The following is a 56,981-nucleotide window of genomic DNA, read 5'->3' as shown; positions in this document are numbered from 1 at the left end:
CGCTGGCGCATCGAAGCGCAGCGGGGCGGGACCGTGCGCGTGTTCCACGAACGAACGCCAGGCCCAGTAGGTGTGGGCGAATTGCTCGTCGAGGTTCTGCCGTCGAAGCTCCGCCGCCACGCGGGGCGACATCTCGGGGAGCCGGTGCCGGACGGGACGTGGCGTGGCGCGAGCGGGAATCTCGGCTCGCAACGCCGCCGGGCGCTTACGCCCCATAGCCCTTTCGGTAGTCGGTCATGCGCGACAGCATCCCAACGCGCGGCCGTTCGCCGCTACCCGGCCTTCCCGGGTCGTGCCGCGTCCGCCAGTGCGCGCAGCCGCGCCAACATCCTGGCGAGGTCCTCCCGGTTCTTGGCGCTCTTCACCCATGCCGGTTGCCCGGGGTGGACATCTGACCGCAGCGGGGACGGCCGGAGGATGGCCGATGCTCCATGGCAGGCAGAGGACCATTACGCCCACCATTTCTGGATGACGAGAACCAGGATGACGGCTATCAGTAGCGCGCCGGGCCAGCCGGTGTCGAGCAGGCGCCGCATCACGGCTCGTTCCGTCGCCCGCGCCCAGCGTCGTACTGGTTGAGATGCCCGAGCGTGAGCAGGTGCCCGCGAATCTCGGTCGGCCGATTCCATCGATTGTTGAGCTCGTGCTGCAAGCGTCGTTCGCACGCCAGCTCGTACTCGCGGCGCTGATGTGCAGCGGCGGCAGCAAGGATCGCTGCCCGGCGAGCTCGCCGGCGCACCCACGGCAGCCACCACCATTGTGGTCCTGGCATCGCTGTTCCTCCTGGTCGCAGCGGAGGTGCAGATGTGCTGAGGCGCGGGGAGCCGGGGCGGCGAACTAGACGTAAACTGCGCCGCCCCGGCACTGTCGAGAGCGCATCTACCGGTGTCAGTCAGAGAGCACTCTCAATCCCTAACCCCAGTCACAGTGTGACCAGTGTCAACAGTGTGCTTGCTGTGCACACGGTCCTCATGATCGGATTTACGGGTCAGTCAGGGAGTCTTGCCATGCCCGTACCGATGGGATTCCGCGCGATCGCGGACGACTTGCAGCAGCGCATCAAGGGACGCGAGTACGAGCCGGGCAGTCGGCTGCCCTCATATCCCGAGCTCGCGGCCCTCTACTCGGTGTCCATATCAACCGCGCAGCGGGCGATCAGCCTGCTCGTCGAGCGGGGCGTGGTGGTCACCTCGCCCGGTCGTGGCCTGTTCGTAGCGGACGAGCCGCCCGTGGGCTAGACCCGCCACCGCTTCACCTGCACGCGAAGCGGTGGCGTCGACTGGGGCGACGTGTTGCCCGGCCACTGAGGGGTGCACCCGCACCTTTGCTCTGCTTACCTCCAGGAGACAGCATTCGTCCGGATCGCGGGCAACGACTGTTTCCTCCATGGAGGAAGTAGAACAAAAGGTAGACCACGCAGCAGTCGGACACGAGTCCGCGGCCGAGCGGTGCGAGCGGCTGCCACCGGGCGGCCCCTGAACGGTCCGGAGCTGCGCAACAAGTACGTCGGCGAGACGGAGCGGCACATCCGACGCACCGGAGCACGTCGAGGCGCCGTGGTCAGGCGAGCGTCAGCACTCGATGACGTTGACGGCGAGGCCGCCGCGCGCGGTCTCCTTGTACTTGGTCTTCATGTCGGCGCCGGTCTCGCGCATGGTCTTGATGACCTTGTCGAGCGAGACGTGATGTTCGCCGTCCCCCCGCAACGCGATTCGAGCCCCGGTGATCGCCTTGATCGCGGCGACGGCGTTCCGCTCGATGCACGGGATCTGGACCAGGCCGCCGACCGGGTCGCAGGTGAGGCCGAGGTTGTGCTCCATCCCGATCTCCGCGGCGTTCTCGACCTGCTGCGGCGTGCCGCCGAGCACCTCGGCGAGGCCGGCCGCCGCCATCGAGCAGGCGGATCCCACCTCGCCCTGGCAGCCGACCTCGGCGCCGGAGATCGACGCGTTCTCCTTGAACAGCACGCCGACCGCACCGGCGGTGAGGAGAAATCGGACGACGCCGTCGTCGTCGGCACCGGGGATGAACCGCGCGTAGTAGTGCAGGACGGCCGGGATGATGCCGGCCGCGCCGTTGGTCGGCGCGGTGACGATGCGACCCCCCGCGGCGTTCTCCTCGTTGACGGCCAACGCGTAGAGCACGACCCAGTCCATCGCCGGGAGCGCGTCGTCGCGGTCGGTCCCCTGCTCCAGCGACCGGCGCAGCGCGGCGGCGCGGCGGCGCACCTTGAGCCCGCCCGGCAACACGCCCTCCCGGCCGCAACCGGCCTCGACGCACTCCTGCATCACCTTCCAGATGCCGAGCAGTCCGGCCCGGATCTCCGCCTCCGGCCGCCATGCCTTCTCGTTCTCCAGCATCACCCCGCTGACGGACAGCCCGGTGGCGGCGGTGTGCGCGAGGAGCTGCGCTCCCGTGGTGAACGGATACGGCAACGGCGTGGCGTCCGGCACGATCCGGTCGGCGCCGGCCGCGGATTCGTCCACCACGAAGCCGCCGCCGACGGAGTAGTACGTCCGCTCGGACAGCACCGCTCCGTCGATGGAGAGGGCACGGAAGCACATGCCGTTGGCGTGGTACGGCAGCGACCGACGCCGGTGCAGCGTGAGGTGCGCGTTCTCGGTGAACGTGACCGGGTGCCGGCCGAGCAGCCGCAACTCGCCGGCCGCCCGGATCTGGGACAGCCGGTGTTCGGCCGCGTCCGGATCGACCGACTCCGGCCGGTGGCCTTCGAGCCCGAGCATGACGGCCTTCGGCGTGCCGTGACCGTGCCCGGTCGCGCCGAGAGAGCCGAACAGCTCCGCCTCGACCGTCACCGTGGCGTCGAGCAACGCCCCCTCCACCAGTGACTCGGCGAACGTGGCCGCGGCGCGCATCGGCCCGACGGTGTGCGAGCTCGACGGACCGATGCCGATGGAGAACAGGTCGAAGACGCTGAGGCTCATGGCGTGCCGAGCTTGGCGGTGACCCAGTCGTGGAAGGCCCCGATGTGATGCTCGGACGGGACCAGGACGCCCCCCTTGGCGTACGCGCGGGAGTTCATCGCCGGCTGGCACCGCTCGCACGCGTCGAAGTCCTGCACGTTGACCCGGTGGAACAGCTCGACCGAGCGCGACACGTCCTTGCCGGACGCCACGATCTGCTTGGAGTAGAGCCAGTCGCACTCGACGACCGTGCGGTCCTCGGCGAGCGGGTACATCCGGTGGAAGATGATGTGGTCGGGCACCAGGTTGATGAAGACCTGCGGCTTGATGGTGATGGCGTAGTAGCGCCGGTCCTGGTCCTCGGTGACGCCGGGCAGCTTGTCGAAGCCCTCGCTGCCGTCGACGGTGAAGCCCTTGATCTCGTCACCGAACTCGGCACCGTGCCCGACGTAGTACTGCGCGGCGTAGCCGTCGGCGAACTCCGGCAACACCTCGGTGAGCTCCGGATGGATCGTCGCGCAGTGGTAGCACTCCATGAAGTTCTCGACGATGAGCTTCCAGTTGGCCTTGACGTCGTACGTGATGCGCCTGCCGACCGCGAGGTCGCCGATCTCGTACGAGTCGATCGCCTCCAGATTTCCGAGCCGCTCCGTCACCGCCGTCTGCACATCGGTTTCGAACGACGGCGGCTCGTCGGCGAGGCACACCCAGGCGTACCCCAGCCACTCCCGCAGGTGCACGGGAACCAGCCCGTACTGGGTGCGGTCGATGTCGGGCATCTTGGTGAGGTTCGGGGCCGCCACCAGCTTTCCGTCCAACCCGTAGGTCCAGGCGTGGTACGGGCACTGGAAGGCGCGCTTGACCTCGCCGCTGTCGTCGGTGCAGAGCTTCGCGCCGCGGTGCCGGCAGATGTTGAGGAAGGCGCGGAGTTCGCCGTCGCGTCCGCGTACGACGAGGACGCTCTCCCGGCCGACCTGCACGGACCGGAAGCTCCCCGGCGTGGCCAGGTCGCTCGCGCGCACCGCACAGAACCACATGTTCTCGAAGATGCGCGCCTGCTCCAGCCCGAAGACGGCCGGATCGGTGTAGTAATGGCCGGGCAGGGTCGGGATGAGGCTGGCGGGCATGTTGGTAGTGGTCACTGTGACACCTCGACGAGGGCTTCAGGCGACGCGGAGAAGTCACGTCGCGGGTTGAAGAGGCTGATGGGGTGTGCGGTGGAGCCGCCGGTCGCCAGATCGGCGAGGATCTCCCCGACGACGGGGACGAACTTGAAGCCGTGGCCGGAGAATCCGCAGGCGACGGTCACCTGTGGATGCTCCGGGTGGGTCGCGATGACGAAGTGCTGGTCCGGTGTGTTGGTGTACATGCAGGTCGCGGCGCGCAGGATGCGCCCCGCGAGCGGAGGCAGGACCCGACCCAGGTGGTCCCGGATGGCCTGGATCTCCTCGGGGTGGACCTGCCGGTCGACGGTGTCGGGGGTGCAGACGCGACCCCGGCGGAAGAACGCGACCTTGGCGCCGCCGTCCGGCCCGTCGATGGCCGGGAAGCCGTAGATCTGGGTGCCGGCGGCGTCCTCGTGGATGTAGATCGGGTGCCGCTCGGGTTGGAAGGCGGCCACCCCGGACTGCGGCTGGAACCAGTACATGACCTGCCGCTCGACGGTGAACGGGACACCGAGGTCGGCGAGGAGCTCCGGGGCCCACGCGCCCGGACAGACCACGAGCCGGTCGGCGGTGTAGAACGCGTCCCCGGTCACGACCCGCACGCCACCGCCGGGCAGCGCCTCCCAGCGCAGCACGGGCTCGTCGTAGCGCAGGTCGGCGCCGTGCCGCGCGGCGAGCTGGAGGTGGGCGGCGACGGTCGCCTCCGGCCGGGCGAAGCCCGCCTTCGCCTCGAAGAGCGCGATCTCGTCGGGGCGCGGGTTGAGGGTCGGGAAGCGGCGCCGGATCTCGCCGGGGTCCAGGATCTCGTGGGGCAGATCCCACTGCCGCGCCGCGCGCAGGCTGCCGGCGACGGTCAGGCTGTCCGACCGGCCGACGAACACCCCGCCGGTGAGCGACACGATGTCCCGTCCGGCGTCGCGTTCGAGCTTCTCCCACAGCTCGTACGAGCGCAGCAGCAGCGGCACGTACGCGGGATCCTCGAAGTAGGACTGCCGGATGATGCGGGAGCCGCCGTGGCTGGAGCCGCGGTTGTGCACCGGCCCGAACCTCTCCAGGCCCAGGACGCGCTGCCCCCGCGCGGCAAGGTGGTATGCCGCGGCGCTCCCCATGCCACCGAGTCCCACGACGATGACGTCATGCGTTCCCATGTCTGCTGCCTCCCCTCGGGCGATCGCGCGGTTAGCGGCGGATGCGCTCCATCTGCGGGTCGAAGAGTGGTTCCGCCGCGACGGTGGCCGGCAGCTGCTCGCCGAAGTACCCGATCGTCACGGGGGTGCCGGGCACGGACACCGCGCTGGGCAGCCAGGCGTACGCGACGGTCCGGCCGATGCTGTAGCCGTAGGACGCGCTGGTGACGTAGCCGACGGCGGTTCCGGCCGCGAACACGGGCTCCTTGCCCATGACCAGCGCGGTCGGGTCGTCGAGGGTCAGGCAGCTGAGCCGCCGCCGCACCGTCTCCTCCGAGCGCCCCTCGATCGCGGCCCGCCCGATGAAGTCGCCCTTGTCCATCCGCACGGCGAAGCCGAGCCCCGCCTCGTACGGGTCGTGCTCGGTGGTCAGGTCGGTCCCCCAGGACCGGTAGCCCTTCTCCAGGCGGAGGCTGTTGAAGGCGCTGCGCCCCGCGGCGATCACGCCCAGCTCCTGGCCGGCGCCCCAGAGCGTGTCCCACAGCTTGAGCCCGGTGTCGGCGGAGGCGTAGATCTCCCAGCCGAGCTCGCCGACGTAGGACAGCCGCAAGGCGGTCACCGGCACCTCCCCGATGTACGCCTTCTTCGCGCGGAAGTACCTGAACCCGGCGTGCGAGAAGTCCTCGCGGGTCAGCGGCGACACGAGGTCGCGGGCGAGCGGGCCCCACAGGCCGATGCAGCAGGTGCCGCCGGTGATGTCGCGGACTCCGACCGAACCGTCGGCCGGCAACTGCTGTCGCATCCAGTCCTCGTCCAGCGGGCCGTTCGCGCCGACCTGGAACAGGTTCTCGCCGAGGCGGGCCACCGTCAGGTCGCTGCGGACGCCGCCGTCGTGGCCGAGCATGAGCGTGTACGTGACCGAGCCGACCGACTTGGCGAGGTTGTTGGTGGTCAGTCGCTGCAGGAAGTCCAGGGCGCCGGGGCCGCTGACCTCCAGGCGCTTGAGCGGCGTCATGTCGTACATCGCGACGCGTTCCCGCGTCACTGCCGACTCCACGGCCGCGACGGGTGACCAGTACCGCGCCGACCAGGCGTCCCGCTCCGGCACGTCCACGGTGTCCAGCAGGCCGGCGTTCGCCTCGTACCAGTAGGGCCGTTCCCAGCCGGCGCCTTCCAGGAAGACGGCGCCGAGCTGCTGCTGGCGCGGGTAGAACGGGCTGGTGCGCAGTGGCCGCGGTCGTTCCATCGGCTGCAGCGGGTGGATGATGTCGTAGACCTCGATGAAGTTCTGGCGGCCGCGCTCGGCGATGTAGTCGGGGGCGAGCTGCACCTCCTCGAAGCGGTGCAGGTCGCACTCGTGCACGTCGACGCGGGGCTGGCCGTCGACGAGCCACTCCGCCATCGCGCGCGCGACGCCCGCGGAGTGCGTCACCCACACGGCCTCGGCGACCCAGAAACCGGACAGCTCCCGGTGCTCCCCCATGATCGGCCCGCCGTCGGGGGTGAAGGAGAAGATGCCGTTGAAGCCCTCCTCGACCTTCGTCTCGGCCAGCTCCGGCAGGAGCGAGACCGTTTCCTGCCACGCGCGCGCGAAGTCCTCTTCGGTGAACGCGAGGACGCTCGGCATGACCGGCGCCTGCGCCGGCGACAGGATCTCGTCGACGTCGACCGGCATCGGACGGTGGCCGTAGTAGCCGATCCCGATGCGGTCTCCGTGCTCCCGGTAGTACAGGTCCTGGTCCTGGTGGCGGAGGATCGGCTTGTTGGCCTCGGACCGGGCGTCGTTGACGCCGATCAGCGAGGCCACCTGTCCCGTCTTCGCGTACTGGTGCGCGAGGGGCAGCAGCGGGATGGTCAGCCCCACCATGCGTCCGATTCCGGGGCCCCAGAAGCCGGCGGCGCAGACCACGATGTCGGCCGCGATGAAGCCCTGATCGGTCTCGACGCCGGTGACGCTTCCGTTCTCCTGGCCGATACCGACCACTGTGTGTCCACCGAGGAACCGGGCGCCGCGTTCCATCGCCCGGCGCGCCTGCGCCTCCACCGCCCGCACCGCGTTGGCCAGCCCGTCGGTGGGGACATGCAGACCGCCGAGCACCGTGCTCGGGTCGAGCAGAGGGTGCAGGGCCGCGCACTCCTCGGGGCCGAGCAGCGTGCCCTCGATCCCCCACGACGTGGCCAGGCCGTGCTTGCGCTTCAGGTCCGTCCACCGGGCCTCGGTGGTGGCGACCTCGAGACCGCCGACCTGCCGGAAGCACCACTGGCCGTCCAGCGTCAGGCCACTGAGCTTGCGCACGGTGTAGCTGGCGAGCTCGGTCATCGTCTTCGAGGCGTTCGTCTGGAACACCAGGCCGGGGGCGTGTGAGCTGGAGCCACCGGTGGCGAAGAGCGGCCCCTGGTCGACGACGGTGACGTCGGTCCAGCCTCGCTCGGTCAACTCGTCCGCGAGGGAACTGCCGACGATGCCGGCACCGATGATCACTACGCGAGGGGGCTTGGTCATGGGGGTTCCTTTCCAAGCGCTTAACCAATCGGTTGTTCCACAACGCGCAACAAAGTGTGGAATACGCAACAGCATGGCTAACGGCTGAGCGCAAGTCAAGAGTCTTCGCGGTACCTCGATGGAGTGCCGCGGCGACACCGTTCACCGTCCACACACACGCCGCCCGCCTCCCGCGCGGGGCGGAAAACGGGCGGCGGTGGTGCAGGTCGTACCGGCGCCGTGTCCGGTGTGGACCACGGTGCCGAAAGGCGGGTCGCCGAAGACGACGAGTGGTCGACGACGGCTTACCGGAAGACCACGGTGCGGTTGCCGTTGAGCAGGACCCGACGCTCGACGATCGCCTGCAGGGCGTGCGACAGCGCCAGGCATTCGACCTCACGGCCGATCGCGGTGAGTTGCGCCGCCGTGCGGGTGTGGTCCACCCGTACGACCTCCTGCTCGATGATCGGGCCCTCGTCGAGGTCCGGCGTCACGAAGTGCGCCGTGGCCCCGATGAGCTTCACTCCCCGCTCGTGCGCCTGGTGGTACGGGCGCGCGCCGGCGAAGCCCGGCAGGAAGGAGTGGTGGATGTTGACCGCCCGCCCGGCCAGAGCGGTACACGCCTGCGGCGACAGGATCTGCATGTACCGGGCCAGGACGACGAGGTCGATCTGCTGCTCCTCGACGATTTCGAGCAGCCGCGCCTCCTGCTGGCGCTTCGTCTCGGGCGTCACCGGGAGATGGTGGAACGGCAGCTTGTGGGAGGCCGCGAGATCGGCGAAGTCCGGGTGGTTGGAGACGATGCCGGTCACCTCGGCGTGCAACGCCCCCGTGCTCCACCGGTAGAGCAGGTCGTTGAGGCAGTGCCCCAGGCGCGAGACCATCAGCAGCAGGCGGGGGCGGTCGTCGGCGGCGTGCAGCCCCCACTCCATGTCCGATCGGGACGCGATCCCGGCGAACCGCGACCGCAGCAGGGCGATGTCGATCTCCCCGCCGAGCCGCTGGAAGTGCACCCGCATGAAGAAGCGGCCGGACTCGCGGTCGCCGAACTGCTGGTTCTCCACGATGTCGCAGTCGTGCGCGACGAGAAATCCGGAGACCTCGTGGACGATGCCCGGGCGTTCGGCGCACGTGAGCGTCAGGATGTACTCCCGCGCGGCGCCGGAGCCCGGCCGCTCCGCGACGACGGTGGTGGCGTTCTGTGGGGACATCACGGTCACATCTGCGCGTAGAGCGGGTGCCGGTGGGTGAGCTCGGCGACGCGCCCACGCAGCTCGGCGCCGCGCGCGTCGTCGTACTCGGGCTGCAGCGCGGCGGCGATCACGTCGGCCACCTCGCGGAAGTCCTCCGCCGCGAAGCCGCGGGTGGCCAGCGCCGGCGTGCCGATGCGCAGGCCGGAGGTGACCATCGGCGGTCGCGGGTCGAACGGGACCGCGTTGCGGTTGACCGTGATGCCGACCTGGTGCAGCCGGTCCTCGGCCTGCCGGCCGTCGAGCGCGGATTGGCGCAGGTCGACGAGGACCAGGTGCACGTCCGTGCCCCCGGTGAGCACGGTGACGCCGGCGGCCGGGTCGGTGGCGACGAGCCGCTCGGCGAGGATGCGTGCACCCTCCAGGGTGCGCACCTGCCGGTCGCGGAAGTCGTCGGACGCGGCCAGCTTGAAGGCGACGGCCTTCGCGGCGATCACGTGCTCGAGCGGACCGCCCTGCTGTCCCGGGAAGACCGCCGAGTTGAGCTTCTTGGCCAGTTCGTCGGAGGCGGACAGGATGACGCCGCCGCGAGGACCACCGAGCGTCTTGTGCGTGGTCGTCGTGACGACATGGGCGTACGGCACCGGATTGGGGTGCAGGCCGGCCGCGACCAGTCCGGCGAAGTGCGCCATGTCCACCATGAGGTACGCGCCGACCTCGTCGGCGATGCGGCGGAAGTGCGCGAAGTCCAGCCGCCGGGGGTACGCCGACCAGCCGGCGATTATCAGCTTCGGCCGGTGCTCCCGCGCGAGCCGCTCGACCTCGTCCATGTCGACGAGGCAGTCGGACTCGCGGACGTGGTAGGCGACGACGTTGTACAGCTTGCCGGAGAAGTTGATGCGCATGCCGTGCGTCAGGTGCCCGCCGTGCGCGAGGTCCAGACCGAGGATCGTGTCCCCCGGCGTGAGCAGCGCCATCATCGCCGCGGCGTTGGCCTGCGCCCCGGAGTGCGGCTGCACGTTGGCGTACCCGGCGCCGAACAGCGCCTTGACCCGGTCGATGGCCAGCTGCTCGGTGACGTCGACGTACTCGCACCCGCCGTAGTAGCGGCGGCCCGGGTAGCCCTCGGCGTACTTGTTCGTCAGGACGGAGCCCTGCGCTTCCATGACCGCGCGCGGGGCGAAGTTTTCCGAGGCGATCATCTCCAGCGTCGACTGCTGGCGGCGCAGTTCCCGGTCGACGGCGAGGGCGACCTCCGGGTCGAGCTCGGCGAGGGGCAGATCCAGCAGCGTGCGGGAATCGACGTGCACCATGGGCAGACTCCTTCGCGACGGCGAAGGTTGCACCATACGATGCGCGTTGCGCGTCACACAACGGCGTCAGCCGAAGTAACCCATCCGGGCGCTGACCTCCTCCGCCACGGCGACGACCCGGGCCGCCACGCCCGGGAAGGATTCCGGCGTGAGGCGGTAGGCGGGACCGGAGACGCTCAGGGCCGCGATGACGGATCCATCGGGCCCGCGTACCGGAGCGGCGACGGCGTTGAGCCCCACCTCGTACTCTTCCGCGGTACAACCCCACCCGGCCTCCGCGATCCGGTCCAACTCCGCCTTCAGCACGGTCGCGTCGGTGATGGTCGCGTCGGTGAAGCGCTCCAGCGGATCGGCGAGGACCGCGCGGTAAAGGCTGGACGGCGCGTACGCCAGCAGCACCTTGCCGCTGGACGTGGCGTGCACCGGCGTCTGCTTCCCGACCCAGTTCTGGCTGGCTACCGACGCCGCGCCGAGCGCCTGGGTGACGTTCACGGCGCGATCGCCGTCGAGGATCGCGACGTTGACGGTCTCACCGAGCTCGCCGGCGAGCCGCTCGCACGCCGGGCGGCTCTGCCGCGTCAGATCGAGCTGCGCGGTAATCGCGCCGGCCAGCCGCACGATTCCGAAGCCGAGCCGGTAGGCGCCGCGCTCCTCCGCCTGCTCGACGAACCCGCGGTTCTCCAGAACCGCGAGGAGGCGGAACGCCGTGGATTTGTGGACCCCCAGCTCCTTGCCGATGTCGGTGACACCCGCATCCCCGCGGCGCGCCAGGATCTCCAGGATGCTCAGCGCGCGGTCGACGGACTGGACGAGCGCCGGCGCTGACTCGGTCACACCGTCAGTTGAGTTGCTCATGGCGGAACAATAAGCGAGCACTTCCGATGCCGCGCGATGGCGTCGTACGGCGCGGCCGCACGCCACCACCGGCGACCGCTTCGGCAACCAGCTCATTTCATGTCTTGACTACGCGGAAACCCACGTGCACGCTGTTGCGTATCTCACGAGCCGTTTCGCAATCCACAACGGAGGGCAGTGGTGTGATACGTCGGATCGCCGTCGTCGGCGCCTCGCTCGCCGGCGTGGCCGCCGCCCGTGCGCTCCGTCAACAGTCCTACGACGGCTCGATCATCGCCATCGGCGCGGAGCGCCACGCGCCCTACGACCGGCCCCCGCTGTCGAAGGCCTTCCTGACCGGCGCATGCACGGAGGCCGATCTCGCGCTCGCCGACCCCGACGAGGCCCTCGACGTCGAGTGGCGACTCGGCACCGCCGCGGTCCGCCTCGACGCCCGCAACCGCAGCATCACTCTCGCCGACGGTGCGGAGATCCCGGTGGACGCCGTCATCCTCGCCACCGGCGCGCGGGCCCGGCGCCTGCCAGGCACCGAAACCGTCAGCGGCGTACACACCCTGCGAACCCTAGACGACGCGGTGGCGCTTCGGCGAGATCTCGCCGCCGCCGAACGGCTGGTCGTGATCGGCGCGGGCTTCCTCGGAGCGGAGGTCGCCTCCAGTGCCCGGTCCCTCGGCCTCGACGTCACCGTCGTCGAGGCCCTGCCCACGCCGCTCGCCGCACCCCTCGGCGTCGAGATGGGATCGGTCTGCGCGGGCCTGCACGCCGACCACGGCGTCCGATTGCTGACCGGCACCGGCGTGGCCCGGCTGGTCGGATCGGAACGGGTGGAGGCGGTCGAGCTCGCCGACGGGACGCGGCTGCCGGCCGACGTCGTGGTCGTCGGCATCGGCGCCCAACCCAATGTGGAGTGGCTGGCCGACTCCGGGCTGGAGATCCACGGCGGCGTCGTCACCGACGCGGCGTGCGCGACCAACCTGCCTGCCGTCGTCGCCACCGGCGACTGCGCGGCGTCCTTCAGCCCCTACGCGGGCGGAATCGTCCGCACCGAGCACTGGACACACGCGCACGAGCAGCCCGCCACCGCCGTCACGACGCTCCTCGCCGGCGCGGCCCACCCCCGGCGGGCACACATCGCCGCCCCCTACTTCTGGTCCGACCAGTACGGCGTGCGCGTGCAGTTCGCCGGGCACCGCGCGGACGGCGACACCGTGCGGCTCGTCGAAGGCGACCCGGCCCAGCGCAGTTTTCTCGCGGTGTACGAACGCGACGGACGCCCCGTCGCCGTGCTCGGCATGAACCAGGCAAAGCTGTTCACCCGGTGGCGGCGTCAACTGCGCGCCCCCGATCCCGTCCCGGTCCACACGCCGTGACCGCAACGACCACCTCGCCCGCCCTCGGCGACGCGTCAGGAGCCCGCATGATGCAACCCGTTTGCCCGCTCAGCGCCATCCCCCGCGGCGAGTCGTTCCGCTGGGCGACGGACCCGCCGGTGGCGATCTTCCACACCGAGGACGGCCAACTGTTCGCGGTCGACGACACGTGCACCCATCAGGACGCGTCGCTGGCCGACGGCTGGCTCGAAGGGTGCGAGGTCGAGTGCCCGCTGCACGCGTCCCGGTTCGACCTGCGGACCGGGCAGGTGGACGCGCCGCCGGCGAAGAAACCGGTGCGCACCCACCGGGTCGAGGTGACCGACGGGATGGTGCGGGTCGCCCTCTCCGACGAGGCGCCGAACCTTCCCCCCGGCCCAGCCACTTTGAGCCACGAGGCGAGGCGAGCCTGACATGACGTCAGAGCAGTACGACTATGTCATCGTCGGCGGCGGATCGGCGGGCAGCGCGCTCGCCAACCGGCTCTCCGCCGACCCCTCCACCCGGGTGCTCGTGCTGGAGGCGGGACGCCGCGACTATCTGTGGGACGTCTTCATCCACATGCCGGCGGCGCTGCCGTTCCCGATCGGGAGCCGCTTCTACGACTGGAAGTACGAGTCCGAGCCGGAGCCGCACATGCGCGGGCGGCGGATCTACCACGCCCGGGGCAAGGTCCTCGGCGGGTCGAGCAGCATCAACGGGATGATCTTCCAGCGCGGCAACCCGATGGACTACGAGCGGTGGGGCGCCGATCCCGGCATGGAGACCTGGGACTACGCCCACTGCCTGCCGTACTTCAACAAGATGGAGAACTGCCTGGCGGCCGACCCCGACGATCCCTTCCGCGGCCACGGCGGCCCGCTGACGCTGGAACGCGGCCCCGCGACCAACCCGCTCTTCGGCGCGATGCTCGAAGCGACGCAGCAGGCCGGATATCCACTCACCGACGACGTCAACGGCGAACGGCAGGAGGGCTTCGCCCGGTTCGACCGCAACATCCACAAGGGACGGCGGCTCTCCGCCGCGCGGGCGTACCTGCACCCCGTGATGAAGCGACCCAACCTCGAGGTACGCACGCGCGCGTTCGTCACCCGGGTCCTGTTCGAGGGCAAGCGGGCGGTCGGCGTCGAGTACACCCGCGGACGCGGCGCGCCCCGCACCGTGCGCGCCGCCGAGGTGATCCTCTGCGGCGGCGCCATCAACTCGCCGCAACTGCTGCAGCTGTCCGGGGTCGGCAACGCCGACGAATTGCGCGCGCTCGGCATCGATCCCGTCCATCACCTCCCCGGCGTGGGCGAGAACCTCCAGGACCACCTCGAGGTCTACGTCCAGCACGCCTGCACACAGCCGGTGTCGATACAGCCGTACATGAAATGGCGGTACCGACCGTGGATCGGCGCGCAGTGGCTGTTCCTGCGCAAGGGCCCGGGCGCCACCAACCACTTCGAGGCGGGCGGCTTCGTCCGCAGCAACGACGTGGTGGAATATCCGAACCTGATGTTCCACTTCCTGCCGATCGCGGTCCGCTACGACGGGTCGTCCCCGGCCGGCGGTCATGGCTACCAGGTGCACGTCGGTCCCATGTACTCCGACGCGCGCGGATCGGTGAAAATCGTCAGCCGCGACCCGAAGGTGCACCCCGCGCTGCGCTTCAACTATCTCTCGACCGAGCAGGACCGGCGCGAATGGGTGGAGGCCATCCGGGTCTCGCGCAACATCCTCAATCAGCCGGCCCTGGACGGCTTCAACGGCGGCGAGATCTCTCCCGGGCCCTCGGTGCAGACCGACGAGGAGATTCTGGACTGGGTGGCGAAGGAGGGCGAAACAGCCCTCCACCCGTCCTGCACCGCGAAGATGGGGACGGACGAGATGTCGGTCGTCGATCCCCTGACCATGCGGGTACACGGCGTGAGCGGGCTGCGGGTGGTCGACGCCTCCGTCATGCCCTACGTCACGAACGGCAACATCTACGCCCCCGTGATGATGGTGGCCGAGAAGGCGGCCGATCTGATCCTGGGCAATACGCCGTTGCCACCGTCGCCCGTTCCGTTCTACCGTCACCGACCCGGCTCGCCGACAGTCCTTGACGCCACTTCGTCGAGAGGAGAAAGTGGTGCCTTGCATTAGCCGGGGCGACGCGGACAACGCAACGGGGAGTCGTTCGTGAAACAGTTGTTCGTCGCAGGTGAGTGGCGCGAGCCGATAGCTGGCGGCCATCGCGAGATCCGGTGCCCCGCCGATGGGAGCCTCGTCGACACCGTCGCCGAGGCGACCCGCGAAGACACGCTCGCCGCGATTGGCGCGGCCCGCGTGGCGTTCGACGAGGGGCCGTGGCCGACGACGCCGGCGCGCCAGCGCGGCGCGCTGCTGTACCGCGTCGCGGAGCTGATTGAACGCGACAAGAACGAGCTCGCCCGGGCGGAATCGCTCGACACCGGTAAGCGGCTGATGGAGAGCGAATACGACATCGACGACGTCGCCGCGTGTTTCCGGTACTACGCGGGCATCGCCGGCACCGACAGCGGACGCGTCATCGACACCGGGCGCGACGACGCGATCAGTCGGGTGGTGCATGAGCCCATCGGGGTGTGCGGGCTCATCACGCCCTGGAACTATCCGCTACTGCAGACCTCGTGGAAGGTCGCCCCGGCGCTCGCCGCGGGCGACACCTTCGTCCTCAAGCCCAGCGAGCTCACCCCCTCCACGGCGATCCTGCTGATGCGGCTCCTCGACGAGGCCGGGCTCCCCGCCGGCGTCGCCAACCTGGTCCTCGGCGCCGGCGCCGAGGTCGGTGCACCGCTCGCCGAGCACCGCGATGTCGACCTGGTCTCGTTTACCGGCGGCCTCGCGACGGGGCGCGGCGTGATGGCCGCGGCCGCCGGAACGGTGAAGCGGGTGGCGCTCGAACTGGGCGGAAAGAACCCGAACATCGTCTTCGCCGACGCCGACTTCGACACCGCCGTGGACTTCGCGCTCACGGCGGTGTTCCTCCACTCTGGACAGGTCTGCTCGGCCGGCGCCCGGCTCGTCGTCGAGGCCTCCATCCACGACGCCTTCGTCGACGCCCTCGTGGCCCGTGCCGGGCGGATCCGCCTCGGCGGCCCGTTCGATCCGCGGGCGGAGACCGGCCCGCTGATCTCCGCCGCGCACCGGGCGAAGATCGAGACGTACGTCGCCGCCGGCATCGCCGAGGGCGCGGAGCTGCGCTGCGGCGGCCGCCGCCCGGACGATCCGCACCTCGCCGACGGCTTCTTCTATCTGCCGACGGTGCTCGACGGCTGCCACCGGGACATGACCGTGGTGCGCGAGGAGTCGTTCGGCCCGGTTCTCACCGTCGAGACCTTCACCGGCGAGGACGACGCGGTACGCATCGCGAACGACACCGACTACGGCCTCGCCGGGGCGGTGTGGACCCGGGACGCCGGAAAGGCCCAGCGGGTGGCGCAGCGGCTGCGGCACGGCACGGTCTGGATCAACGACTACCACCCGTACGTGCCGCAGGCGGAGTGGGGCGGTTTCAAACAGTCCGGGATCGGCCGCGAGCTCGGCCCCAGCGGCCTGGACGAGTACCGCGAGACCAAACACATCTGGCAGAACATCGATCCCCGTCCGCAGCACTGGTTCCACGACTAGCGAGCCGCCGTCTGCGACCGCCGCCTGAGAGAAGAGGTTCGGCTGTGTTCATCCGTACCCACTACCGCCGCCGTCCCGGCGATGCCCTCTCCATCACCGCGCCGCGCGGCGGAGCGGCGGCATGAGCACGGAGGCCGCCGCACCGCCGCGGCAGGAGGCCGGCGGCGGTCCCTCCCCGGTCATCTCCGTCAGGGATCTGTGGAAGGTGTTCGGACCCAACGCCGCGCAGGTGCCACGGTCTGCGGAGCTGGCCGCTCTGTCGCGGCGGGAGCTGATGGACCGCACGCGGTGCACCGCGGCGGTCCGTGACGTCGCGTTCGACGTGGCGCCCGGTGAGGTGTTCGTGGTGATGGGGTTGTCGGGCTCGGGCAAGTCCACGCTGGTGCGGTGCCTGACCCGGCTGGTGGAGCCGACCGCGGGCGAGGTGGTGTTCGAGGGCGAGGACATCCTGCACGCCGACAAGAAGCGGCTGCGCGAACTACGCCGGCGGAAGTTCTCGATGGTCTTCCAGCACTTCGGCCTCCTTCCGTACCGCCGCGTCGTGGATAACGTCGCCTACGGGCTGGAAATCCGGGGCACCGCTCGCGCCGAGCGCGCCCGTCGGGCGATGGAGGTGATCGAGCTCGTCGGCCTCGGCGGCTATGAGAACTCCTATCCCGACCAGCTCTCCGGCGGCATGCAGCAGCGGGTGGGGCTGGCCAGGGCGCTGGCCGGCGACCCGGACGTGCTCTTCTTCGACGAGCCCTTCTCCGCGCTGGACCCGCTGATCCGCCGCGACATGCAGAACGAGGTCATCCGGCTGCACCGCGAGGTCGGCAAGACGATGGTCTTCATCACCCACGACCTGTCCGAGGCGCTGAAGCTGGGCGACCGGATCCTGATCATGCGGGACGGCCGCATGGTGCAGACCGGCACCGGCGACGAACTTGTCGGGGCGCCCGCGGACGACTACGTCCGCGACTTCGTTCGGGACGTGCCCCGCTCGCATGTCCTCACGCTGCGGTGGATCATGCGCCCACCGCGTCCGGACGACCCCCTCGACGGCCCGGAGCTGGGTCCCGATGTGATCGTGCGCGATGCCACGCGATCCGTGCTCGCCGCCGAGCGGCCGGTGAAGGTCGTCAAGGACGGGCAGCTGCTGGGGATCGTCGGCGACGAGGAGATCCTCGCCGTCGTGGCCGGCGCGGAGGCCGGGGCCTGATGACCGCGACGACCACCCCCGCCGCCGCCGTGTCGTCGCGGCCCGGCCTGCGGCGGCGTCTCAACCGGCCGCTCGCGGTGGGCGGTGTCCTCGCGATCTGGCTGGTCGTCTGGGTGTTGCTGCGCGGGCGCGACACGCTGGACCTCTCCGCCGCCTCCCTGACCCCGCTGCACCGCTGGCTCAACGACGTCAACGACACGGTGGGCGCGAACCGCAACAGCAACCCGCTGTTCCTCTACGTCTTCAACGAGATCCGCGCGGTCATCGACACCCTGGTCGTCTTCATCCAGGGGCTCATCGCGCAGCCGTCGTACGGGCGCCCCCTGCCTGTGCTGGGGTGGCTGGGCGTCGTCGCGATCGTCGCGTACGCCGGCTGGGCGTTCGGCAACTGGCGGGTGGCCCTGCTCGCGGCGGGTGGCTTCGTGCTGTTCGGCCTGCAGGGACTGTGGCAGGAGAGCATGGACACGCTCGCGCTGACGCTCTCCGCGGTCTTCGTCTCGCTGCTCTTCGGCATTCCCCTGGGTATCTGGGCCGGGTTGTCGGACCGGTTCCACCGGGTGATCACGCCATTTCTGGACTTCATGCAGACGATGCCCACCTTCGTCTACCTCGCGCCGCTCACCCTGCTGTTCATGATCGGGCCGGCGGCCGCGACGATCGCGACCCTGATCTACGCCATGCCGCCGGCGATCCGCATCACCGCCCACGGCATCCGATCGGTGCCCCACCCGCCGCTGGAGGCCACCGACTCGCTCGGGGCGACCCGCCTGCAGGCGCTGACGAAGGTGCTGCTGCCGCTCTCCAAGCGCACGATCGTGCTGGGCGTCAATCAGACGATCATGGCGGCGCTCTCGATGGTGACCATCGCGGCCCTCATCGACGCCCCGGGCCTGGGCAAGACGGTCATCAAGGCGCTGCAGACCCTCGACGTCGGCACCGCGTTCAACGCGGGGCTGGCGATTGTGGTCATGGCCATCGTTCTGGACCGCGTCACCACGGCGGCCAGCGCGCGCGTGCAGGAACGCCCGGACGACGGGCGCGGCCGCGGTCAGCGCCTGCGCCGACCACTGACGGTCGCGTTCGGTGTCGTGGCACTGGTCTGCTCCTACCTGTCCTACACCTACCTCTGGGCGGCCGAGTTCCCGGGCGGCTTCGAGGTCGGCAGCTACCTGTCGCAGGCCGCGACCTCCGTGACCACGTGGGCGCAGGACGACCTGTCCGGTGTCACCGGCGCGTTCAAGGACGTGACCACCGTCGCGCTGCTCAACCCGTTCCAGGCGCTGCTGGCCGACTCGCCCTGGTGGCTGGTGGGCGCGGTCGCCGTGACGCTCGCGGCGCTGCTCGGCAACGTCCGCGCCGCGCTCACCGCCGCGGTGTGCGTGGCGTTGCTCGTCGCCACCGGGCTCTGGCAGGACAGCATGGTCACCCTGGCGATGACGATCGTCGCGACGCTGCTGGTGATGGCGCTGGGCATCGTGGTCGGGGTGTGGATGGGGCGCAGCAGCCGGGCGGACCGCGTGATCCGCCCGGTCCTCGACGCCGGGCAGACGATGCCGGCCTTCGTCTACCTGATCCCGTTCCTTGCCCTCTTCTCGGCGAGCCGGTTCACCGCGATCTTCGCCGGGGTGGTGTACGCCGCGCCGGTCGCGATCAAGATCGTCGCCGACGGGGTGCGTGGCGTGCCCGCGACGACGGTGGAGGCCGCGACCGCGGCGGGCTCGAGCAGCTGGCAGATGATCACGAAGGTGCAGTTGCCCATGGCGCGGCAGTCGTTGACGCTGGCGGCGAACCAGGGCCTGATCTACGTACTGTCCATGGTGGTCGTCGGCGGTCTCGTCGGGGCCGGCGCCCTCGGCTACGACGTGGTCGCCGGGTTCTCGCAGGGACAGCTGTACGGCAAGGGTCTCGCCGCGGGCGCCGCGATCGTCCTGCTCGGGATCATGCTCGACCGGATCGCGCGCGCCGCGGCGGACCGCTCGGGGAGCGGCCCGGCGTCCACGCACACGTAACTCGCACCAGCGCTCCACGGCCAGGGGTCCGGAGCGGCGCAGACCAAAGATCGACCGACGACCGACATCTCCGGAGGACGAAGCATGAGACGTGACACCAGTTGGAAGATGCGCCTCGCCGCTGTCTCGCTCACCACCGTGACGGCGCTCGCGCTCACGGGGTGCGGCGGGGCGAAGGTGGGCGACTCGACGGCTTCCGGCTCCGGCTCCGGGAGCTGCGGCACGTTCAACGTGGCCATCAACCCGTGGGTCGGCTACGAAGCCAACGCCGCCGTCATCGCGTACGTCGCCGAGACGGAGCTCAAGTGCAAGGTGACGAAGAAGGACCTCAAGGAAGAGATCGCGTGGCAGGGGTTCGGCACCGGTGAAGTGGACGCGATCGTCGAGAACTGGGGCCACGACGACCTGAAGAAGAAGTACATCGAGGACCAGAAGACCGCGGTGAGCGCCGGCTCGACCAGCGTTGAGGGCGTCATCGGCTGGTATGTACCGCCGTGGATGGCGGCGCAGTACCCGGACATCACCGACTCGAAGAACCTGAACAAGTACGCCTCCCTGTTCAAGACGTCGGAGTCCGGTGGCAAGGGTCAACTGCTCGACGGCGACCCCTCCTTCGTCACGAACGACGAGGCGCTGGTGAAGAATCTCGGCCTGAACTACAAGGTGGTGTATGCCGGCAGCGAGCCGGCGTTGATCCAGGCATTCCGTCAGGCCGAGGCGAAGAAGACGCCCCTCATCGGCTACTTCTACGACCCGCAGTGGTTCCTGTCCGAGGTCAAGCTGGTCAAGGTGAACCTGCCCGCGTACACGGCGGGGTGTGACGCCGACGCGGAGAAGGTTGCCTGCGACTACCCGAAGTACGACCTGGACAAGATCGTGAGCAAGAAGTTCGCCGACGCGAACGGCCCGGCGTACCAGTTGGTCAAGAACTTCACGTGGAGCAACGCCGACCAGAACCTGGTGGCCAAGTACATCGCCCAGGACAAGATGTCCCCGGAGGCGGCGGCGAAGAAGTGGGTCGAGGCCAACCAGGACAAGGTGAAGGCCTGGCTGCCCAAGAGCTGAGCGCGAACGACTGAGCCGACGACCGCCGTGGCGGGTGCGACCTGCGCTGACAGGGACACCCGGCGCGGCGGCTCGCCGTGCGCGCCGCCCGGCCGGATCACGGGTCGCGCCGGGTGATCAACTCTTGACATCCGTAAGCCCCCGGAGCACGCTGGTTGCGGATAGCGGGAGCTGTTGCGGATACCGAGACGCGCCGATCCCGATGCCCAGATGCGTCCGCGTCGGAGCCGACGTCGCGACGACGCATCCGCCCCATCCGAGACCGATCGAGGGCCCCCGATGACACAGCGGACACCCGGCGCCGACCTGCCCGACCATCCGGATTGGCTCTGGCGCACGCCCGAACCCAAGCGCAGCTACGACGTCGTGATCGTGGGCGGCGGCGGTCACGGCCTAGCGACCGCCTACTACCTCGCCAAGAACCACGGCATCACCAACGTCGCGGTGCTCGAACGGGGCTGGCTCGCCGGCGGCAACATGGCGCGTAACACGACCATCATCAGGTCCAACTACCTGTGGGACGAAAGCGCCGGCATCTACGAGCACGCCCTCAAGCTGTGGGAAGGGCTCGAGGACGAGCTCGATTATCCGATCCTGTTCAGCCAGCGCGGCGTCCTCAACCTCGCGCACAGCCTTCAGGATGTCCGGGAAAGCGTCCGCCGGGTGCACGCGAACCGGCTCAACGGCGTCGACGCCGAATGGCTCGACCCGCAGCAGGTCCAGGAGGTGTGCCCGATCGTCAACATCTCCCCCGACGTGCGCTACCCGGTGCTCGGCGCCACCTACCAGCCCAGGGCGGGCATCGCCAAGCACGACTACGTCGCCTGGGCCTTCGCGCGCGCCGCGGACGCCCTCGGCGTGGACCTCATCCAGCACTGCGAGGTGACCGGTCTGGAGGTGACCGACGGCCGGGTCACCGGGGTGCGGACCACGCGCGGAGACATCGCGGCGGGCAAGGTCGCCATGTGCGCGGCCGGGCACTCCTCCGTCGTTGCCGGGATGGCCGGGATCGAGCTGCCCGTCCAGAGCCACCCGCTGCAGGCGCTCGTCTCCGAACTGCTCGAGCCTGTGCACCCGACCGTCGTCATGTCCAACGCCGTACACGTCTACGTGAGCCAGGCGCACAAGGGCGAGCTCGTGATGGGCGCCGGCATCGACAGCTACAACGGCTACGGCCAGCGCGGCGCGTTCCACATCATCGAGCGGCAGATGTCCGCGGCGCTCGAACTGTTCCCCGTGTTCGCCCGCGCGCACGTGCTACGGACCTGGGGCGGGATCGTCGACGTCACCCCCGACGCCTCCCCCATCGTCGGGCTGACCCCGGTGGACCAGCTCTACCTCAACTGCGGCTGGGGCACCGGCGGGTTCAAGGCCACTCCGGGGGTCGGGTGGTGCTACGCGCACACCATCGCCCACGACGACCCGCACCCGCTCAATGCCCCCTTCAGCCTGGATCGCTTCACCACCGGCGCGCTCGTCGACGAGCACGGCGCGGCCGCGGTCGCTCACTGAGCACCGAGACAAGGAGCCCGCGACGATGATGCTCATCCCCTGCCCCTGGTGCGGCCCACGCGAGGAGGCCGAGTTCCACTACGGCGGCCAGGCCCACGTGGCCTACCCGGCCGACCCCGGCGCGCTCTCCGACTCCGAATGGGCCCGCTACCTGTTCTTCCGCGACAACCCGAAGGGCCCGTTCGCGGAGCGGTGGAACCACGCCGTCAGCTGCCGACGGTGGTTCAACGTCGTTCGTGACACGGTGACGAATGAGATTCTCGCGGTCTACGCCGCGGGCGAGCCGAGGCCGGTGCAGGCATGATCCAGGAATTCCGGGCTGTCCAGGGTGGACGGATCGACCGCGGCGAGACGCTACGCTTCCGCTTCGACGGCCACGACTACGAGGGGTACCGCGGGGACACGCTCGCCTCGGCCCTACTGGCCAACGGAGTACACCGCACGTCGACCAGCATCCGGCTCGGCCGGCCGCGCGGCATCCTGGCGGCTGGCGTCGAGGAGCCGAACGCGCTGGTACAGATCGATGCTCCGTACTCCGAACCGATGCTCCCGGCGACGACGGTGGAGCTGTTCGACGGGCTTGTCGCGCGGGGCCTGAACGGCCGGGGGCGCCTGGCCACGGAGCCCGATCCGGCCCGCTACGACGCCGTGCACACGCACTGCGACATCCTCGTCATCGGCGCCGGACCGGCCGGTCTGGCCGCCGCGGCGGTGGCCGCGTTCTCGGGTGCCCGGGTGGTGGTCATCGACGACCAGTCCGAGCCCGGCGGCAGCCTGCTGGGCACGACGGAGACGCTCGACGGCGCCCCCGCGCTGGGCTGGGTGGCGTCCGTCGCCGCCGAACTGCACGCCAACCCCGACGTGCGGGTGCTCGCCCGGACGACCGCCTTCGGCTACTACGACGACAACTACGTCATCGCGGTGGAGCGGCGCGCCAACCACCTCGGCCCGGCGGCGCCCGGCCACCTCTCCCGCGAGCGGATCTGGCGCATCCGGGCGCGCCGCGTCGTGCTCGCCACCGGCGCCCACGAGCGGTCCGTGGCGTTCACCGACAACGACCGGCCCGGTGTGATGCTCGCCGGCGCCGCCCGCACCTATCTCAACCGCTACGGCGTCCTGCCGGGGCGACGCGCGGTGTTCCTCACGACCAACGACAGCGCGTACGGCGCGGCGCTCGACCTTGCCGACGCGGGCGTCGCGATCGCGGCGATCGCCGACCTCCGCCCGCAGGTTTCTCCACTGTGGGTCGACCACTGCGCCCGTCGCGGTATCGACGTGCTCGCCGCGCACGCCGTCTCGGCGGTGGCCGGCGAGGAGCGCGTCTCGGGGGTGACGCTGCGCGGCCCGCGCGATGGGGCGTTCGACGGCGCGGGGCGCGAGTTCGACGCGGACCTGCTGCTCGTCTCCGGCGGATGGAATCCGGTGGGCGCCCTGTACAGCCAGGCCGGCGGCCGGCTCCGCTACGACGAGGAGCTCGGTTCGTTCCGGCCCGACGGCTGCCGCCAGGCGGTGGAGGTCGCCGGCGCCGCCGGGGGCGCGTACACCCTGGCGGGCTGCCTCGCGGACGGGGCCGCGGCCGGGCGGCGGGCGGTCGAGGCAGCCGGATTCTCCGCGCCCACCGGCCCGCCACTGCCGGCGGCCGGCGAACAACCGGCCTCACCGGCCGGACACATCTGGCTGCTCCCCGGTGACACCGCGACGCAGTTCGTGGACCTCCAACGCGACGTGACCGTCGCGGACATCCAGCGCGCCACCGCCGCCGGAATGCGTTCCGTGGAGCACGTCAAGCGCTACACCACCGCCGGGACCGCACACGACCAGGGCAAGACCTCGGGCGTTCTCACCAGTGGGGTTGTCGCGGAGCTACTCGGCGTGGACGTCGGCGAACTCGGCACCACCACGTTCCGGCCGCCGTACGCTCCGGTCAGCTTCGCCGCCCTCGCGGGGCGCGACCGGGGCGTGCTGCACGACCCGGTCCGCGTCACCGCCCTGCACTCGTGGCACGAGGCGAACGGGGCGCTCTTCGAGAACGTCGGTCAGTGGCAGCGGCCCTGGTACTACCCGCGCGGCGGCGAGGACATGCACGCGGCGGTCCTGCGTGAGTGCCGGGCCGCCCGCGAGGGCGTGGCCATGATGGACGCCTCCACGCTCGGCAAGATCGACGTTCAGGGACCGGACGCGGCCGTGCTGCTGGACCGGCTGTACACCAACATGATGAGCACCCTGAAGGTCGGCTCCATCCGGTACGGCGTGATGTGCCGCCCGGACGGGATGGTCTTCGACGACGGCACGGTCATCCGGCTCGCCGACGACCGTTTCCTGGTCACCACGACGACCGGCAACGCCGCCGCCGTCCTGGACTGGATGGAGGAATGGCTGCAGACCGAATGGCCGGACCTGCGGGTGCACTGCACGTCGGTCACCGAGCAGTGGGCGACCGTCGCGCTGGTCGGGCCCCGCTCCCGCGATGTGCTCGCGACGCTGGCACCCGATCTCGCCGTCGACGCCGCGAGCTTCCCGTTCATGACCTGGCGCGACGCTGAGCTCACCAGTATTTCGACGCTCACCAGTATTTCGACGCCGGCCAGTGTTCCGACGCTCGCCGGGATCGCCGCCCGGGTGTGCCGGATCAGCTTCTCCGGCGAGCTGGCCTATGAGCTGAACGTGAGCTGGTGGGACGCGCTCACGCTCTGGGAGTCGCTACTGGACGCGGGCGCATCGTTCGGGATCACTCCGTACGGGACGGAGACGATGCACGTGCTCCGCGCCGAGAAGGGGTACCCGATCATCGGGCAGGACACCGACGGCACGGTCACGCCGCAGGATCTCGGCATGGACTGGGTGGTGTCGAAGAAGAAGGCCGATTTCATCGGCAAGCGCTCCTTCGCCCGCGCCGACACGAGCCGGCCCGACCGCAAGCACCTGGTCGGACTCCTTCCCGACGATGGCCGGACGCTGCTGCCCGAGGGCGCCCACCTGGTGGAGTGCGAGACGCTGCCGCAGCCGCCGGTGCCGACCCTCGGCCACGTGACCTCCAGCTACCACAGCGTGGCGCTGGGGCGCCCGTTCGCGCTCGCGCTTATCAGCGGCGGCCGGGATCGGATCGGGCAGCGCGTCTACGCACCGCTCGGGGACGACCTCCTGCCGGTGACGGTCACGCATTCCGTTCTGTACGACCCGGAGGGAGCACGGCGAGATGGCTGAGCACGTGACGCGACGCAGTCCGTTGGGCCACAGCGGCGACCGTCTCGCCGAGGTCGCCCACGCGACCGGCGGAGCGGTCTCGCTCTCCGAGGTCCCGTTCCTGGCGCAGATCAACCTTCGGCTCGATTCCAAGGGCCCGGCCGCGGACGCGGTCGCCGCCGAACTCGGCATGCCGCTGCCGACCGGGGCGGAAGCGAGCGCCAGTTCGGGACCGCTGACGGCTCTCTGGCTCGGCCCCGACGAGTGGCTGGTTCTCGGCCCGGCCGGCACCGAAGGCGCGCTGGAGTCGCGGCTGCGGTCCGCGGTCGGCGACGAGCACGCCTCCGTGGTCGACGTCTCCGCACAGCGCACGACCCTGCGCGTCGCCGGCCCGCGGACCCGGGACCTGCTCGCTCTCGGCTGCGCGCTCGATCTGCATCCGCGCTCGTTCGGCACGGGCAACTGCGCGCAGACGACGCTCGCGAAAGCACAGGTCGTACTGGTCGGGCGCGAGCCGGACGACGGCGAGGGGTCGGCGTTCTGGATACTTGTGCGGGCGTCCTTCGCGACGTATCTGGTGGAGTGGCTGATCGACGCGAGCGTGGAATTCTCCACCGCCGGATGAGTCTTCCCGCTCGACCGGCGGTGACATCCGCCGGTCGCCGTCCGTGACGCGTGGCGGCGGCCACCCGGGTTTCCCTCAGGTCATTCCTTCTCGTGGGCGGCGAGGGTGGCGGCCAGGGCGGCCGTGATGTTGGCTTCGGCGGTCGCTTTGTCGACGCCGAGGCCGGCGAGCACGCCCGTGCCGTCTTCGAGTTCCAGTAGCGCGAGCAGGATGTGCTCGGTCCCGACGTAGTTGTGCCCCATCCGCAGGGCCTCGCGGAACGTGAGTTCCAGCGCCTTCTTCGCCTGTGAATCGAACGGGATGAGGGCGGGCACCTGGTCGGTTGCCGGCGGCAGGGTCGCGGTTGCGGTCTGCCGGACGGTGTCCAGCGACACGCCTTGCGCGACGATCGCCCGGGCGGCCAGCCCGTCCGGCTCGGTCAGCAGCCCCAGCACGAGGTGGTTGAGGCGGATCTCGGCGTTGCGGGCGGTACGGGCTTCGTTCTGCGCCGCCACCACGACGCTCCTCGCCCGCGGCGTGAAACGGCTGAATCCCTGGCTGGGATCGAGATCCGAGGGTTCGCCGGGGTCCTTCGGAACGAACCGCTTCTGAGCTGCCTGCTTGGTGACCCCCATGCTCCTGCCGATCTCCGTCCAGGACGCCCCCGAGCGTCGTGCCTGGTCGACGAAGTGGCCGATGAGGTGGTCAGCCACGTCGCCCAGGTGATCGGCGGCGATGACCGCGTTGGAGAGCTGGTCGAGAGCGTCGGAGTGCGCCTTTTTGATGCCTTCGATCAGATCGTCGAGCCGGACCGGATTCGTCATGCGCATTGGATTCGTCATACGTCAACCCTAGGTTGACGGGCTCTTTTCGTCAACCTAGGGTTGACGATGCCGGGCTACGTGCCCAACCGCTGCCGCGCGAGGAACGTGGGCACGACCATCCGCCACGCTTCCGTGACCAGCTCCGTCATGTACCCGTCGTCGAGCCGCGCGAGATGACAGCACACCCAGTGGAAGCGCAGGTCGGACGTGCCGGGCAGAAAGAAAAGGTCTGGCTCGCCGCCGATGAGCGCGTCACGATCCTCTTTCGGGTAGCCGAAGCCCATCGTCGTCTCGTCGCGGGAGAACGCCACGTAGACGATGGCACCGACCCGGAACTTCACACGGTCACGGATCAGGTGCTCGCTGCTTCGCGGCAGTGTCCGTGCGAGCGACCGCACGTCGGCGACGGTGACCACGCTCCGACGGTAGCGGCCGGGACGCAAACCGGGCGACCCCGCTGGTCCGCGCAGGGCGACCCGACGTTGTGGGCTTGATCCTCTTTCGTGCGTTCTCTGGTGGCGATGAGCCTTGCGCGCGTCACCGTGGCCTTGCAGTGTCTACTCCGTGACAGACATCGACGGCCTACTCGCGGCTTACGACGAGCAGATGCGGAAACCGCCGCGCATTCCTCCAACTGGCGTGAGGTACGAGCAGGATGGGCCGCTTCTGCGAATCGTCCGCACGTTCCGCGGCTTGGTAACAGGGCCGCGCGACCTCGGGGTAGGCGGTGATGAGCTGGACCAGCTGATCGTCCGGCAGCGTGATTACTTCGCCGCGCGCGGCGAGGCGGTGGAGTGGAAGACGCGCGGACACGACCGGCCGGCCGATCTCACCGACCGCCTGCGCGCCGCGGGCTTCGTTCCGGAGAAGCAGGAGACCGTACTCATTGGTCTTGCGAAGGAAGTGGCCACACCACCGGTCCTGCCGGGCGGCGTCGCCCTCCGTCAGGTCACCGCGGACGCCGACATGCACCGCATCGCCGCCATGCAATCCGCCGTCTGGGGGCAGGACTTCAGCTGGCTCGGTGATGACCTGATCGGGCGGGTGTCAGCCGCCCCGGACGCGATCGCCGTCATGGTGGCCGAGGCCGACGGTGAGGTGGTCTGCGCGGCCTGGCTGGTCTTCTATCCGGGAACCGAGTTCGCCGCTCTGTGGGGCGGATCGACCCTGCCGGCATGGCAGGGCCGGGGGATCTACCGCTCGCTGGTGGCCGCCCGGGCTGAACTCGCCACCGCGCGCGGAGCGAAGTTTCTCCAGGTGGACGCCTCCGACGACAGCGCCCCGATTCTGCGCCGGTTGGGCTTTCGCGCCGTGACCACGACCACGCCCTACGTGTGGTCGCCATCGCATCGATGAGGTGGACGGATCGGGCGCGGCACCGCGCGGTGAGGTGCGGGGTCAGCCGTACATCAGCGATCCCGGCGTCGTGAGCGTCTCACCGTCGCGCCACGTCTTCAGGCCGGAGAGGACCGCCGGCCAGCCGCCGTAGAGTTCGTTGCTCACGCCCTCGCGCACTTCGTCGTGGGTCACGGTCAGGCGGCAGGAGTCGTCGACGGGCTCTGACGAGGTCACGTTCGCCGCCGAAAGGACCCGCAGTGACCACCGAACGCATCGGCCCGCCCCTGATCGCAGGTGAGCGCGAGATGTTGCGCGCCTTCCTCGACTACCACCGCGCGACGCTCGCGATGAAATGCGACGGCCTCTCCGACGAGGAGCTACGCCGTCAGTCCATGCCGCCGTCGACGCTGTCACTGCTCGGTCTCGTACGGCACATGGCCGAGGTGGAGCGCACGTGGTTCCGCCTCGTGATCAACGCGGAGGAGATCCCGCTCGTCTGGTCGGACACGGGCGACTACCAGGTGGCGTACGACGCGAGTGCGGCCAGCCGCTCGGAGGCGTTCGAGGCCTGGCAGGCGGAGGTCGAACACTCACGCCGGATCGAGGCGGAGGCCGAGTCGCTCGACGTGACGGGCCACCAGCGCAAGTGGGGCAAGGACGTGTCGCTGCGGCTGGTCATGCTGCACCTGATCCACGAGTACGCCCGGCACAACGGGCACGCCGACTTCCTGCGCGAGGGAATCGACGGAACGGTCGGAGCCTGAAACACAACAGGGGTCTGCGACCGGAGTGACGGGACGGACACCAGCAACGGCTGGAGGAGGCACGATGACCGGCTACGTCCTGGTCCACGGCGCCTGGCATGGCGGCTGGTGCTGGCAGCGTGTGGCCGACCGGCTGCGCGAGGCCGGCCATCGCGTGTTCACTCCCACGCTGACCGGGCTCGGAGAACGCGCCCAGTGCACCGTGATGACATCCGTACGACTCTGGCGGCGCCGGTCTGCCGGCAGCCGTGCCGTGGCTCGTGACGGAGCTGGAGCGCGGCGGGTGGGGGCCTGCCCGCATCCTGCTCGACCGTCTCGACGAGAACATCGACGTTCACCGCTGAACCGACGCGCGGCATGACCTCGTCGAGAGAAGGGTCACGCCGGCCACCTGCGGCGTAGCCGCGCGGCGTTCTGGGTAAGGACGTTGCCGTGTTGGGTTCAGGAGTAGTCATCAGCGACCGTTACCGGCTGGAGGACCATCTCGCGACGGGCGGCATGGGCCAGGTCTGGCGTGCCACCGACCTCGCGCTCGGCCGGACCGTGGCGGTGAAGGTGCTGCTCCCCTCCCTGCTCGCCGACCCGGATTTCGCCGTCCGGTTCCGCGCCGAGGCACGGATGATGGCCGCCCTGCGCCATCCCGGCGTGGTCGACGTCTACGACTGCGGCGAGGACGACCTGCCCGACGGCGGTCATGTGCTGTACCTCGTGATGGAGTACGTGGCGGGCGAGCCGCTCTCCCACCGGATCGCGGCGGCCGAGCGGCTCGGCGTCCGGGAGACCATGTCCGTCGTGGCCCAGGCGGCGCGGGCGCTGCACGCCGCGCACGGCAGCGGCATCGTGCATCGCGACGTCAAACCGAGCAACCTGTTGGTGCAGCCGGACGGCACGGTGAAGCTGGTCGACTTCGGGGTCGCGCGCTCCGCGGCGGTGACCAGTGTGACCGGGACCAACGCGATCGTCGGCACCGCGCTCTACATGGCCCCCGAGCAGGCCCGCGGCCGCCCGGTCTCCGCCGCCACCGACATTTACGCGCTCGGCGCGGTCGCCTACCACTGCCTCTCCGGTCATCCGCCGTTCGCCGGCGACAACCCACTCGAGGTCGCGGTCCGGCACCTGCACGACGCGCCGCCGCCGCTCCCTGCCGACCTGCCGGCGCCGGTCGTGGCGCTCGTTGAGCGGGCACTGGCGAAGGAATCCGCCGACCGTTATCCGGGCGCGGACGCACTCGCCGATGACGCGCGCGCCATCCTCGCCGGGCGACCGGTCGCACCGGCCACGGTCGCCGCCGCAGCCGCCGGGGTAGCGGGCGCGGGACTAGCGGGCGCCGGGGTAGCGGGCGCGGGAGCGACGCTCGCCGTCCCCGGCGCTGCCGCCGTGGACCTCCCGACGCGCGCGGCGAGCGCGGTCGACGTACCGGCCGCCGTAGCGCCGTCCGGCGGGGCCTCGTCCCCGCGGCGCCGTGGTCGCCGAGCCGCCATGGCCGTGGCGGCGACCGCGCTGCTGGGCCTGGCCGGGCTGACCGCCGTACTCGGGTTCACTCCGGACGCCGGGGCGCCCTCCCGGCAGAGACCCGCGCCGCCGCCGGGGTCGAGCGCCCCGACGGCGAAGGAGGTGCGCCTGCCGGGCGGCGATGCCCCCGTGACGCCCACCCGGCGCTCGGGGTCCAGTCCCGACCCCACGACGTCACCCGACGCCTCCCCCGGCGGCGAGCCCGCCAACCCCGGGGACGCCGGGCCCACCACCCAACCGACGTCCGGCCCCGTCCCGACGCCGGACGCCCCCGGACCCACCCAGACCGCCGCCCCGCAGCCCACCCGCACCCCGAACAACCCGCCGCCGACGCCCACCGCACAGGTGGAGCCGGTGCGGACGACCACCTCGAGCGCTCCGCCCCCCGCGGCGGTCGCCGGCCGCTGACCCAGGGCCCGTCCCACCCCGTCCGGCGTGCGTAAACGCCGCGATTGCGGGAAACCCGCGCCGTGTCGACACACCCAGACGCGACGCGAGAGGTGGGGCGGATGACGACCGCGCAGAAGCAGGACGTGGTGGAACTCCTGCTTGATCAGCACAACCAGATCAAGCAGCTCTTCAGCCGGGTGGGCAGTGAGCCGCAGGGCCCGCAGAAGCGCGAGCTGTTCGAGGATCTTGTCCGTCTCCTCGCCGTGCACGAAAGCGCCGAGGAGGAGGTCGTACACCCGATCGCCAAACGCAAGATCGAATCGGGTGAGCAGGTGGTGCAGAACCGCCGCAAGGAGGAGGACCAGGCCAAACGCGAGCTGGCGGAGCTCTACGACATGGGCGTCGACCACCCGGAGTTCAACACGAAACTCGCGAAGCTCAGCAACGCGGTGCTGCAGCACGCCAACCGGGAAGAGACCGAGGAGTTCCAGTCCCTTCGCCAGAACCTGTCCCAGGAACAACTCACCCGCATGGCCGGCGCGGTCCGCGCCGCCGAGAAGACCGCTCCCACCCGCCCGCACCCGAACAGCGGCGAATCCGCACCCGCGAACATGCTGACCGGCCCGCCGCTGGCGATCTTCGACCGCGCCCGCGACGCCGTGCGGGACTGGCGCGAGAAGCAGGGCGACCGCTGAGCCGAATGTCGGGCGCCTGTGTCGCCCGGCTCATGAACGCAGCCCCTCGACGTCACGAGGAGGTCGCCGGCGACGAGCGACCGCCACCGTCGGATTGCAGGTGAGGACAGATGGGTCGGAAAAACACGATGGGCGTCCGGTCGGTGACGGACACCCTGGGCATCGAACGGGAAAGCCAGGATCGCGGATCGGAAGGGATGGCGCGTTTCCTGGGCTGGTTCAGTCTGGGTCTCGGCGCGGCCGCGCTCGCCGCGCGGCCGAGGATCAGCCGGCTCTGCGGCGTCGACGACTCCCCGACCGCGCAGGCCGTGCTGCAGGCCGCCGGTGTGCGAGAGTTGGGCCACGCCGCCGTGCTGCTTATCCCGCGACGCGCGGGGTGGGGCGCCTGGACGCGGGTCGCCGGCGACATGATCGATCTCGCCACGTGCCGTCAGGGGATGCAACGCCGGCGCGGCGACCGGCGACGACGCCTCATGTACACGACGTGGGCGGTCGCCGGGATCACCGCCGTCGACCTCTACACCGCGGTACGGGCTACCCGGGGCCGCCGGATGAAGGACGGCAACCGGGTACACGCCTCGGTGACGGTCAACCGGCGCGCCGACGAGGTCTACCGGTTCTGGCACGACTTCGAGAACCTGCCGCGCTTCATGTACCACCTGCAGTCGGTGCGGATGACCGGTGACCGGCGGTCGCACTGGACGGCGAAGGCGCCGGCTGGCAGGAGCGTCGAGTGGGACGCGGAGGTCGTCGACGACCGCCCCAACGAGCTCATCAGTTGGCGCTCGATCGAGGGCTCGAGGGTGCCCAACTCCGGCTGCGTGCGCTTCATGCCGGCCGCGGGTGGGCGCGGCACGGAGGTGCGGGTCGAACTCGGGTATTCGGTGCCGGGCCGCATGTTCGGCGCGAAGGTCGCCAAGGTCTTCGGCGAACACCCGCAGCAGCAGGTCTGCGACGACCTACGGCGGTTCAAGCAGGTGATCGAGACGGGCGAGATCGCGCAGTCCGACGGCAGCCCGCACGGCACGAGCCTCAAACAACAGGTGAAGCAGCGTCCGGCGCAGCCGCTGGCGATGCCACGGGCCGGTTGACAGGGAAGGGAATCGATGAAAGCCAACTGCTGGATCGCTCCGAACAACGTCGCGGTCGAAGAGGTCCCCGATCCGCAGATCCTCAACGCCCGTGACGCCATCGTGCGGATCACCTCGTCGGCGATCTGCGGCTCGGACCTGCATCTGCTCCAGGGATACATCCCGGCGATGAGGAAGGGCGACGTGCTCGGCCACGAGTTCATGGGTGAGGTCGTCGAGCTCGGGCACGGCGTACAGGATGGTCTGCGCATCGGCGACCGGGTGGTCGTGCCCTTCCCGATCGCCTGCGGCAACTGCAATTCCTGCGAACGCGGACTCTACTCCCTCTGCGAGAACTCCAACCCGAACGCGGCGATCGCCGAACTGGCGATGGGGCACTCCCCCGCCGGCATCTTCGGCTATTCACACCTGATGGGCGGCTACGCGGGCGGACAGGCGCAGTACGCGCGGGTGCCCTTCGCCGATGTCGGCGCCCTCAAGATCGAGGATGATCTGCCGGACGAGAAGGTGCTGTTCCTGTCGGACGTACTGCCGACCGGCTACATGGCCGCCGAGATGTGCGACATCACGCGCGGCGACATCGTCGCCGTCTGGGGCGCGGGGCCCGTCGGCCAGTTCGCCGCCGCCAGCGCCTACCTGCTCGGCGCGGAGCGGGTCATCGTCATCGACCGGTTCGCGTACCGCCTGCGGATGGCGCGGGAGAAGACGGGCGCGGAGACCATCAACTACGAGGAAACCGACGTCATGGACGCGCTGCGGGAGATGACGGCCGGACGCGGACCGGACGCCTGCATCGACGCGGTCGGCATGGAGGCGCACCACGCCTCGCCGGCGCTGCACGCGTACGACAAGGGCAAGCAGGCGGTGAAGTCGGAGACGGACCGGCCACACGCGCTGCGCGAAGCGGTGCTGAGCTGCCGCAACGGCGGCACGATCTCGGCGATCGGCGCGTACGGCGGCTTCATCGACAAGTTTCCGATGGGCTCGTTCATGAACCGCTCGCTGACGATGCGGTCGGGGCAGTGCCACGTGCAGCGTTACATGCGGCCGCTGCTGGAACGGATCCGCAAGGGCGAGATCGACCCGAGCTTCATCATCACCCACACCATGCGGCTCGACGACACTCCGCACGGCTACGACATCTTCAAGAACAAGCAGGAGGACTGTGTGAAGGTCGTGCTGAAGCCGTAGCAGGTCACCGGAAAGGTTCCCGCCGTGGCGGCCGGGTAGGGTGCGCGGGGCGACGGACCGCGCAGACCGGTGGGGTATCCGTTGCAGGGCGAGGAGGACGACCATGGCCCCGACCGTCACCGAGGACGGCACCAGCTTCGCGGACCTGGCGCTCCGCCCCGAGCTGCTGCACGCCCTCACCGCGATGGGTTACGAGGAGCCGACACCGATCCAGCGCGAGGCGATCCCCCCGCTGTTGGCCGGCCGGGATCTGCTCGGGCAGGCGGCGACCGGCACCGGCAAGACGGCGGCTTTCGCCCTGCCGGTGCTGCAACGGATGACCCGCGACGGCGAGCCCAGCGCGCCGATGGCGCTCGTGCTCGTCCCCACCCGGGAGCTCGCGATGCAGGTCTCCGAGGCGATGCACCGCTACGGGCGTGACCTCGGCGCGCGGGTCGTGCCGATCTACGGCGGTCAACCGATCGGGCGGCAGCTCCGGGAGCTGGAACGCGGCGTCGACGTGGTGGTGGCGACGCCGGGCCGGGCGCTGGACCACATCGGCCGGCGGACGCTCCGGCTGGACACCCTCAAGATGGTGGTGCTCGACGAGGCGGACGAGATGCTCGACATGGGCTTCGCCGACGATATCGAGGCGATCCTTCAGGAGACTCCGGCGGATCGGCAGACCGTGCTCTTCTCGGCGACGCTGCCGCCGCGCATCGACGCCATCGCCCGCCGCCACCTCCGGGACTCCGTCCAGATCAAGATCGCCCGCGAGGCGGCGCCGGCCGGCGAGGCGCCGCGGGTGCGGCAGACCTCGTACCTCGTGCCCCGCGCGCACAAGCCGGCGGCGCTCAGCCGGGTGCTGGATATCGAGGCGCCGACGGCGGCGATCGTGTTCTGCCGCACGCGGGAGGAGGTGGATCACCTGACCGAAGTCCTCAACGGGCGCGGCTACCGAGCGGGCGCCCTGCACGGCGGCATGACCCAGGAGCAGCGGGACCGGGTGATGGGGCGGCTGCGGCAAGGCACCAACGATCTCCTCATCGCCACCGACGTGGCCGCGCGCGGCCTCGACATCGAGCAGCTCACCCACGTCATCAACTATGAGGTTCCCTCCTCGCCGGAGTCGTACGTGCACCGCATCGGCCGGGTCGGACGGGCCGGCCGCGAGGGGGTGGCGATCACGCTGGTCGAGCCGCGCGAGCACCGCATGCTCAAGACGGTGGAGCGGGTGACCCGGCAGCGCATCGCGATCGAGAAGGTGCCGACAGTGGCCGACCTGCGCGCGCACCGGCTGGAACTGACCCGCGCCGCGCTGCACGAGAGCCTGCTCGAGGACGATCTGGAGCGTTTTCGCGTGGTGGTGGAGACGCTCACCGACGAGTTCGACCTGATGGAGGTGGCGCTCGCCGCGGTGAAGCTGGCGCACGAGGCGTCCGGGCCGGGCGGCGTCACCGAGGAGGAGATCCCCGAGGCCACGATCCGGCCCGGGCGCGAAGGCGGCGAGCGCCGTCCCGGGGGGCGCGAAGGCGGCGAACGTCGTCCCGGGGGGCGCGACGGGCGGCGGGGACGGGCCCCGGCGGGCGGGATGACCCGCCTCTTCGTGAGCGCCGGCCGCAGCTCCGGGATCCGCCCGCAGGACCTGGTGGGCGCGATCGCCGGTGAGTCGAAGCTCAGCGGCGGGGACGTCGGCGCGATCGAGATCACCGATCGGTTCTCCCTTGTCGAGGTTCCCGAATCGGCGGCCCAGGACGTGATCGGGTCGCTGAGGAACGCCACGATCAAGGGGAAGCGGGTGACGATCCGCCGCGAACGCCCGGAGAGCCGGTAACCGTACGGTCGGGACCCGGCGTGGGCCCCGACCGTACGGCTCGGGTCAGAAGCCGAGCGCTCCCCGTCCGCCGACGATCGGGATCCGCAGTTCGCTCATGCTCGGTGTGACGGTCAACCGGGTGCCGCCGAGCGGCAGCAGCGTGTATTCCTGGTCGCTGGAGAAGACGACCACGCCGATGCGGTGTCCCGCCGCGAAGACGTAGTCCTTCGGCTCCAGGGTCCAGCGGTAGTCGTGCGCCCTGCCCTGCGTCACCGGCCGGGTGTGCGCGGCGCCCGGACGGTTCTGCGGATCCATCCAGCCGCGCGTCACCACGACCGGCGGGGTGGTGGAGCCGGGCGCCCCGTAGTCGACGAGGTAGACGGTGAGGTTGGCGTCGGCGCGGTTGTCGATGGACATCCGCAACCGCATCTCGGGCCGTCCGGAGAGGCGTACGTCGCCGGGCAGCGACGGTGAGTGGTAGACGAGACGGTTGGGGCTGGCCATGTCCGCCGCGGCGATCAGGTCCGCCGGGGCGATGGTCCGCCCCTCGTCGACGAAGCTCTGGGTGACCCGGCTGGGCAGGCTCCAGCCGGGAGTGAGGCTGCCGGGTTCGGTCGCGCTGGACGCCGACAACCGCAGCGACACGTCACGCGCGCCGGGGTCGGGCCAGTTCGCGTACGTGGTGTAGGCCCGGTCCTCCCGCTGCACGACGGCGGTCGGCTCGTCCATGATCCCGTTCTTGACGTTCCAGAGCCAGTAGTCGAACCACCGGTTCTCGGTCTGCCGGTAGGTCCACGCCTGGCCGCCGGGGAGCGTCACCGTCGCCTGGCTGCCGGGGCCACCGTGACCGCCCTGGTGCAGCCAGATCTTGCGCGGGACGTCGTAGCGGGCGAGCTGGTCCCACCAGCCGGCGAAGTTCTCCGGCTTGACGTTCCAGTCGTTGAGCCCGTGCACGACGAAGACGCTGGCCCGGACGTGGCGGACGTCGTCGCGGTAGTCCCGCTCGCGCCAGAACCGCGTGTAGTCACCGGTGACCCGGTCCTGCTCCCGGGTGATCGCGGCGATCTCGTCGGCGCAGCGCCCCTCGGCGCGCGCCCGGCCCGCCGTGAACTTGGCCAGGATGTCGGCGTCCTCGCCCTGGTACGTGCCGGGGGCGACGACCAGGCCGTTGGCCCGGTAGTAGTCGTACCAGCTGCTGATCGCCGAGACCGGGATGATGGTCTTCAGGCCCTGGACGCCGGTGGTCGCCACCATGTTGGGCAGCGTCCCGTTGTACGACACGCCCGTCATGCCGACCGTGCCGGTGCTCCAGCCCGCGCTGATCGGCTGACCGGCGGCGTTGAAGCCCTTCGCCCGGCCGCCGAGCCAGTCGATGATCGCCTTGGTGCCGAGAGTCTCGGCCATGTCGCCACTGGTGGGGCAGCCGTCCGAGTCGCCGGTGCCGACGCTCTGCCCGAGTACGACGGCGTACCCGCGCGGCACGTAGTAGTCGTCGAGCGAGCCGGGCAGGTTGGCCTTCGCGCGCTGGATGGCCACGTCGGCCGACCGGGCGCCCAGCCGGGGACCGGCGGTGTTCTGCGGCAGGTCGTCGACGAGCACGCTCGGGTACGGCACGTCGCCCCAGACGTCCTTGCGGTAAGGGCTGTGCTCGAAGATGACCGGCACCTTGAAGCCCTGCGTGCCGCTCTCCCGCGGCCGGGAGATGTCGGCGACCACGCGGTCGCGCCGACCGTCGTGATCGGTGTCCAACGGCGTCTCCACCCAGACGCGTTCCTCGATCGCGTCGGCGAACGAGAAGACCGGCTGGGTCATCCCGTCCCGAATCACGATGCCCGGTGGGTCGGCGGTCGCGGCCGACGCCGGCAGTGCGGGCGCGACCAGGAGCGCGGCGCCGGTGAACGCCGCCGTGAAGAACGCCATGCGACGCGGTCGGCGCATGGGTACCTCCCTTCGATTCGGGCGCCGCCACGGGCGCGGGCAGGTCCTGCCCGCTCGTGCGCGCGACGTGCCGGGGCTGCGCGCCGCCGGGTGACCGGAGGGCGCGCAGTCGTGCATGCCCGTCGATCGTTGGGAACGGAGAGCGATTTGGCAAGAGGCGCGGGGTCACCCGGACCGGTCATCCTGGCCCGGGTGCGTCGACCGGTCGGACGGGTTCGCGCGCAACGCGGCCATCCGGACCAGCACCCACCGGTGCCGCTCGTCGGCCCCGTCCCAGCGCATCTGTACGCCGAGCAGCGCCACCCACTCCAGGCCCGGGATCGCGATCTCGTGTGGCACATGGGTGACCAGTATCCGCAGTGGACCGACGCCGTACAGGTAGTCGCGCTCGCAAATGCGCCGCTGCTCGCCGTCCTCATGCTCGGCAGCCTCGGGTTCGCGCATCCTCATCGCTGGGATGCCGCGAGCATGCTGGTCTGTCGGGTTGGCCTTCATCCACCCGCGCGCTGCGGAGCTCGTGCTCGTCATGGCCGTCGAGCTTGGGCTGATCACCTGCATCGGCGTGTTCAACCCGGTGTTCGCCACCTACGGCTCGACCAGACCCCGGCGCATCGAGTCGCCCGGACCCTGTCCGCGTCGTCGGTCACCAGCAAAGCCACCATCGCGGCAGACGGCGGGCCACCTCGTCCGGGGAGGGCATGCGGGCGACGCATGCCGACGGAGCTACGCCCGCGTCTCGGCCCGGGTCTGTGGGGCTACTCGAATCGCGACGGGTCTCCGGCCCCTCGACGCAATATCTCGGGCTCGGGTTGCGACAGGTCGACGACGGTCGTCGGCTCCGTTCCACAGTCGCCAGCATCGACCACCGCGTCGAGGACCTGGTCCAGTCGCTCCTTGATTTCCCACCCCTGGCTCATCGGCTCGTCCTGGCCGGGCAGGAGCAAGGTGCTCGACAGCAACGGCTCGCCGAGTTCGGCCAGCAGCGCCTGGGCGACCGTGTGCTTGGGGACGCGTACCCCGACGGTGCGTTTTTTGGGATGCAGCAGCCGGCGCGGCACCTCTCGGGTAGCCGGCAGGATGAACGTGTAGCTGCCCGGGGTGCACGCCTTGACCAATCGGAACACCGAGTTGCTGATCTGGACGAACTGGCCGAGTTGGGCGAAGTCCCGGCATACCAGTGTGAAGTGGTGCTGCTCGTCGAGGCGGCGGATCTCCCGGATCCGATCCAACCCCGCCCGGTTGCCCAGCTGGCACCCGAAGGCGAAGCACGAATCCGTGGGGTAGGCGATGAGCCCGCCCCCACGGATCAGGTCGACGACCTGCCCCAGCAAACGCGGCTGCGGGTTGTCCGGATGCACGTCGTAATACCTCGCCATACGCCCCAGCCTATGGTCTGGCCATGAGGCGGCCGCCGCCGCTTCCCCGACGGCACGAGATGGCAACGACGGGTCTGGGATGTGATCCGCGAACCTGCGCCTTTACCAACGCCCGACCAGCGGCAGATTCGGATGAGCCCTGGGGGCCCGCAGCCCCACGCCCGCTCAGCAATCAAACACCGACCAGCAGATGTCGTTCCGCAACCGTTGGTCGTCGAGCACGAGCTCGCGAATCGCCTCCGGGAGTTGGTCACGCTGCCATCGGCACTCGAGTCGCCCTGCGGCATCGCTCTCGCCTTCCGGCGCGGCAGCACGTGCGGCCTTGATCGCATAGGCGGCCGCTCCGAGCTCGTGCGCGGCGACGTGTGCGACGGCCCCCGCCTGGCCAGCAGCGTACGCGGCATGCCGTGCTGCCCCACGCAGGTCTCTGGCCGCGCCCATCGCATGACCGCCCGCCGCGCGAGCCTGCATCATCTTGACCTCACCACGCACCCAGGCGCGGGCGTGCTCGATCGCTTCACGTGGTCGTGGGTCCTCAGGCTGAACCGACTCGAACAGGTGAAGGACGTGCTCCGCGCACGACGCCGCCCAAAGAGCGAGGAGATGATGATCCGAATCAGTAAGGGTCCCACCGCGACGAAGCGTGATGAAGCGAAGGTCCCGAACCTTCGGGAGGATCATCGTTGGCCGCTCCTTTCTACGGGGGGCCGGATCTTCGCCGGTAGCGTCGTTCGAGCACCAGAACGCGCCTTCGGGCGTCGTCCCCTCACCCGGGATCCCCTCACACATCCTGTACTCGGCAAGACCGCGTGTCGAGCGCCACCGCAGGTCAGCCACGAATTGTGACGCCCGATCGGCGGCAGATGCGGATGCGATTCGAGGCGGTCGCCGGTGCGGCTACCGGCTTACGACAGGGTCAGCCAGCAGCGAAGTCCGCGGTCGCATCCGGCGGAGGTGAATTCGGAAAGGAGTTCTTCCATATGCTCGGTGGCGTGAACGGTGCCTCGCTCCCCGCCAACCCTGGCGTCCTGCGGAACGGCGAGCGCTCGGCGGGATGCACGGATGAGTTGTTTGGATGGCGTGACCCGCAGCGTGCCCGGTCGACGGACGCCGCCCCTTCGCAAATGGGTGGCGTGAGCGCAGGGAGGCGAGCAGGCTCGTGCGGGTGACGAGCAGCGACCTGTGGGACGAGGACACCGCGGAGCGGTACGACGACATCTCGGCCGAGATGTTTGCACCCCAAGTGCTCGACCCCGCCGTGGACTTCCTCGCACGGCTGGCGGGTTCCGGCCCCGCGCTGGAGCTCGCGGTCGGCACGGGTCGGGTGGCGATCCCGCTCGCCGCCCGAGGCATCTCCGTAACCGGGATCGAGCTGTCGCAGCCGATGGTCAACCGGCTGCGGCGCAAGGTGCCCGCGGAGCAGTTGCCGGTCGTCATCGGTGACATGGCCACGACCACCGTCCCCGGCCAGTTCTCGCTCGTGTACGTCGTCTGGAACAGCATCGGCAATCTGTGCACGCAGGACGAGCAGGTGCAGTGCTTCCGCAACGCTGCCCGGCACCTGTCGCCGGGTGGTCGCTTCGTCGTCGAGCTGTGGGTGCCGGGCATCCGGCGGTTCCCCCCGGGGCAGTCGGCAGTGCCGTTCGAAGTGACCGACCGGCACGTCGGCTTCGACACCTACGACATGGTCACGCAGCAGGGAACCTCTCACCACTACCGGCGGCTGGACGACGGGAGCACGCGCTACGGCTACAGCAACTTCCGCTACATCTGGCCGGCGGAGTGCGACCTCATGGCGCGGCTGGCCGGCTTGACACTGGAGCAGCGTGTGGCGGACTGGGGCGCGGCGCCCTTCACGTCCGACAGCGAGAGCCACGTGTCGGTCTGGCGCAAGCCACTCGGCGCCTCTGATGAGGGCTAGCCGAGCCCGAATTCGCTGCTTCTGACAGGCAGGGAGCGCGTCGATTCCTGGCCGCGCGGTGAGGAACTCGCACAAGCCGGGACAGGTGGGCGCGCGATCGGCGGCAAATGAGGATGCCCTGGCTGGCGAGGCGGGGCCGCCGTGTGCCGTGAGCCGCCTTTGTCGTATCCGTTCGATAGCCTCGCGACCCAGTCCAATATGGTCGTGGTACGGAGGCGCGCGATGGTTGACGTTTCTGACGCAGTCCTGGAGGAATTCGCGGTAGTCGTCGCGGCTGGTGTGCCGGTGCTGTTGGGCCGGCTTCCGTCCGGGCCTGCGGGCCTGTGGGGGCGGTTGGGCGCGCCGGACGGGGCGGGTCGGCATTCGCGTGGCGCTCCGCTGAGGGCCGACCTTGACCATCGGCCGCCTCGCGCCGGGGCTGTGCCGGGAGATCCGGTGGCGGTGGCCGCCCTGCGCGAGCTGGGACCATTGCCGGCCGAGCGTTTGCTCGGTGCCCTGGAGCTGACCGTCGCTGGCCTGGAGCTGCCGGATGCGCCGGACCTTTCGGCGTACCTGCCTCCGCCACCCGCCGGCGCTCTGTGCCTGTATTCCTCGACCGGTCACGACAGCGAGGCAGTGACCGCGGCGGTGCTGCTGGAACGGCTGCGCCCCGGCGTCGCTGATCTGGTTGTGTCGCTGGCCCGGCGGCTCGCGGCGCACCCGTCGGTTATCCCGCTGCTGGCGCAGACGCCCGACGCAGACGACGAATCCGCCATCGCGGCACAGCACGGGGCGGGGTACCTGTCCCTCGCCGTCGCCACCGCCTGCGCCGTCATCGACCAGGCGCACATCCCTCCGGTGGTCGACCGCGCGGTCGCCATGGTGGGCGTGGGGATCGGCGCCGCGGCGGTCTTGCTGCAGCAGGCGCCGATGCCGCCCACGTACGCCCCGGCTCTACTGGCCAAGATCCGAGCGGAGTATCTCCTGCCGCGCCAGGCGTTCGGCTCGGTCCGGGTGTCGACACATCGGTTCGCGTTGATCGAGGGACAGATTCCCGACAACGTCGACTTCGCCGGCAATGGTCTGGTCGCCGTGGTCGACAGCGGTGCCGTGATCCGCACTGGGGTCGCCGAGGGCGGCGTGCAGGTCCAGTTGACGGTGCTGACTGAGGGGCCGCCCGAGGTGGAGTCCGGCTGGGAGGAAGTCGTCGAGGTGAGCTGGCGGGCCGCCGAGGGCCGGGCGTCGGTGGTCGGCCCGGACGGCAACGGCGCGGCCCACCTGCAGGGCCAGACCCCGCCCTGGCCGGGTGACTATCGGCTGCGTGTGCACGCACGGAGCCGCGACGACGGCGACAACGACTTCGAGAGCTACCACCTGGTGGTATGGGCGGCGCCAGCCACGTCGCAAGTCGTGCACCGGCGCATGGACCGGCTGGGCCACCGCCTGCGTGGCGAGCCAGAGCCGGTGCGGCCGCCGCGGCCGGAGCACGCGTACCGCTGGATACGCCGCAGCCCGCTGTCGGTGGCGGCGACAGTCACCGTGGCAACCGGCGCGACGGTCGAGGAGGTACTGCTTGCCTTCGGCGCCGACCCGCACCGGTCCGCGACGATCCGCGACATCGAACAAAATCATGGCCCCGGCTCGCTCGATCCGTGGGTGGCCGTGCTCGACACAACAGGGGCGGTCCTGGCCGTGGAGTACAACGGCTTCGAGGGTTCACGCGCGCCGGTCGTGCGTACGGCATCGGCACGAGGACGGGCGGCGAGCATGTTCTGGAACGTCAACGCAGTAACCCGGCTGTCCTTCGCAGAACAAGGGCGACTACTCGCCTCGTTCGAACCGTGGGGCGACCTCGACGCCGACCCGGTGGTCACGGCCGCGCTCGCCGGGCTCGACTTCGCCGAACCCGGGTTCCGAACAGAAAAAGGGCTCGTCGCCGTCGAGCGGTTCACTGGCCGCGGCATCACCGCGGCGGATCTCGACCGGATCCAGGACGCCGGAACCGGCTTCCGCATCGCGCGCCGCGAATAACCCACACGCACCTACGGCGACTGCCTCGCGGGTTCGGAGACATGGACGATGTCGGGCGAGTCGTCTTCCCCTGGCCCGCGCGCGGGAATCCCGCCGCTCGCTGGCCCGGTGACAGCATCGGTAGGGATTCTCTGCGTATTCGACCCTGCCACCTGGCAAGGTCGACTGTGGTGCGCGGTCGATCACTACCAAGCCACGCTTGACCTAGTCGAAATGCTCGACTGGCTACGCGCTGTCCCCGACCGACAGAATCCGCGAGACGGAACCTGCGCAGACAGGCCGGGGTAGTCGCCATCCTGAGTGACAGGCTCTCGCGGGACCGGTCCAGGCCTGACGCGGATGCCAGCAGACGTTTACCATCTTCGATCATGATCTCTACCGTGTGGCGGCTACTCACCCGCCAGATCGATACCAGCCTGCCGCAGGACGACGCCGTGCTGGGCGAGGCGTGCACGCAGGCGCGGCACGGCTCCGACATCGGGCCGGCGCGGAAGGCTGTGGCTGCCACTCGGGGTGACTACGACCGTCGGGCGCGGTACGTCCGCGTGCTGGCCGAATCAACCGCTGGTGGGCTGGGATCCCGAGTCGACCGTACGACCGGCCGGGTCGACACCGAGGCCGCCTGGACCGACCGCTGGGCGGCGCGTTCGCCCGCCGATCCGGATGCTCAGCTCGTACGTGCTCGGTCCCTCATGGCACGAGCCTGGGAGGTACCGGCGGGGGCTGGGCCGCCACCGTCCGTCCGGGGCAGTGGGCTGAGTTCAACCGCCTGCTGCACCTGGCGGGACAGGTGAACGACCTGGCATTGCGGCTCGCACCCGAGGATCCCACGCCGTGGGTGAACCGGCTGGAGCTCATGATCGACCAGAGCGCGCCACGGGAGGATGTCGAGGAGACGTGGCGTGAGCTGACTCGGCGGGATCCCTGGCATCGGGAGGGGCACATACTCAAGCTGACCTACCACTGCAGGAAGTGGAGCGGCTCGCACGAGGCGATGTTCGGCTTCGCCCGGTCGGTCGCCGCCGCAGCGCCTGTGGGCTCGCCGCTGCACGTGCTGCCGGTGCGGGCCGCCGCCGAGTGGGCGCTGTGGGAGCAGGAACGCGGGGCCCCGGACAGCACCGCCGACGAAATCGGGCAGCGGTGGCGGCAGGACCCCCTCATGCAGTCCGAACTCGACAACGCGTTGTCTCGGTGGTTCCGCCAGCCGGCCACCCGGCACGCCGACTGGCTCAACGACGTCAACTTCTTGGCGTACGGGCTGGCGCGCACCGGCCGCGACGCCGACGCCGCGCCGGTCTTCGCGTCGATCGGCCGGTACATGACCAGCGTTCCGTGGTCCTGGTGGGACCACCTACGCGGCGATGCAGCCTTCATCCGAGCCCGCCGCCGCGCCCGCCACGCTGCCTGACCACCCACTGAGCCGGGTCTCAGAATTGCCGCGCATTAGCGGCGACAGATGCGGGCACGCCATCTCGTTCGGCAGGCGGCAGTCTGGCGTCGGCCCTATGTCACTCCAGGCCGTGCTGACTGGCGAGCAGTTCGACGGCGTCTTTGGCCTCCTTCAGGCCGACGCCGGTGGCTGCGCGGTATGCCTTGATGGCTTGGATCTTGCGACCGGCCCGCAGCTCCTGCAGTACCGCTCCGGGGGCGTCAGGTTCGGACGCTTGGATGCCGAGGTGGACCATGATCAGATCCAGCTTCTGCTCGACTGCGGCGAGTCTGCGGGCCTGCTGCTCGGTGGGGGCACGACGACCGCTGGCGAGGACCAGGAGCACGAGGACCAACGGCAGCATCACGGCGAATGGTACGAGCGACTCCATGCCGGTCATTGAACACCGGGTGCGCTCTGATGGCCGGCCGCGCCCTCGTCGGGGCCGAGCGCTGACCCGGTACGGGCATAGGTAAGCGCGATCAGCGGCAGACGTCGGCAGCCGGGGAGCGCGTGCTGGCCAGCGGGCTTGGATTCACCGTGGGTTTCGGCGCAGGAGCGACGCGGGACCGGGTCAACGCGATCGAGGTATGGCGTCCGCGCGAGCAGGACGTGGTTCGCTACCACGGCGGTGACATCTTCGGCTTGCCCGCGCTGGAGGTCGTGCAACGGCTGCGTGGCTTTGTCGAACTCGTGGCGAACGAGGACGACGACGGGTACACGCCAGACGTGTACCTCGCGTTATGGCGGCCGTTCGCAGCCGATGACGATCCCGATGAGACGCAGGGCTACTTCTTCCAGTCGGTCCGGCTGGCTCGGCCTGGCTACGACGACACGCCCGCCGAACCAGCGGCGCGGCTCGCCGCTGGTGGCGAACCCGGCTACTGATCCACCTCACCCGAACGCGACCGACGACGCCGGCACCATCCCATAGCGGATGGCTGCCGCACCTCCTGAGTCGTCGAGGTCTCCTCGGCCCAGCCGCCTCGCGTGGACGGGCCGTCGTGACGAACCTGTGGCGGTCGTCGCCGGGAGTCCTCGACAGCGGCGGCCGCCGGTTCGCTACCTCTTTGCGGCAAGCCGTTCTTCGCGGCAATTGCGGATGGGCGTCGATCATTCGGCGAGGAATGCGATCACGGTAGTGAGGTAGTCGTCTGGAATGGTCTCGTGCACCAGGTGGCCGGCCGCGATCGTCGTCAGCCGGGCGTCGGACAAACGATCGGCGAGTTCGGCGATGTGCTCCTGGGGGACCGGGCTCGTTGCTCCGCCACCGATGATCAGGGTGGGTGCCGTGATCCGGGCGACGATGTCGGCCCAGCCTGGATCCGGATCGTCGATCTCGGGCCGGACCTGCTCCACAACCCGCCAGTCGAAGGGCAGATCTCCCGCGGGACGGTCAGGTAGTCCCGGCGGTCGAGGGTGTGGGAAAGCAATGTCCTCAAGCACGAGTTTGCGGATGTGTCGCTGCCGTTCGGAGGCCACCACACAGGCAACCAGGCCGCCGAGGGAATGACCGACCAGGTCCACCGCGCCGGTGCCCAGTTGGTCGAGGATGCCGATGACGTCTTGCGCGAACAGATTCACGCTGTACGTGCCGGGCCAGTCACTGGCGCCGTGGCCTCGCAGGTCGACGGCGTACACCGTCCGCTCAGCACACAGGCCCGAGGCAATCACGTCCCAGTCGCGTGCGGTCTTTCCGGTGGCATGGAGCAGCACCGTGGGCGCCTTGTCCTTGTCGACGGCTTGCCATACCCGCAGTGAAAAGTGCAGGCCCCCGACCGCGATGTCCATCAATTCAGGCATACCCTGAGCCTCTCCAACCGTTGCCTCCGAATTCAACGACCCGACTTCATCTATCTGTCGGCATGCCAGCCGCACGCTCGTTGACCGCTCCCGACGCACCCGCTCATCGGCACATCCGGACGCAGGCACCCGCGATCCGGTTACGTTCCGTGACGACCGCTTCGCGGCAGAAGCGGATACTAGTCAGCGCGGCACCCGTCTCGTTTCGATGAGGGTGCGGGTGGAGTGGGCTACGAAGGCCCCTTGCTCGCGAATGTGGATGTCGAGTCGTTGGAGAGCCTTTCGGTAACGGTCGACAGTGAAGTCGGGGACCCACCAGACACATTTGCGAAGGACGTACACGACCGCGCCGATGTCGAAGAACGCCATCCGGCAGCGTGCGGTGCGCAGGTCCACGATGTGTAGTCCTGCAGAACGGGCTGCCGCAGCCTCACGCTCGGGATCACGGCCGCGCCGCTCCCGCGGTAGCGGGCCGAGGAACCATTCGATCAGTTCGAACGCCGAGGCCGGCCCGACGTGTTGGGCCAGGTAGGTGCCGCCGTCGGTCAACACGCGGGCGATCTCGGGCCAGTTGGGGCGCACCGGATGGCGGCTGGTCACAAGTTCGAAGCTGGCCTTGGGGAACGGTAAGGGCCGTCCCTGCTCGACGGGTACGACATCCACACCGCGGGGCGACAACAGGCGACGGGCACGCTCTACGTTTGGAGGCCATCCCTCTGTGACCACCATCCTCGGCGGTAGCCGTAGTGCTTCAGCGATGATCTCGCCGCCTCCGGTATCGATGTCGAGGGCCGAGGTGGCCTGGGCCAGACGCGCCGCGAGCAGACGCGAGTAACCCCATGGTGGCCGCTCTTCGGTCGCCCGGCCGTCGAGCCAGTCGAAGCTCCATCCAGATGCGTCCACCGAGGCAGCCTCATCGACCAGATCATTGAACGCGCGCACACCAACATCCTGTCGCCGCGGTCAATCCGATTCGAGCGCCGTGCAGGCATCCGGTCATCGGCACGACCGAGCAGCTGGCAGCGGCTTTTGCGCATTGAGGCGGATGGTGGCGGGCGGGCCGTCAGCGGCCAGTTCGCGCAGCATGCCGGGCGTGGTACTGGTCGCTGCGGCGTGCTGCTGCACTTCGATCAAGCGAGCTTCGGGCTGGGCGCAGGCCCACCGGCTCCGCTTCCCGCGCTGCGCCGCCTCGTCGCAGTGCACCGGTGCTGCCCGGCAGGGCTGGCACAAGCCTATCTTTAAAAACGACTGCTTGCGCAAATGATCATTTGCGCAAGCATGAAGCCATGCCCCCCTCGCTCGTGGCACCCGGCCCAGACCTCGACTCGGCCTTCGCTGCTCTCGGCGACCCCGTCCGTCGCGCCTTGGTAACTCGTCTCGCGCGGGGTGACGCTACGGTGGGAGAGCTCGCTAAACCGTTCGAGCTGACCCCACAGGCAATCTCCCACCACGTCGGTGTGCTGCGGCGGTGCGGCCTGGTCGAGCAGCGGCGCGAGGGCACCAGGCGCCCCTGCCGGCTGAGGGTCGATCAGCTGTCGCTGCTAGGCACGTGGATCGACGACCAGCGCCGCGCCTGGGACGACCGGCTCGACGCCCTTCAGCAGCACCTCACTGACGAAGGAGCGGTCCATTGACCGCCAGCTCAGAGCTCCGCGGCGACGAACTGATCGCTAAGCGCCACCTCCCGGCCGAACCCGAACGCGTCTGGGCCGCCTTCATCTCGCCGGCAAGCATCGCGGCGTTCTGGGGCGGTTCGCACGCCACCGTGCCCCCTGAGTCCGTGACCGTCGACCTGCGTCCCGGCGGAGAGTTCGCGCTCGACACCCGCGCGCCGGACGGCGCGACCCGCCGGCTCCGGTTCGTCTACGTAAGCGTCGCCGCACCGCACGAACTCGTGTTCGACGAGCCCACCACCGGCCTCCGCACAACCGTCAACGTCCGCCCCGCCGGAGGCGGCACGGATCTCACTGTCCACCAGCGTCGGCTTCCCCCTGAGCTCCGGACCGCCCAAGCAGCCGACGGGCTCGCCTCGATCCTCGACGCCCTCGCCGCGCACCTGCAGCATTGCGCTGCCACACTAGGACGGAGAACACCATGACGCAGAAGACCCAGCGCGACCTCGTCGCGGAGTACTTCGAAGGTTTCCGGACGAGCGACCACCAGCGAATCCTCGCGACCCTCACCGACGACGTCGAGTGGGTCATCCACGGCCACCGGACCACCCGCGGCAAGGCGGAGTTCGACGGCGAGATCGAGAATCCGGCGTTCACCGGCAGCCCCGAACTCGACGTCCAGCGCATCCACGAGGACGGCCCGGTCGTCGTCACCACCGGCGAGGGCCGCGGCGTCAGCGTCGACCACGGGCGGTTCCGGTTCGCCTTCAACGATCTGTTCACGTTCCGCGACGGGCTTATCGCCCGCGTCGATTCCTACGTCGTCCCGCTGCCCTGAGCCGGCGGGCGACCCAGCCGGAGAGCACTCAGGACACTGAGGGACTCCTGCTCGTCAGGGCCCGTCTCGCAAGCACCACCGTGGTGCAGGCCCACTCACATCTCGAAAACGCCACTTACCGCTCCTGCTATCGATGTCCTTGCACGCACTCTCATCGGGAGATCCGGTCGTCTCGGACGCGCTGTCAGCGGCAGATCCGGATGCCGAGCAGGTCAGTGCCGCTTGGAAAATATGTGCTTGGCACGGCAGACAGGCCTTCCCGGTGAGTGGTCAGTCAAGGCAGAATCTCGACGTACCCGTCGCTTCCGTGCACGCGGATCCGCTTCCCGTCGGGAATCAGCCGGGTCGCATCCACCACACTGACGACAGCCGGCAGGCCGTACTCCCGTGCGATCACTGCGCCGTGTGTCATCAATCCTCCGACCTCCGTCACCAGGCCTGTGATGGCGACGAAGAGGGGCGTCCAGCTCGGGTCCGTGTGGGCCGTGACGAGGATGTCACCCGGTTCGAGATCAGCCCGGGCCATGTCCAGGATGACGCGGGCGCGCCCTTCGATGGTCCCGGCAGAGACCGGTAGGCCGATCAAGGCGCCGGCCGGCACATCGTCGCGTCGGTACGCCCCGGCGATGACCTCGCCATCCGATGTCAGCACCCGGGGCGGCGTGAGCGCGTGGTACGACCGGAACGCGTCCTTGCGCTGCTGGATTAGCTTGTCATCCACCTGGTTCGAGCGCACGACGTCGTGGAGCTCCTGGAACGTGAGGTAGAAGACGTCCTCCTTCTCGGCGAGCACGTTAGCCTGCACGAGGCGCTCGGCCTCTTCGAGCAAGGCCTGCTTGTAGACGAAGTAGCGGCTGACGATGCCGTACTTCGGGTACTCCCGGTAGCCGATGAAGGTCCGGACCCGGTCGATCATCCGCTTGGTCTCGTCGGCCTTCTGCTCCCCGTCCGGCAGTGCCCGCAGGCGTTCGAGCACCTCCTGCGCCTTCTTCTGCGCCTCCTGCCGCCCTTGCTCGAAGCGCCGACTGGCGGCGCCCGCCTCGAAGTTCCTGACGTTGTCGAGGATCACGGGCACGAGCGTGGTGGGGCGCTCGCTCCACCGCGGCCTCGTGATGTCGATCTCGCCGACGCAGCGCATGCCGTACCGGTCGAGATAGGCCTCGATGGCGTCGCGCGCTACGGTCCCGCCCGCGAACTGCGGCAGCTCGTCCAGGAAGCCGTCGTCCTCGACGCCCTGCAGGAACGCCACTACCTCCGGATGCGGGCGGATCACGTCCGCGACGTCGAGCAACGCCAGTCCCATCTGCGACGTGACGTTGCCGGGGGCGGACAGCGTGAGGGTGTCGGCCGCGTTCTTCTCGCCCAGCCATTCCCGCAGCCGGTCGTTGAGCCACCAGGTGGCTTCCATCCCCGCCATGATCGCCTGCATGCTCAATGGATCACTGAGGACCCGCTTGTGCTCCTGGAAGGCCTCCAGCAGGAAGTCGAACAGCGCCGGTCCGGTCAACGTCGCGATGTCGCGCCGCAGGGCGGCGATGGACGCCTGGCTGCGCTCGATCAGCTCGGTGACGATGGCCGGATCGGTCTCGATCGGGGCGGACGCGCCGCCGAGCGGCGGCCCGCCGGGACCGCCGTCCGGGAGCGCCGGAACGAAGTCGTGGCGGTCGAGGACGGTCTCCAGCGCGTCCCTGATCAACGGATCGGACCTCCCCGCCATCTCCAGGAGGCCGGCGCGGCTCGCGGGCGAGGCCAGGTGCCGGGTGACGTCGACGAACAGCCGCCCGCCGGCCTCGTGCATCGGCGCCATGGCCGTCAGCTGCCACACGGAGAGCCCCAGTGGCTTCATGGGGTCGGTCATCATCTGCTGATGACCAACGGAGAGGTAGACGTGGTTCTCCCGGTCGCGGGCCGCGGGGATGGGGAACAGCGTGGTGATTGGCCGGCTCTGCACGATCTGGAAGTCATCGTCGACCAGGCACCATTCGATGTCCTGCGGGCGGCCGAAATGCGCTTCGATCCGCCGCCCGAGCTGCACGAGCCGCACGACCTGCGGATCCGTCAGCGCCGGCTGCTCCTGCCGCTGCGGGTCGATCGCCACGTCCTGCGTCCCGCCAGCCGGCAGGGCGTGAACGGCACGCTGTTTGGCGGCGACCGCCTTGGCGATGACCTCGCCGTCGCGCACCTTGAAGACGTCCGGGTTCACCAGGCCGGAAACCAGGGCCTCGCCGAGGCCGAAGCTGGCGTCCACGGTGGCGACCTTCCGGTTGCCCGTGACGGGGTCGGCCGTGAACAGGATGCCGGACGCATCCGGGAAGACCATCTGCTGGACGACCACGGCCATGTGGACCTTCCGGTGGTCGAAGCCGTTTCGCAGGCGGTAGGTCACGGCCCGCTCGCTGAACAGCGACGCCCAGCACCGGCTGACGTTCTGGAGGATCGCCGCCGGCCCCACGACGTTCAGGTACGTGTCCTGCTGGCCCGCGAAGGAGGCCGTCGGCATGTCCTCTGCCGTCGCGCTGGATCGCACGGCGTAGGCGGCTTGCTCACCGAGCTGGGCGAGCGCGCGGGTGATCGCCGCCGCCAGATCGCCCGGGATGGCAATCCCTTCGATGGTCCGGCGGAGCTCCGCGCTGAGCGTGCGGATCGCCTCCCGGTCATCCGGGTTCAGGCGCGACAGCTGCTCGAGCCGATCGTCGATCGACGGCGCTTCCGCCATGATTCGCCGGAAGGCGGCCGTCGTCACGCACAACCCAGCCGGCACGCGGATGCCTTCGATCCGCGACAGCCCGCCCAGGTGCGCGGCCTTGCCGCCAACGACCGCGACCCGCGTCTCGTCAACCTCTTGGAGAGCCAACACGTACTGCTCGATCATTGCGATACCACCGCGTCAAGCGTCCGCAACTGCACCGCGAATCTCATCAGCGGTTCGAGGTCGCCGCGCCCCCCGTACATCGACAACGCACCCACGTCGCGCCCCCCATTTCCTCGTCGGTGCTGTATCCGGCCGCCGATTCTGCGGCAAGACCCGGGTCTTGCCGCAAGCCCCCCTGTGCGCTATACGTTAGAAGTGGCAAGGAGTGACATCTTCTTGCCTTTGCTTTTGTCGTCCGCCGCGGACTGACTGATCCCGGTGACGATCGCCTCGGACGGTCCGCCAGCGCCGCTGGCGCTCCCGACCATCGGGGGCTGGGACATGGTGTGGTTCGTAAGGGATCCGAAATAGATCAAGGGCACCCCGTCGCGGCCTCGGCCCGTACCCTCAGATCATGTTCAAGCGACTCCTGCGGGCACCCCTGACCTGGGCGATCGTCGTCGTGCTCGCCGCCGGAGCCGGCGTCGGCCTCTACTGGTTCCAGCCGTGGAAGCTGGTCACCGATCAGCTGGTCGACGAGGCGCTGCCGGCCGTACCGGCACCGTCGGCCGCCAGCACGACGCCGTCGGGCAGCGCAAGCCCGTCGTCCACAGTGGCCGAGCAGCCGGGGATCGTCCGGCGCGGCGCCTTCGTGTCACACGAGCACAAGACGTCGGGGAGCGCGGAGCTCGTTCATCTGCCGGACGGACGTCGTCAGCTGGTCCTGCGCGACCTACGTACCTCCAACGGGCCGGATCTGCGGGTCTGGCTCACCGACCGCCCGGTCGTGGCGGGTGAGGCGGGCTGGCACGTGTTCGACGACGGCCGGTGGGTGGAGTTGGCGCGGTTGAAGGGCAATCACGGCAACCAGGTGTACGACATTCCCGGCAGCGTCGACGTCGCCGACCTGACCAGCGTTTCGATCTGGTGCAAGCGGTTCGCCGTTTCCTTCGGCGCGGCGGAGCTGGCCCCGGCATGACCGCGTGGGTCGCGTCCGGGCAACGGATCCTGGTCGTGGACGACGATCCGACCGTCAGTGACGTGGTCCGGCGCTACCTGGGCGGCGACGAGCTGCCGCTGACCGTACGCGAGTCGGTGGCCCCTCCACGGTCACCGTGCATGTGCGACGGCTGCGGGAAAAGGTCGAGGATGACGCGGCGGCGCCGCGCCGGATCGTGACCGTCTGGGGTGTCGATTCTCGCCGTGGCGCTGGTCGGCGCCGCCGCCGTCGGCGTGCCCGGCGCGGTGGCGCTCGCCGGCGTCATCGCGGTCGCGCAGGGATGTTCCTGTCGGCGCACGACCTGCGGACACCGACGCCGGGGCGCTGCGGCTCTCCCGGTCGGCGGTGCCGCTCGGCGAGGTGGTCTCCGACGCGATCGCCTCCGCCACCCCGCTGGCGCGACTCAAGGGGGTACGGCTGGCGGCGGAGGAAGCCGGGTGGCCGACCGTTGGCCATCGTGCGGGGCCTGGTCGAGGCGCACGGCGGCCGGGTCGAGGTGGCCCAACACCTCGTCCGGATGCCGCTTCGTGGTGCGCCTGCCGGCCGCCGCACGACGCGGTGACCGCGATTGTGGTTGATTCGCCTGGCGCATCGTGATTCGCCAGGCGAATCACGCTCGTTTGCCCGCACACCCTCCGGCCGCGCACGGCCGACCCCGACCATCGGCTACGGTCCACTGGACGGTCGTCGGGGGAAGCGGGAGCGAGATGCCACAGTCGGCACCGGAGAGTGTGGACGCCGTGCAGAGGATGTACGACGCGGACGCCGCGTCACAAGGGCTCGGCATCGAACTCGTCTCGGCGGGCGACGGGCGGGCGGTGGCGCGTATGCGGGTCACGGCGAAGATGGTCAACGGGCACGCCATCGCGCACGGCGGCTATCTGTTCCTGCTGGCCGACAGCGCGTTCGCCTTCGCCTGCAACAGCTACGGCCCGGTGACGGTCGCCGCCAGCGGGGACATCACGTTCATCCGGCCGGTGCGCGAGGGGGACCTGCTGGAGGCGCGCGCGCAGGAGCGCACGCGCTACGGGCGGAGCGGCATCTACGACGTCACCGTGCTGCGCGGCGACGAGGTGGTCGCGGAGTTCCGGGGCCGCAGCCGGGTCATCGAGCGAAGCTGACCACCCGTCAGCTCGTCCGGCGCTGGTCGACGATGCGGCGCATCTTCCCCACCGAGCGCTCCACCCCGTCGGGCGGCAGCACCTCGACCTCGACGCTGACCCCGACGCTGTTCTTGACCAGCGCCGCGAGGGTAACGCCTGCCCGCGTCGCCGCCACCGGGTCCGCCCCGGTGCGCCGCTCGACCCGTACGGTCAGGGTGTCCATCCGTCCCGCCCGGCCGAGCAGGCACTGGAAGTGCGGCGACAGCGCCGGGGTCCGCAGGATCAGCTCCTCGATCTGACTCGGAAAGAGGTTCACCCCGCGCAGGATGATCATGTCGTCGGTACGGCCGGTGATCTTCTCGATCCGGCGCATCGGCCGGGCGGTGCCCGGCAAGAGCCGGGTGAGGTCGCGGGTCCGGTAACGCACCACCGGCATCGCCTGCTTGGTCAACGAGGTGAGCACCAGCTCGCCCGGCTCTCCGTCCGGGAGCACCTCTCCGGTGAGCGGATCGATGATCTCCGGGTAGAAGTGGTCCTCCCAGACGTGCAGACCGTCCTTGGTCTCCACGCACTCCACCGCCACCCCCGGCCCCATCACCTCGGACAGGCCGTAGATGTCGATGGCGTGCATGTCCAGGCGCCGCTCCACCTCGTGCCGCATCTCCTCCGTCCACGGTTCGGCGCCGAAGATGCCCACCTGCAGCGAGGTGGCCCGGGGATCCACGCCCTGCCGCTCCATCTCGTCGAGGATCGCCAGCATGTAGGTCGGGGTCACCATGATGATGTCGGGCTCGAAATCGCGGATCAGCATCACCTGCCGCTCCGTCATCCCACCGGAGACGGGGATGACCGTGCAGCCCAGCTCCTCCGCGCCGTAGTGCGCGCCGAGCCCACCGGTGAAAAGCCCGTACCCGTAAGCGACATGGACCTTCTCCCCCGGCCGGCCGCCGGCGGCGCGGATCGAGCGGGCCATCAGCCGCGCCCAGCTCCGCACGTCCTCACGGGTGTAGCCGACCACGGTCGGGCGCCCCGTCGTGCCGGACGACGCGTGCAGCCGGGACACCTGCTCGCGCGGCACAGCGAACATCCCGAACGGGTAGTTGTCGCGGAGCTCGGCCTTGGTGGTGAACGGGAACCGTGCCAGGTCGTCGAGGTCGCGGCAGTCGTCGGGGTGGACGCCGGCGTCGTCGAAGGCCTTGCGGTAGTGCGGCACGTTGTCGTAGGCGTGCCGCAGCGACCAGCGCAGCCGCTCCCGTTGCAGCTCGCGCAGCTCGTCCACCGACGCCCGCTCGATCGGTTCCAGCTCGTCTCGCTGTGGGGTCCGATCCTGCACGTTTCCTCCCCGAATCTGACCGCCGCCATCGTGCGGCGACGTGCAATGTAACTGCGTGTCCCATTCTTGCGCGCAGGCCGGGGCGGACCCGCACTACCGTCGCAGCATGACCGCACGTCCACCCCGGCCGTCGCGCCGGGCCGAACCGATCGACCTCGGCACGGCTGAACTCGTACCCGACCCCGCCCGCGCCGATGGCTGGACGCTGCTGATCGACGGAGTGGAGCAGTCGTACGTGGATCTGCGGGATCCGACCCGGCTGCGCTTCGAGTACGTGCGGCGGCTGGCCTCCGTGATCGACACCGCGTCCCCCCGGGGCCGCCCCCTGCGCGTGCTGCATCTCGGCGCCGGGGCGCTCACCCTGCCGCGCTACGTCGCCGCCACCCGACCCCGGTCGACGCAACTGGTGGTGGAGCTCGACGCCGCCCTGGTCGCGCTGGTCCGGGCGGCGCTCCCGTTGCCGGGCGACGCCGACGTGCGCATCGAGGTAGGGGATGCGCGCGCAGCGATCGAGGAGCTCGCCGACGAGCGGTTCGACGTGGTCATCGCCGACGTCTACCGTGGCGCGCAGCTCCCCGCCCACCTCGCCGGCACCCGGTTCGCAGCGGCCGTCGCCCGCGTGCTCGACCCCGACGGGATCTACGCGGTCAACCTCACCGATCTCCCGCCGCTGGCCGTGAGCCGGACCCACGCGGCCACGCTGCGGACCGCGTTCGCCGAGGTCTGTCTGATCGCCGACGCGGCCCTGCTGCGCGGACGCCGTTACGGCAACGTCGTGTTCGCGGCCGCCCTGCAGCCGGGGCGGCTGCCCGTGGTGCGGTTGACCGCCGCGGCCGGGCGCGATCCGGTGGCCGGCCGGGTGTTGCACGGGGCGGAGTTCGACACGTTCACCGTCGGGGCCCGCCCGGTCGTCGACGCCGGATGAGGACGGGCCGCTACCGGGCCCTTCCGCGGCCGCCGACGCTACGGACGGTCTCGACCACCTCGTCGATCGACGCCCCCTTGAGCAGGTAGGCGATCGCTCCGGCGCTGCGCATCTCCTCGCGCGCACTGGGATCGCCGTACGCGGAGAACGCGAGGATCCGGGTGCGGGGCGATCGTCGGCGGATCCCCGCGGCGGCGAGCGCCCCGCCGCCCGGCATTCGCATGTCCAGCACGGCTACGTCCGGCTCATGCGCACAGGCGAGCGAGACCGCCTCCTCGGCGGTCTGCCCGACCGCCACGACGTCCAGATCCGGCTCGGCCGCGAACACGTCGAGAAGCGCCTCGGAGATCATCGGATCGTCGTCGCAGAGCAGCAGCCGCAACGGGCGCGGTCTGCCGTTCACGCCGACACCGCCGACGACGACGCGGGAGCGACCGGCACCCAGAACTCGACCTCGGTGCCGGAGCCGGGAGCGCTGGTCATGTTCCACCAGCCGCCGGCGATCTCCGCGCGTTCCCGCATCTCGACCAGCCCGAAGTGATCGTGCCGCAGGTGAGCGTCGCCGTCGATGCCCACCCCGTCATCGCGCACCTTGACGTGGAGCCCGTTACGGACCGACACGAGACTGATCTCGACCCTGGTGGCCCGGGCGTGCTTGCGAACGTTGGTCAACGCCTCCTGGGCGATCCGGAAGACCATGATCGCGGTTTCCCGCGGCGGCTCGTGCTCGAGGTCGACCCGGAGCGCGTGCGTCATCCCCGACTCGCCGACCACCTGGCCGAGATACGCGGCCAGGGAGTTGACCAGCCCGGTCTCCCGGTCGATCGCCGGTGGCCGCAGCCGGTAGACCAGGTCGCGCAGCCGGCCGATCGTGCCCCGCACCGTCTCGTCGAGCTTTCGCACGGCCTCCGCGTGCCCACCGCGCATGTTGCGCTCGAGCAGCTGCAGGCGCATGCCGACGGCGACCATCGACTGGATCGAGTCGTCGTGGATGTCCCAGGCGATCCGGCGCCGCTCCGCTTCCTGCGCCTCGACGAGGTGCGCGAGCAGTTGCCGGCGCTCGTCGAGGGTCTGTTGGGCGTGCCGCCGTTCCGTCATGTCCCGGGTGACCTTGCCGAAGCCCCGCAACACACCGGCCTCGTCATACAGCGCCGTGATCACCACGTTCGCCCAGAACCGCGACCCGTCCTTCCGGAGCCGCCACCCCTCGTCCTCGACCCGCCCGTCGCGCGCCGCGATCACCAGCTCCTCCGCCGGGTACCCCGCCGCGACCACGTCCGGTGGATAAAAGGTCGAAAAGTGCCGACCGATGATCTCGTCCGCCGAATAGCCCTTGATCCGCTGCGCGCCCGCGTTCCAGCTCTGGACCCGCCCCTCCGGATCCAGCATGAAGATCGCGTAGTCCAGCACGTTCTGCACGAGAAGGCGGAAGCGCTCCTCGCTCTCGCGCAGCGCCTGCTCCGCGGCGCGCCGTTCGGTCATGTCCCGGGTGACCTTGCCGAAGCCCCGCAGCACACCGGCCTCGTCATACAGCGCCGTGATCACCACGTTCGCCCAGAACCGCGACCCGTCCTTCCGGAGCCGCCACCCCTCGTCCTCGACCCGCC

Annotated in this window: 50 protein-coding genes and 3 pseudogenes; 32 read left to right on the top strand and 21 right to left on the bottom strand. The window is 70.1% G+C overall.

Annotation, left to right across the window (positions count from 1 at the left end):
* Positions 1-1,007: 1,007 nt before the first annotated feature.
* The gene (locus tag AB0J06_RS11335) at positions 1,008-1,238 is read left to right on the top strand and encodes a winged helix-turn-helix domain-containing protein (protein WP_357427224.1); all 231 of its coding nucleotides are present in this window, start codon (positions 1,008-1,010) and stop codon (positions 1,236-1,238) included.
* Between the two features lie 333 nt (positions 1,239-1,571).
* On the opposite strand, the gene AB0J06_RS11330 is transcribed toward AB0J06_RS11335, so the two are convergent.
* The 7 genes from AB0J06_RS11330 to AB0J06_RS11300 all read right to left on the bottom strand — a co-directional run bounded on the left by AB0J06_RS11330 (position 1,572) and on the right by AB0J06_RS11300 (position 11,057).
* On the bottom strand, positions 1,572-2,945 hold the full coding sequence (locus AB0J06_RS11330) for an L-serine ammonia-lyase (RefSeq protein ID WP_357427222.1): 1,374 nt from the start codon (positions 2,943-2,945) through the stop codon (positions 1,572-1,574).
* Complete coding sequence (locus AB0J06_RS11325) at positions 2,942-4,066, bottom strand: aromatic ring-hydroxylating dioxygenase subunit alpha (protein WP_357427220.1); 1,125 nt, start codon at positions 4,064-4,066, stop codon at positions 2,942-2,944. The genes AB0J06_RS11330 and AB0J06_RS11325 overlap by 4 nt, the downstream gene beginning before the upstream one ends.
* Positions 4,063-5,238, bottom strand: a complete 1,176-nt coding sequence (gene solA, locus AB0J06_RS11320; RefSeq protein WP_357427218.1) for an N-methyl-L-tryptophan oxidase — start codon at positions 5,236-5,238, stop codon at positions 4,063-4,065. The genes AB0J06_RS11325 and solA overlap by 4 nt, the downstream gene beginning before the upstream one ends.
* A 31-nt stretch (positions 5,239-5,269) precedes the next feature.
* A complete protein-coding gene (locus AB0J06_RS11315; protein ID WP_357427216.1) occupies positions 5,270-7,720 on the bottom strand; it encodes an FAD-dependent oxidoreductase in 2,451 nt (816 codons plus the stop codon).
* A 284-nt stretch (positions 7,721-8,004) separates the two neighbouring features.
* Positions 8,005-8,910, bottom strand: a complete 906-nt coding sequence (gene purU, locus AB0J06_RS11310) for a formyltetrahydrofolate deformylase (protein ID WP_357427214.1) — start codon at positions 8,908-8,910, stop codon at positions 8,005-8,007.
* A gap of 5 nt (positions 8,911-8,915) precedes the next feature.
* A complete protein-coding gene (gene glyA, locus AB0J06_RS11305) occupies positions 8,916-10,202 on the bottom strand; it encodes a serine hydroxymethyltransferase (RefSeq protein WP_357427212.1) in 1,287 nt (428 codons plus the stop codon).
* 66 nt (positions 10,203-10,268) lie between these two features.
* Entirely contained in the window at positions 10,269-11,057 is a 789-nt protein-coding gene (locus AB0J06_RS11300) for an IclR family transcriptional regulator (RefSeq protein ID WP_357427210.1), read from the bottom strand.
* 182 nt (positions 11,058-11,239) lie between these two features.
* On the opposite strand from AB0J06_RS11300, the gene AB0J06_RS11295 reads away from it, so the two are divergent.
* The 11 genes from AB0J06_RS11295 to AB0J06_RS11245 all read left to right on the top strand — a co-directional run bounded on the left by AB0J06_RS11295 (position 11,240) and on the right by AB0J06_RS11245 (position 25,655).
* Complete coding sequence (locus tag AB0J06_RS11295) at positions 11,240-12,427, top strand: FAD-dependent oxidoreductase (protein WP_357427208.1); 1,188 nt, start codon at positions 11,240-11,242, stop codon at positions 12,425-12,427.
* Between the two features lie 47 nt (positions 12,428-12,474).
* Positions 12,475-12,840, top strand: coding sequence for a bifunctional 3-phenylpropionate/cinnamic acid dioxygenase ferredoxin subunit (locus AB0J06_RS11290; protein WP_357427206.1), 366 nt, complete (start codon positions 12,475-12,477; stop codon positions 12,838-12,840).
* A gap of 1 nt (position 12,841) precedes the next feature.
* Positions 12,842-14,554 carry a choline dehydrogenase gene (betA, locus tag AB0J06_RS11285; RefSeq protein WP_357427203.1) on the top strand — a complete coding sequence of 571 codons (1,713 nt, stop codon included), beginning with the start codon at positions 12,842-12,844 and terminating at the stop codon, positions 14,552-14,554.
* A 36-nt stretch (positions 14,555-14,590) separates the two neighbouring features.
* Positions 14,591-16,060 carry an aldehyde dehydrogenase family protein gene (locus tag AB0J06_RS11280; protein ID WP_357427201.1) on the top strand — a complete coding sequence of 490 codons (1,470 nt, stop codon included), beginning with the start codon at positions 14,591-14,593 and terminating at the stop codon, positions 16,058-16,060.
* 121 nt (positions 16,061-16,181) lie between these two features.
* Positions 16,182-17,261: a betaine/proline/choline family ABC transporter ATP-binding protein gene (locus tag AB0J06_RS11275; RefSeq protein ID WP_357427199.1), complete on the top strand. Its 1,080-nt coding sequence runs from the start codon at positions 16,182-16,184 to the stop codon at positions 17,259-17,261.
* Positions 17,261-19,270, top strand: a complete 2,010-nt coding sequence (locus AB0J06_RS11270; RefSeq protein WP_357427197.1) for an ABC transporter permease subunit — start codon at positions 17,261-17,263, stop codon at positions 19,268-19,270. The genes AB0J06_RS11275 and AB0J06_RS11270 overlap by 1 nt, the downstream gene beginning before the upstream one ends.
* Before the next feature lie 84 nt (positions 19,271-19,354).
* The gene (locus AB0J06_RS11265; protein WP_357427195.1) at positions 19,355-20,335 is read left to right on the top strand and encodes an ABC transporter substrate-binding protein; all 981 of its coding nucleotides are present in this window, start codon (positions 19,355-19,357) and stop codon (positions 20,333-20,335) included.
* Positions 20,336-20,614: 279 nt separating this feature from the next.
* On the top strand, positions 20,615-21,847 hold the full coding sequence (locus AB0J06_RS11260) for a sarcosine oxidase subunit beta family protein (RefSeq protein ID WP_357427193.1): 1,233 nt from the start codon (positions 20,615-20,617) through the stop codon (positions 21,845-21,847).
* A 25-nt stretch (positions 21,848-21,872) separates the two neighbouring features.
* Positions 21,873-22,151 (top strand): sarcosine oxidase subunit delta, encoded by a 279-nt coding sequence (locus tag AB0J06_RS11255; RefSeq protein ID WP_357427191.1) that lies wholly within the window; start codon positions 21,873-21,875, stop codon positions 22,149-22,151.
* The gene (locus tag AB0J06_RS11250) at positions 22,148-25,051 is read left to right on the top strand and encodes a 2Fe-2S iron-sulfur cluster-binding protein (protein ID WP_357427189.1); all 2,904 of its coding nucleotides are present in this window, start codon (positions 22,148-22,150) and stop codon (positions 25,049-25,051) included. The genes AB0J06_RS11255 and AB0J06_RS11250 overlap by 4 nt, the downstream gene beginning before the upstream one ends.
* Positions 25,044-25,655, top strand: coding sequence for a sarcosine oxidase subunit gamma family protein (locus AB0J06_RS11245; protein ID WP_357427187.1), 612 nt, complete (start codon positions 25,044-25,046; stop codon positions 25,653-25,655). The genes AB0J06_RS11250 and AB0J06_RS11245 overlap by 8 nt, the downstream gene beginning before the upstream one ends.
* An 80-nt stretch (positions 25,656-25,735) precedes the next feature.
* Here AB0J06_RS11245 and AB0J06_RS11240 read toward each other — a convergent pair whose 3' ends face one another.
* Together AB0J06_RS11240 and AB0J06_RS11235 are read right to left on the bottom strand one after the other, a co-directional pair.
* On the bottom strand, positions 25,736-26,476 hold the full coding sequence (locus AB0J06_RS11240) for a Clp protease N-terminal domain-containing protein (protein ID WP_357427185.1): 741 nt from the start codon (positions 26,474-26,476) through the stop codon (positions 25,736-25,738).
* Positions 26,477-26,532: 56 nt separating this feature from the next.
* Complete coding sequence (locus AB0J06_RS11235; RefSeq protein ID WP_357427183.1) at positions 26,533-26,874, bottom strand: MmcQ/YjbR family DNA-binding protein; 342 nt, start codon at positions 26,872-26,874, stop codon at positions 26,533-26,535.
* Between the two features lie 277 nt (positions 26,875-27,151).
* On the opposite strand from AB0J06_RS11235, the gene AB0J06_RS11230 reads away from it, so the two are divergent.
* Complete coding sequence (locus AB0J06_RS11230) at positions 27,152-27,814, top strand: GNAT family N-acetyltransferase (protein WP_357427181.1); 663 nt, start codon at positions 27,152-27,154, stop codon at positions 27,812-27,814.
* 42 nt (positions 27,815-27,856) lie between these two features.
* Here the strand turns inward: AB0J06_RS11230 and AB0J06_RS11225 are convergent, their stop codons facing one another.
* Complete coding sequence (locus AB0J06_RS11225) at positions 27,857-28,030, bottom strand: hypothetical protein (RefSeq protein ID WP_357427179.1); 174 nt, start codon at positions 28,028-28,030, stop codon at positions 27,857-27,859.
* A 23-nt stretch (positions 28,031-28,053) separates the two neighbouring features.
* Here AB0J06_RS11225 and AB0J06_RS11220 point away from each other — a divergent pair, with 23 nt between their 5' ends.
* The 7 genes and pseudogenes from AB0J06_RS11220 (at position 28,054) to AB0J06_RS11190 (ending at position 35,252) form a co-directional block, all read left to right on the top strand.
* Positions 28,054-28,560 (top strand): DinB family protein, encoded by a 507-nt coding sequence (locus AB0J06_RS11220; protein WP_357427177.1) that lies wholly within the window; start codon positions 28,054-28,056, stop codon positions 28,558-28,560.
* A gap of 64 nt (positions 28,561-28,624) precedes the next feature.
* Positions 28,625-28,741: pseudogene (locus AB0J06_RS11215) on the top strand (alpha/beta fold hydrolase); the annotation flags it as partial.
* A 251-nt stretch (positions 28,742-28,992) separates the two neighbouring features.
* Positions 28,993-30,480 carry a protein kinase gene (locus AB0J06_RS11210; RefSeq protein ID WP_357427175.1) on the top strand — a complete coding sequence of 496 codons (1,488 nt, stop codon included), beginning with the start codon at positions 28,993-28,995 and terminating at the stop codon, positions 30,478-30,480.
* Positions 30,481-30,581: 101 nt separating this feature from the next.
* On the top strand, positions 30,582-31,157 hold the full coding sequence (locus AB0J06_RS11205) for a hemerythrin domain-containing protein (RefSeq protein WP_357427173.1): 576 nt from the start codon (positions 30,582-30,584) through the stop codon (positions 31,155-31,157).
* 110 nt (positions 31,158-31,267) lie between these two features.
* Positions 31,268-32,248 carry an SRPBCC family protein gene (locus AB0J06_RS11200; protein ID WP_357427171.1) on the top strand — a complete coding sequence of 327 codons (981 nt, stop codon included), beginning with the start codon at positions 31,268-31,270 and terminating at the stop codon, positions 32,246-32,248.
* A gap of 15 nt (positions 32,249-32,263) precedes the next feature.
* Positions 32,264-33,439 carry a zinc-dependent alcohol dehydrogenase gene (locus tag AB0J06_RS11195; protein ID WP_357427169.1) on the top strand — a complete coding sequence of 392 codons (1,176 nt, stop codon included), beginning with the start codon at positions 32,264-32,266 and terminating at the stop codon, positions 33,437-33,439.
* Positions 33,440-33,542: 103 nt separating this feature from the next.
* Positions 33,543-35,252, top strand: coding sequence for a DEAD/DEAH box helicase (locus AB0J06_RS11190; protein ID WP_357427167.1), 1,710 nt, complete (start codon positions 33,543-33,545; stop codon positions 35,250-35,252).
* Positions 35,253-35,297: 45 nt separating this feature from the next.
* Here AB0J06_RS11190 and AB0J06_RS11185 read toward each other — a convergent pair whose 3' ends face one another.
* From AB0J06_RS11185 to AB0J06_RS11170, 4 genes are all read right to left on the bottom strand, one after another.
* The gene (locus AB0J06_RS11185; RefSeq protein WP_357427165.1) at positions 35,298-37,172 is read right to left on the bottom strand and encodes a Xaa-Pro dipeptidyl-peptidase; all 1,875 of its coding nucleotides are present in this window, start codon (positions 37,170-37,172) and stop codon (positions 35,298-35,300) included.
* Between the two features lie 165 nt (positions 37,173-37,337).
* Positions 37,338-37,757: a hypothetical protein gene (locus tag AB0J06_RS11180; protein WP_357427163.1), complete on the bottom strand. Its 420-nt coding sequence runs from the start codon at positions 37,755-37,757 to the stop codon at positions 37,338-37,340.
* Positions 37,758-37,927: 170 nt separating this feature from the next.
* The gene (locus AB0J06_RS11175; protein ID WP_357427161.1) at positions 37,928-38,548 is read right to left on the bottom strand and encodes an L-threonylcarbamoyladenylate synthase; all 621 of its coding nucleotides are present in this window, start codon (positions 38,546-38,548) and stop codon (positions 37,928-37,930) included.
* 165 nt (positions 38,549-38,713) lie between these two features.
* A complete protein-coding gene (locus AB0J06_RS11170) occupies positions 38,714-39,229 on the bottom strand; it encodes a putative immunity protein (RefSeq protein WP_357427159.1) in 516 nt (171 codons plus the stop codon).
* A gap of 484 nt (positions 39,230-39,713) precedes the next feature.
* Between AB0J06_RS11170 and AB0J06_RS11165 the strand changes: the two genes are divergently transcribed.
* The 3 genes from AB0J06_RS11165 (at position 39,714) to AB0J06_RS11155 (ending at position 43,887) form a co-directional block, all read left to right on the top strand.
* Complete coding sequence (locus AB0J06_RS11165; RefSeq protein ID WP_357427156.1) at positions 39,714-40,469, top strand: class I SAM-dependent methyltransferase; 756 nt, start codon at positions 39,714-39,716, stop codon at positions 40,467-40,469.
* 435 nt (positions 40,470-40,904) lie between these two features.
* Positions 40,905-42,479 (top strand): DUF6461 domain-containing protein, encoded by a 1,575-nt coding sequence (locus AB0J06_RS11160; RefSeq protein ID WP_357427154.1) that lies wholly within the window; start codon positions 40,905-40,907, stop codon positions 42,477-42,479.
* 790 nt (positions 42,480-43,269) lie between these two features.
* Positions 43,270-43,887, top strand: coding sequence for a hypothetical protein (locus AB0J06_RS11155; RefSeq protein ID WP_357427152.1), 618 nt, complete (start codon positions 43,270-43,272; stop codon positions 43,885-43,887).
* A gap of 100 nt (positions 43,888-43,987) precedes the next feature.
* On the opposite strand, the gene AB0J06_RS11150 is transcribed toward AB0J06_RS11155, so the two are convergent.
* The gene (locus AB0J06_RS11150; protein WP_357427150.1) at positions 43,988-44,272 is read right to left on the bottom strand and encodes a ribosomal protein L7/L12; all 285 of its coding nucleotides are present in this window, start codon (positions 44,270-44,272) and stop codon (positions 43,988-43,990) included.
* A gap of 149 nt (positions 44,273-44,421) precedes the next feature.
* On the opposite strand from AB0J06_RS11150, the gene AB0J06_RS11145 reads away from it, so the two are divergent.
* The gene (locus AB0J06_RS11145; protein ID WP_357427148.1) at positions 44,422-44,796 is read left to right on the top strand and encodes a hypothetical protein; all 375 of its coding nucleotides are present in this window, start codon (positions 44,422-44,424) and stop codon (positions 44,794-44,796) included.
* A gap of 225 nt (positions 44,797-45,021) precedes the next feature.
* Here the strand turns inward: AB0J06_RS11145 and AB0J06_RS11140 are convergent, their stop codons facing one another.
* Entirely contained in the window at positions 45,022-45,711 is a 690-nt protein-coding gene (locus AB0J06_RS11140; RefSeq protein ID WP_357427145.1) for an alpha/beta hydrolase, read from the bottom strand.
* Positions 45,712-45,894: 183 nt separating this feature from the next.
* The gene (locus AB0J06_RS11135) at positions 45,895-46,653 is read right to left on the bottom strand and encodes a methyltransferase domain-containing protein (RefSeq protein WP_357427143.1); all 759 of its coding nucleotides are present in this window, start codon (positions 46,651-46,653) and stop codon (positions 45,895-45,897) included.
* Between the two features lie 344 nt (positions 46,654-46,997).
* Here AB0J06_RS11135 and AB0J06_RS11130 point away from each other — a divergent pair, with 344 nt between their 5' ends.
* The 3 genes from AB0J06_RS11130 to AB0J06_RS11120 are packed head-to-tail and all read left to right on the top strand — an operon-like array spanning position 46,998 to position 48,162.
* The gene (locus AB0J06_RS11130; protein WP_357427141.1) at positions 46,998-47,345 is read left to right on the top strand and encodes a metalloregulator ArsR/SmtB family transcription factor; all 348 of its coding nucleotides are present in this window, start codon (positions 46,998-47,000) and stop codon (positions 47,343-47,345) included.
* Positions 47,342-47,809: an SRPBCC domain-containing protein gene (locus AB0J06_RS11125; protein ID WP_357427139.1), complete on the top strand. Its 468-nt coding sequence runs from the start codon at positions 47,342-47,344 to the stop codon at positions 47,807-47,809. The genes AB0J06_RS11130 and AB0J06_RS11125 overlap by 4 nt, the downstream gene beginning before the upstream one ends.
* Positions 47,806-48,162: a nuclear transport factor 2 family protein gene (locus AB0J06_RS11120; protein WP_357427137.1), complete on the top strand. Its 357-nt coding sequence runs from the start codon at positions 47,806-47,808 to the stop codon at positions 48,160-48,162. The genes AB0J06_RS11125 and AB0J06_RS11120 overlap by 4 nt, the downstream gene beginning before the upstream one ends.
* A 274-nt stretch (positions 48,163-48,436) precedes the next feature.
* Here the strand turns inward: AB0J06_RS11120 and rph are convergent, their stop codons facing one another.
* Positions 48,437-51,034, bottom strand: coding sequence for a rifamycin-inactivating phosphotransferase (rph, locus tag AB0J06_RS11115; protein ID WP_357427135.1), 2,598 nt, complete (start codon positions 51,032-51,034; stop codon positions 48,437-48,439).
* A 394-nt stretch (positions 51,035-51,428) separates the two neighbouring features.
* On the opposite strand from rph, the gene AB0J06_RS11110 reads away from it, so the two are divergent.
* The 4 genes and pseudogenes from AB0J06_RS11110 (at position 51,429) to paaI (ending at position 53,134) form a co-directional block, all read left to right on the top strand.
* Complete coding sequence (locus AB0J06_RS11110; protein WP_357427133.1) at positions 51,429-51,992, top strand: DM13 domain-containing protein; 564 nt, start codon at positions 51,429-51,431, stop codon at positions 51,990-51,992.
* Positions 51,993-52,116: 124 nt separating this feature from the next.
* A pseudogene (locus tag AB0J06_RS11105) lies at positions 52,117-52,206 on the top strand (helix-turn-helix domain-containing protein); the annotation flags it as partial.
* 119 nt (positions 52,207-52,325) lie between these two features.
* Positions 52,326-52,463, top strand: a pseudogene (locus AB0J06_RS11100) (sensor histidine kinase); the annotation flags it as partial.
* 257 nt (positions 52,464-52,720) lie between these two features.
* A complete protein-coding gene (paaI, locus tag AB0J06_RS11095) occupies positions 52,721-53,134 on the top strand; it encodes a hydroxyphenylacetyl-CoA thioesterase PaaI (RefSeq protein ID WP_357427131.1) in 414 nt (137 codons plus the stop codon).
* 7 nt (positions 53,135-53,141) lie between these two features.
* Here paaI and paaK read toward each other — a convergent pair whose 3' ends face one another.
* Complete coding sequence (gene paaK / locus AB0J06_RS11090) at positions 53,142-54,449, bottom strand: phenylacetate--CoA ligase PaaK (RefSeq protein WP_357427129.1); 1,308 nt, start codon at positions 54,447-54,449, stop codon at positions 53,142-53,144.
* A gap of 106 nt (positions 54,450-54,555) precedes the next feature.
* Here paaK and AB0J06_RS11085 point away from each other — a divergent pair, with 106 nt between their 5' ends.
* Entirely contained in the window at positions 54,556-55,374 is an 819-nt protein-coding gene (locus AB0J06_RS11085; protein WP_357427127.1) for a fused MFS/spermidine synthase, read from the top strand.
* A gap of 10 nt (positions 55,375-55,384) precedes the next feature.
* Here AB0J06_RS11085 and AB0J06_RS11080 read toward each other — a convergent pair whose 3' ends face one another.
* Positions 55,385-55,777 carry a response regulator transcription factor gene (locus AB0J06_RS11080; protein ID WP_357427124.1) on the bottom strand — a complete coding sequence of 131 codons (393 nt, stop codon included), beginning with the start codon at positions 55,775-55,777 and terminating at the stop codon, positions 55,385-55,387.
* The coding region (locus AB0J06_RS11075; protein WP_357427122.1) for a PAS domain S-box protein at positions 55,774-56,981 on the bottom strand (1,208 nt) is incomplete at its 5' end. The genes AB0J06_RS11075 and AB0J06_RS11080, both read right to left, overlap by 4 nt.

Origin of the sequence: Micromonospora sp. NPDC049679, assembly GCF_040659735.1 — a bacterium.
GTDB lineage: Bacteria > Actinomycetota > Actinomycetes > Mycobacteriales > Micromonosporaceae > Micromonospora_I.
The sequence above is the reverse complement of the archived record's forward strand: the minus strand, read 5'-3'. Positions and strand labels throughout refer to the sequence as shown.

What these genes read in the sequence shown, in the direction of transcription:
- AB0J06_RS11140 (WP_357427145.1), bottom strand. Translation starts at nt 45,711, where the DNA reads ATGCCTGAATTGATGGACATCGCGGTCGGGGGCCTGCACTTTTCACTG.
- AB0J06_RS11085 (WP_357427127.1), top strand. Translation starts at nt 54,556, where the DNA reads ATGACCGCACGTCCACCCCGGCCGTCGCGCCGGGCCGAACCGATCGAC.
- AB0J06_RS11245 (WP_357427187.1), top strand. Translation starts at nt 25,044, where the DNA reads ATGGCTGAGCACGTGACGCGACGCAGTCCGTTGGGCCACAGCGGCGAC.
- AB0J06_RS11130 (WP_357427141.1), top strand. Translation starts at nt 46,998, where the DNA reads ATGCCCCCCTCGCTCGTGGCACCCGGCCCAGACCTCGACTCGGCCTTC.
- AB0J06_RS11175 (WP_357427161.1), bottom strand. Translation starts at nt 38,548, where the DNA reads ATGGCGAGGTATTACGACGTGCATCCGGACAACCCGCAGCCGCGTTTG.
- AB0J06_RS11170 (WP_357427159.1), bottom strand. Translation starts at nt 39,229, where the DNA reads ATGATCCTCCCGAAGGTTCGGGACCTTCGCTTCATCACGCTTCGTCGC.
- AB0J06_RS11190 (WP_357427167.1), top strand. Translation starts at nt 33,543, where the DNA reads ATGGCCCCGACCGTCACCGAGGACGGCACCAGCTTCGCGGACCTGGCG.
- glyA (WP_357427212.1), bottom strand. Translation starts at nt 10,202, where the DNA reads ATGGTGCACGTCGATTCCCGCACGCTGCTGGATCTGCCCCTCGCCGAG.
- AB0J06_RS11255 (WP_357427191.1), top strand. Translation starts at nt 21,873, where the DNA reads ATGATGCTCATCCCCTGCCCCTGGTGCGGCCCACGCGAGGAGGCCGAG.
- betA (WP_357427203.1), top strand. Translation starts at nt 12,842, where the DNA reads ATGACGTCAGAGCAGTACGACTATGTCATCGTCGGCGGCGGATCGGCG.
- AB0J06_RS11335 (WP_357427224.1), top strand. Translation starts at nt 1,008, where the DNA reads ATGCCCGTACCGATGGGATTCCGCGCGATCGCGGACGACTTGCAGCAG.
- AB0J06_RS11195 (WP_357427169.1), top strand. Translation starts at nt 32,264, where the DNA reads ATGAAAGCCAACTGCTGGATCGCTCCGAACAACGTCGCGGTCGAAGAG.
- AB0J06_RS11315 (WP_357427216.1), bottom strand. Translation starts at nt 7,720, where the DNA reads ATGACCAAGCCCCCTCGCGTAGTGATCATCGGTGCCGGCATCGTCGGC.
- AB0J06_RS11270 (WP_357427197.1), top strand. Translation starts at nt 17,261, where the DNA reads ATGACCGCGACGACCACCCCCGCCGCCGCCGTGTCGTCGCGGCCCGGC.
- AB0J06_RS11205 (WP_357427173.1), top strand. Translation starts at nt 30,582, where the DNA reads ATGACGACCGCGCAGAAGCAGGACGTGGTGGAACTCCTGCTTGATCAG.
- AB0J06_RS11260 (WP_357427193.1), top strand. Translation starts at nt 20,615, where the DNA reads ATGACACAGCGGACACCCGGCGCCGACCTGCCCGACCATCCGGATTGG.
- purU (WP_357427214.1), bottom strand. Translation starts at nt 8,910, where the DNA reads ATGTCCCCACAGAACGCCACCACCGTCGTCGCGGAGCGGCCGGGCTCC.
- solA (WP_357427218.1), bottom strand. Translation starts at nt 5,238, where the DNA reads ATGGGAACGCATGACGTCATCGTCGTGGGACTCGGTGGCATGGGGAGC.
- paaI (WP_357427131.1), top strand. Translation starts at nt 52,721, where the DNA reads ATGCCACAGTCGGCACCGGAGAGTGTGGACGCCGTGCAGAGGATGTAC.
- AB0J06_RS11150 (WP_357427150.1), bottom strand. Translation starts at nt 44,272, where the DNA reads ATGCTGCCGTTGGTCCTCGTGCTCCTGGTCCTCGCCAGCGGTCGTCGT.
- AB0J06_RS11240 (WP_357427185.1), bottom strand. Translation starts at nt 26,476, where the DNA reads ATGACGAATCCAATGCGCATGACGAATCCGGTCCGGCTCGACGATCTG.
- rph (WP_357427135.1), bottom strand. Translation starts at nt 51,034, where the DNA reads ATGATCGAGCAGTACGTGTTGGCTCTCCAAGAGGTTGACGAGACGCGG.
- AB0J06_RS11265 (WP_357427195.1), top strand. Translation starts at nt 19,355, where the DNA reads ATGAGACGTGACACCAGTTGGAAGATGCGCCTCGCCGCTGTCTCGCTC.
- AB0J06_RS11110 (WP_357427133.1), top strand. Translation starts at nt 51,429, where the DNA reads ATGTTCAAGCGACTCCTGCGGGCACCCCTGACCTGGGCGATCGTCGTC.
- AB0J06_RS11200 (WP_357427171.1), top strand. Translation starts at nt 31,268, where the DNA reads ATGGGTCGGAAAAACACGATGGGCGTCCGGTCGGTGACGGACACCCTG.
- AB0J06_RS11250 (WP_357427189.1), top strand. Translation starts at nt 22,148, where the DNA reads ATGATCCAGGAATTCCGGGCTGTCCAGGGTGGACGGATCGACCGCGGC.
- AB0J06_RS11185 (WP_357427165.1), bottom strand. Translation starts at nt 37,172, where the DNA reads ATGCGCCGACCGCGTCGCATGGCGTTCTTCACGGCGGCGTTCACCGGC.
- AB0J06_RS11300 (WP_357427210.1), bottom strand. Translation starts at nt 11,057, where the DNA reads ATGAGCAACTCAACTGACGGTGTGACCGAGTCAGCGCCGGCGCTCGTC.
- AB0J06_RS11275 (WP_357427199.1), top strand. Translation starts at nt 16,182, where the DNA reads ATGAGCACGGAGGCCGCCGCACCGCCGCGGCAGGAGGCCGGCGGCGGT.
- AB0J06_RS11290 (WP_357427206.1), top strand. Translation starts at nt 12,475, where the DNA reads ATGATGCAACCCGTTTGCCCGCTCAGCGCCATCCCCCGCGGCGAGTCG.
- AB0J06_RS11120 (WP_357427137.1), top strand. Translation starts at nt 47,806, where the DNA reads ATGACGCAGAAGACCCAGCGCGACCTCGTCGCGGAGTACTTCGAAGGT.
- AB0J06_RS11330 (WP_357427222.1), bottom strand. Translation starts at nt 2,945, where the DNA reads ATGAGCCTCAGCGTCTTCGACCTGTTCTCCATCGGCATCGGTCCGTCG.